We start from the raw sequence: 56097 nt of genomic DNA, 5'->3' as shown, positions 1-56097 counted from the left end.
AGGACGACATGGCCCGGCTCGCGGTGTCGTTCAACGACATGGCCGAGAGCCTGTCCCGCCAGATCACCCAGCTCGAAGAGTTCGGCAACCTGCAGCGCCGGTTCACCTCCGACGTCAGCCACGAACTGCGCACCCCGCTGACCACCGTGCGGATGGCCGCCGACCTCATCTATGACCACAGCGCCGACCTCGACCCCACGCTGGCGCGGTCCACCGAGCTGATGGTGAACGAGCTGGACCGGTTCGAGTCGCTGCTCAACGACCTGCTGGAAATCTCCCGGCACGACGCCGGTGTGGCCGAGTTGTCCGTCGAGGCAGTGGATCTGCGCACCACCGTGCAGAGCGCGCTCAGCAACGTGGGCCACCTGGCCGAAGAGGCCGGCATCGAGCTGCTCGTCGACCTGCCCGACGAGGAAGTGATCGCCGAGGTCGACACCCGGCGGGTGGAGCGGATCCTGCGCAACCTGATCGCCAACGCCATCGACCACGCCGAACACAAGCCCGTGCAGATCAGGATGGGCGCCGACGAGGACACCGTCGCCGTCACCGTCCGCGACTACGGGGTTGGGCTGCGGCCCGGCGAGGAGAAGCTGGTGTTCAGCCGGTTCTGGCGGGCCGACCCGTCGCGGGTGCGCCGGTCCGGCGGCACCGGGCTCGGCCTGGCGATCAGCGTGGAGGACGCGCGCCTGCACCAGGGCCGGCTCGAGGCGTGGGGCGAGCCGGGCGAGGGCTCGTGCTTCCGGTTGACACTTCCGCTGGTTCGCGGCCACAAGGTCACCACCAGCCCGCTGCCCATGAAGCCGATTCCGCCGACCGCCAACACCGGCCCGCAGCCGAAAGACCGTTCGCACCAACGTGAACACGCCGAGAGGAGCGGGTGATGCGGCGCCTGCTCGGGTTGTTGCTGCTGGCGGTGCTGCTGGGCGGCTGCGCGGGGGTACCCAGCTCGTCGGCGCCCCAAGCCATCGGCACCGTCGAGCGGCCGGCACCGTCGAATCTGCCCAAGCCCACGCCGGGCATGGACCCCGACGTGTTGCTGCGCGAATTCCTCAAGGCGACAGCCGATCCCGCGAACCGGCATCTGGCGGCCCGGCAGTTCCTCACCCAGTCGGCATCCAACGCGTGGGACGACGCCGGTAGCGCGCTGCTGATCGACCATGTCGTGTTCGTGGAAACCCGTGCCGCCGAACGGGTTTCGGCGACCATGCGGGCGGATATCCTCGGCTCACTGTCGGACATGGGGGTGTTCGAAACCGCCGAGGGGGTGTTGCCCGACCCGGGCCCGATCGAGTTGGTGAAGACGTCGGGCGGGTGGCGGATCGACCGCCTGCCCAACGGAGTCTTCCTGGACTGGCAGCAGTTTCAGTCCACCTACAAGCGCAACACCCTGTACTTCGCCGATCCGACCGGCAAGACCGTGGTCCCCGACCCGCGCTACGTCGCGGTCGCCGACCATGATCAGTTGGCCACCGAGTTGGTCTCCAAGATGATCGCCGGGCCGCGGCCGGAGATGGCCCACACGGTGCGCAACCTGCTCGCCCCGCCGCTGCGGCTGCGTGGACCGGTGACGCGGGCCGACGGCGGCAAGAACGGGATCGGGCGCGGCTACGGCGGCGCGCGCATCGATCTGGAGAAGCTGTCCACCACCGATCCGCACAGCCGGCAATTGCTTGCCGCGCAGATCATTTGGACCCTGGCCAGGGCCGATATCCGCGGGCCGTACGTCATCAACGCCGACGGCGCACCGCTGGACGACCGGTTCGCCGAGGGGTGGACGACCTCCGACGTCGCCGCCACCGACCCGGGCGTGGCGGACGGGGCGGGCGCCGGGCTGCATGCCCTGGTGAACGGCTCCCTGGTCGGCCTGGACGGACAGCGCATCAGCAACGTGCCGGGGGCCTTCGGGCGGATGGGGGATCAGACCGGGGCCGCGCTGTCCCGCAGCGGGCGGCAGGTGGCGTCCGTCGTCACGCTGCACCGCGGCGCGCCGGACGAGGCGGCGTCGCTGTGGATCGGTGACCTCGGTGGCGAAGCGGTCCAATCCGCCGACGGGCACAGCCTGTCGCGGCCGAGTTGGTCGTTGGACGACGCGGTCTGGGTAGTGGTGGACGGCAACAACGTGCTGCGCGCGATCCAGGAGCCGGCGTCGGGCCAACCCGCCCGCATCCCGGTCGATTCCGTCGCTGTGGCCACCCGTTTCCCGGGGCCGATCACCGACCTGCAGCTGTCCCGCGACAGCACGCGCGCCGCGATGGTGATCGGCGGCCAGGTGATCCTGGCCAGTGTCGAGCAGACCCAGGCCGGCCAGTACGCGCTGACCTACCCGCGGCGGCTCGGCTTCGGGCTGGGCAACTCGGTGGTGTCGCTATCCTGGCGAACCGGCGACGACATCGTGGTGACCCGCACGGACGCCAGCCATCCGGTGTCGTACGTCAACCTCGACGGGGTGAACTCCGACGCGCCCGCCCGGGGCCTGCAGATGCCGGTGATCACGGTCGCGGCCAACCCGTCCACGGTTTACGTCGGCGCTCCCCAAGGGGTGCTGCAGTATTCGGCGGCGGCCGCCGAAAGCCAACAGGGCTGGTCGGAGGTGCCGGGGTTGACGGTGTTCGGCGCGGCGCCGGTGCTGCCGGGCTAGTGGCGATCGCAAGCGCGGCGTAGCCGGGCGAAGCGGGTCGCCACCATAGGCTGAGACAGCCAAGGCCATGTCGGTCCCGGCCGCGACACTGGCTCCATGCTCGACCTCATCCTGCCGCTGCAGTGCGGCGGCTGCGGGGCGCCGTCGACCCGCTGGTGTGACGCGTGCGCGCGGGAGCTGTCGGTGGCCGCCGACCAACCGCACGTGGTGAACCCCCGGATCGACCCGCAGGTGCCGGTGTTCGCCCTCGGCCGCTACGCCGGCGCGCGCCGGCAAGCCATCCTGGCGCTCAAGGAGCAGGGCCGCGGCGACCTCGTCGGGCCGTTGGCGGTTGCGCTGGCCACCGGCGTGCACCGGTTGCTGACGTGGGGGATCGTCGAGACGCCGCTGACCGTCGTGCCGGCGCCCACGCGTCGTTCGGCGGCGCGCCGGCGCGGCGGCGACCCGGTCACCCGGCTGGCGCGCACCGCGCTCGCCGGCCACCCGGCCATCGCGGTCGCCCCGGCGCTGCGGATGCGGGCGCTGGTTCGCGACTCGGTGGGCCTCGACGTGGCGGCCCGTGAGCGCAACGTCGCGGGCCGGGTGGTGCTGCGCGGAACACGGCGCCCCCCATCGGACGCCGAGGTCTTGATTGTCGATGACATCGTCACCACCGGGGCGACGGCCCGCGAGTCGGTGCGGGTGCTGGACGCCGCGGGCGTCCGGGTGACCGCCGTGCTGGCGGTCGCTGTCGCGTAAGGCTGTGTGGTCGCCAAGCGGATGTGAAGAACTCGCAACAGCTCAGCGAAATTACTGGCATGGCGAGGCGAACACGAGCTAACGTCGAGAACAACGTTAACCAACTCACTGGTCTGCCTCACTGGTCGCGACATTCCCAAAGTTGAGACCCCACTCGCGGGAAGGGGTGAGTATTCGACACCTTGCATCGGCGAGCACTCTGCGGCGGTGACTTCTTCTGAGGACCGCTCTCCCACCTCGTCGGCGCGTCGTTAGCAAGCCGGGCACGCAGGGCGCGTGCGACGTGAAAGAGAAACGAGTTGTCACGTATGTCAAGGCTATCCGTGGATTCCGGTCAGATTCTCGACCAACCGCCGACGCAAACCGACGGCCAACCTCAACCGACGACCACTGCCGAAGTCGTTTTCAAGGGCCGCAATGTAGAAATTCCCGACCACTACCGTCTGTACGTCTCCCAGAAACTTGCCCGCCTCGAGCGGTTCGATCGCTCCATCTATCTCTTCGATGTCGAGCTCAAACACGCGCCCAATCGGCGCCAGCGCAAATCCTGTCAACGCGTGGAGATCACCGCCCGCGGCCGCGGTCCGGTCAGCCGGGCGGAGGCCTGCGCCGACAGCTTCTATGCGGCGTTCGAGTCCGCGGTGGACAAACTCGAGAACCGGCTGCGCCGGGTCAAGGACCGGCGCAAGGTCCACTACGGCGACAAGACGCCGGTGTCGCTGGCCGCCGCCACCGCGGTCGTGCCGCCGCCGCGGCAGGAACGCATGGCGGAGCCGCCCGCCGACCATGACGGCGCCGACGCCGGCCACGAGCCCGGGCGGATCGTGCGAACCAAGGAGCACCCGGCCACGCCGATGACGGTCGACGACGCGCTCTACGAGATGGAGCTCGTCGGGCACGACTTCTTCTTGTTCCACGACAAGCAGACCGAACGGCCGTGCGTGGTCTACCGCAGGCACGCCTACGACTACGGGCTGATCAGGCTGTCGTAAGGTTCGGCGGCCTCTGCGGGGTTGTCACCTACCATGGGAGTCGCTCAAGAGAAGAGACTCCTACCAACAGGGGACCATCCCAAAAGGGGACAACACCGTGCTGTCGAAGTTGCTGCGCCTTGGCGAAGGTCGCATGCTCAAGCGTCTCAAGCGGGTGTCTGACTACGTCAACACCCTGTCCGACGAGGTCGAAAAGCTGACCGACGCGGAGCTGCGGGCCAAGACCGACGAGTTCAAGAAGCGGCACGCCGACGGTGAAAGCCTCGACGACCTCCTGCCCGAGGCGTTTGCGGTGGCGCGGGAGGCGGCCTGGCGGGTGCTCGACCAGCGCCCGTTCGACGTGCAGGTGATGGGCGCCGCGGCGCTGCACTTCGGCAACGTCGCCGAGATGAAGACCGGTGAGGGCAAGACCCTGACCTCGGTGTTGCCGGCCTACCTCAACGGCATCGGCGGCAAGGGTGTGCACGTCGTCACGGTGAACGACTACCTGGCCAAACGCGACAGCGAGTGGATGGGCCGCGTGCACCGCTTCCTCGGCCTGGACGTCGGCGTGATCCTCGCCCAGATGACGCCGGACGAGCGCCGCGTGGCCTACAACGCCGACATCACCTACGGCACCAACAACGAGTTCGGCTTCGACTACCTGCGCGACAACATGGCGCACTCGCTCGACGACCTGGTGCAGCGCGGGCACAACTTCGCGATCGTCGACGAGGTCGACTCCATCCTCATCGACGAGGCCCGCACCCCGCTGATCATCTCCGGGCCTGCCGACGGCGCCTCCAACTGGTACCTCGAGTTCGCCCGACTGGCGCCGCTGATGGAAAAGGACGTCCACTACGAGGTGGACCTGCGCAAACGCACCGTCGGCGTGCACGAGCTGGGCGTCGAGTTCGTCGAGGACCAGCTCGGCATCGACAACCTCTACGAGGCCGCCAACTCGCCGCTGGTCAGTTACCTCAACAACGCGCTGAAGGCCAAGGAGCTGTTCAACCGCGACAAGGACTACATCGTCCGCGATGGCGAGGTCCTCATCGTCGACGAGTTCACCGGCCGCGTGCTCTACGGCCGCCGCTACAACGAGGGCATGCACCAGGCCATCGAGGCCAAGGAGCACGTCGAGATCAAGGCCGAGAACCAGACGCTGGCCACCATCACGCTGCAGAACTACTTCCGGCTCTACGACAAGCTCGCCGGCATGACCGGTACCGCCCAGACCGAGGCGGCCGAGCTGCACGAGATCTACAAGCTGGGCGTGGTGCCCATCCCGACCAACAAGCCGATGATCCGCACCGACTGCTCCGACCTCATCTACAAGACCGAGGAAGCCAAGTACATCGCGGTGGTCGACGACGTCGTCGAACGTTACGAGAAGGGCCAGCCCGTCCTGATCGGTACCACCAGCGTCGAGCGCTCGGAGTACCTGTCGCGGCAGTTCCAGAAGCGGCGCGTCCCGCACAACGTACTCAACGCCAAGTACCACGAGCAGGAGGCGCAGATCGTCGCCGTGGCCGGCCGCCGCGGCGGGGTCACGGTAGCCACCAACATGGCCGGCCGCGGCACCGACATCGTGCTGGGCGGCAACGTCGACTTCCTCACCGACCAGCGGCTGCGCGAGCGTGGCCTCGATCCGGTCGAGACCCCCGAGGAGTACGAGGCGGCCTGGCACGAGGAGCTGCCGCTGGTCAAGGAGGAGGCCGGCAAGGAGGCCGCCGAGGTGGTCGAGGCCGGCGGCCTGTACGTGCTGGGCACCGAGCGTCACGAGTCGCGACGCATCGACAACCAGCTGCGCGGCCGCTCCGGCCGGCAGGGGGACCCGGGCGAATCGCGCTTCTACCTGTCGCTGGGCGACGAGCTCATGCGCCGGTTCAACGGAGCCGCGCTGGAGGCGATGCTGAACCGGCTGAACCTGCCCGACGACGTGCCGATCGAAGCCAAGATGGTCACGCGGGCGATCAAGAGCGCGCAGACCCAGGTCGAGCAGCAGAACTTCGAGGTCAGAAAGAACGTCCTCAAGTACGACGAGGTGATGAACCAGCAGCGCAAGGTGATCTATGCCGAGCGTCGCCGCATCCTGGAAGGCGAGAACGTCAAGGACCAGGCGCTGGGCATGGTCCGCGACGTGGTCACCGCGTACGTCAACGGCGCGACCGCCGACGGCTACGCCGAGGATTGGGACCTGGAGGCGCTGTGGACGGCGCTGAAGACGCTGTACCCGGTCGGCATCGAGCACGAGAAACTGATGCGCCTGGACGGTGACTCCGACCGCGACGACCTCACCCGCGAGGAGTTGCTCGACGAGCTGCTCAAGGACGCCGAACGTGCTTATGCCGCAAGGGAAGCCGAGCTCGAGGAGCTCGCGGGCGAGGGCGCGATGCGGCAGCTGGAACGCAACGTGCTGCTCAACGTCATCGACCGCAAATGGCGCGAACACCTCTACGAGATGGACTACCTCAAGGAGGGCATCGGGCTGCGCGCGATGGCGCAGCGCGATCCGCTGGTGGAGTACCAGCGCGAGGGCTACGACATGTTCATGGCCATGCTCGACGGCATGAAAGAGGAGTCGGTCGGCTTCCTGTTCAACGTCACCGTCGAGGCGGTGCCGTCCCCGCAGGTCGCACCGGTGGAAACGCCGGAGGGGCTCAAGGACCTCGGAACCGCCGCCGACCAGGGCGACACCGCCCCGGCCCCGCGGGAAGAGCTGCCAACCCAGTTGCGAGCCAAGGGCATTGACAACGAGGCCCCGGCCATGACCTACTCCGGCCCGTCGGAGGACGGCTCGGCGCAGGTGCAGCGCAACGGCGGCGACGGGAAGGCCCCGGCCGGGGTTCCTGGCGGGGCGAGCCGGCGCGAGCGGCGGGAAGCCGCCCGCCGGCAGGGCCGCGGCGCCAAGCCGCCCAAATCGGTGAAACGGCGCTAACCCCTCCCCTTTTCGCGAATGTGCGGCTAGCTGCACACTCGGCGCCGAGCGTGCGGCTGGCTTCACACCCGGCGGGTGCCGGAAGATTTGAGGCAGCCGCCCCATGCGGTGTGGCCGTGCGGGCGCGCACCATTCACGCATGACCAAAGCACGCACCCCACTGGACGCCGCCACGGCCGTCCTGCAAAAGCCCGACCTGCCCGCCGGAGACGACGAACGATTCGTCGGCTTCGGTGTCATGGGCCTTCCGTTCGCCAGCGGCCACTATCTGGCGCTGCGGCATTTTCCGGCCACGTCGTTTTCGCCCGGCTACCGGTCGGTGTGGCATCGCGACCCCGACGGGGCGTGGACCTTCTACGCGACGACGCCGGGTCCGCAGAGCTGCGCTCGCTTCTTCAGCGCGGCGACCCCCAACGACGCGGTGCAGTGCGACATCGACGTCGCCTGGGTCACCCCGTGGTCGCTGTTCGTGGAGATCCCGGGATTGCTTGCTTGGCAGATCGATATCGGTTCCACTCCGTCGACGCGACTGATGAGCGTGGTCGGCGGGCGGTTGCCGGCGCGCGCGTGGACGAACCGGGCGGTGCTGGCCGCGATCGGCCGAGCCGCGGGCCCGACCCTGCGCGCCGGCCGGGTCCGGCTCTCGGGAACAGCGCCCAACGGGCAACGATTCATGATCGCCCCCGCGCGGGTATGGGCCGTGATGCAGTCGCGCGCCATATGGCGCGACGTGGACCTCGGGCCTGTCGGTCCGCTGCCGCGTCAACCGCGGCTGGCCGGTTTCCGGCCGCCGCAACGGGGCCTGTTCGTGGTGGGCTCGGGACATTTCGAAACGTTCGACGCCGACCGACATCATGCCGTCGGGCGCACTGTGCCAATCGGCTGACCGCGGGCCGATGAGCTGGGCACAATGAGGCCCATGTCGGAGCCCGAATTGCCGACCCGTGCGGAGCTGCTGGCGGCCCTGTCGGTGGCGATCGACCTCGGTCTGGGCCAGCCCGCCGAGCACATGCTGCGGGCGGCGCTGATCGCGACCAGACTTGCCGACCGGCTCGGGCTCGACGCGGAACAGCGGGACTGCACCTACTACACGACCTTGGTCATGTGGATCGGCTGTCACGCCGACTCGCATGAGTACGCGCGGTGGTTCGGCGACGACATCGCCGTGCGCCACGACTCGTATCTTGTTGATTGGTCGGGCTTACCGTACTTGCGGTTCCTGGCCGGGAACGTGGGGCGCGGCCACCCGCTGGCGCACCGGTTGAGCGTGATGGCAACGCTGTTCGCCAACGCGCGCGGCCACATCTCCCGGTTGATCCACTCGCATTGCACCTCGGCGGCCGTGCTGGCCGACCGGATCGGCCTGGGCCCCAACGTGCAGGCGGCGGTCGCGTTTGCGTTCGAGCGCTACGACGGCGGTGGGCTGCCCGCCGGAGCCCGGGGCGACGAGATCCCGATTCAGATGCGGATCGCCCAGCTGGCCGACATGGTCGAGGTGCACCACCGGACCTATGGCGTTGCGGGGGCCGTGGCCATGGTGGGCGACCGGCGCGGCGGACAATTCGATCCCCAGGTGGCCGACGCCTTCCTTCGCCACACCGAGGAGGTTCTGGCCGGCCCGCCGGCCGGCGACGCGTGGGCGGCGGCTCTGGCCGCGGCGCCCGATCGGCATCGACGGCTTGACGACCGATCGCTGGACGCGCTACTCGTCGCCCTCGGCGACTTCGTCGATCTGAAATGCCCGTTCACCCTTGGACATTCGCGTGCGGTGGCCCGGCTCGCCGGGGACGCCGCGCGAGCCGCGGGTGTCGACGCCCACGCGGTGGCCCTGACGCGGCGAGCGGGGCATGTCCACGACCTGGGCCGCATCGGGGTGTCGAATCAGATCTGGTCCAGGCAAGGATCGTTGACGGCCTCGGAGTTCGAACGCGTTCGGCTGCACCCGTATTTGACCGTGCGCATCCTCAACCAGGTATCCGGCCTGCGGCAGCTTGCCGAAGTCGCGGGCAATCACCATGAATGCCTTGACGGGTCGGGATATCCCCGCGGGCTCGCCGGGCCGGCGCTCGGCCCGCCGGACCGCATTCTGGCTGCGGCGGTCTGCTACCAGTCCGCTTGCGAGCCGAGGCCGTATCGCGAACAGATGTCGCCGGACGCGGCGGCCCGGCGGCTGCGCGGGCGGGTGCAAGCCGGTGAACTCGAATCGGTCGCCGTCGAAGCAGTGCTGCACGCGGCGGGTCAGCCGGCGCAACGGCCCCACATGCGGCCGGACGGGTTGACCCCCAGGGAGATCGAGGTGCTGTGCCTGGTCGCGCGCGGCGCCTCGAACAAGGAGATCGCCGCGTCGTTGGTGATCAGCGAGAAAACAGCCCGCAACCATGTCGAACGGACCTACGCCAAGATCGGCGTATCGAACCGCATCGGCGCCAGCATGTACGCGCTGCACAACGGACTAGTCAAAAATGCCTAGGGCCCCGCTCGCCGAAGATGAGGCAAACGACCTATATCCGAACGTGTGTGGCCGGCGGACACTTAGCCCATGAAGCGATACTTGACGCTTGGTTACGGCGCCGCGGCATACCTGCTCTTCCTCGCGGCCTTTCTGTATCTCATTGGTTTCGTGGGCAACCTCGCGGTGCCGCGAAGCGTCGATCACGCGCTCACCGCGCCAGTCACCGCGGCGATACCCATCAACGCGGCGTTGGTGGCCTTGTTCGGCCTGCAGCACAGCGTGATGGCCCGGCCCGCGTTCAAGCGATGGTGGGTGCGGTTGGTGCCGACGTCGATCGAGCGCAGCACCTATGTGCTGCTGTCGAGCGTGGTGCTGGCCCTGCTGTACTGGCAGTGGCGGACGATGCCGACGGTCCTTTGGGATGTGCGGATGCCGGCGGCCCGCGCGGCGTTGTGGGCGCTCTTCTGGCTCGGCTGGGCGATCGCGCTGCTGGCGACGTTCCTGATCAACCATTTCGATTTGTTCGGGCTCCGGCAGGTGTATCTGGCATCGCGCCAAAAGCCTTACACCAGTGTCGAATTCCGCGTACGTCTGCTCTACCGCGTGGTGCGTCACCCGCTGATGCTCGGGATGCTCATCGCGTTCTGGGCGGCGCCGACCATGACGGCGGGACACCTGCTGTTCTCGATCGGCATGACGACCTACGTCCTGATCGCCACGCAGCTCGAAGAGCGTGACCTGGTCGCGTCTATCGGCCACCCCTACCGCGAGTACCGCCGCGAGGTGTCGATGCTGCTGCCGATTCCGCGCCGCCAGGCCACGGGCGTTGCCCGGCAGGGCTGAATCTTTGTAATTCGTTTGCGGCTCGGCGATCGGATGACGGCGCCTGCAGTCGACCTGTCAGGATTGACGGTATGGATGTCAAGGAGGTGCTGCTGCCGGGCGTCGGCCTTCGCTACGAATTCACCGATCACAAGGGCGACCGCATCGGCATCATCGCGCGGCGCAGCGGCGATTTCGAGGTCGTCGTCTACGCCCGGGAGGACCCCGACGAGGCCCGGCCGCTCCTGCACCTCAGTGACGAAGAGGCCGAGGCGGTGGCCCAGATCCTGGGGGCACCGCGCATCGCGGAGCGGTTCACCGAGTTGGCCCGCGAAATACCCGGACTCGAGACGGGGCAGGTCCACATCCTCGCCGATAGCCCCTTCGTGGGCCATCCCCTGGGCGACACCCGCGCCCGCACCCGCACCGGCGCCTCCATCGTCGCGATCGTGCGAAACGAGGAAGTGCTCGCCTCGCCGGGTCCGGCCGAAATGCTCTATGCAAGAGACGTTTTGATTGTCATCGGCACCCAGGAGGGCATCGCCGGCGTCGAACAGATCATCGACAAGGGCTGAGCCGGTGCAAGTTTCGTGGGCGCTGCTGTTACAACTCGGCGCCCTCCTGGCCACGCTGGCCGTAGTGGGCGCCATCGCACGCCGATTCGCCCTGTCTCCGATCCCGGTGTACCTGCTGGCGGGTTTGTCCCTGGGTAAGGGCGGGATCCTGCCGCTGGACGCCGGCGGCCAGTTCATCACCACGAGCGCGCCCATCGGCGTCGTGCTGCTGCTGCTCACCCTGGGCCTGGAGTTCTCCGCGGCCGAGTTCGCCGCCAGCCTCCGCCACCACCTGCCGTCGGCGGGTGTCGACGTCGTCCTCAACGCGGCGCCCGGTGCGATCGCCGGCTGGCTGCTGGGATTGGACGGCGTGGCGATCCTGTGCCTGGCCGGCGTCACCTACATCTCCTCCTCGGGTGTGATCGCGCGGCTGCTGGAGGACTTGCACCGGCTCGGTAACCGGGAGACGCCGGCGGTGCTCTCCGTGCTGGTCCTCGAGGACTTCGCGATGGCGGCCTACCTGCCCCTGTTCGCCGTCCTGGCATCCGGCGGCGGCTGGCTGCACGCCGTCGTCGGCATGGTGGTGGCGGTGGCCGCGCTGTTGGCGGCGTTCGCCGCGTCCTACCGCTGGGGCCACCACGTCGGCCGGCTGGTTGAGCACCCGGACTCCGAACAGCTGCTGCTGCGGGTGCTGGGCATCACCTTGATCGTGGCGGCGCTGGCCGAATCCCTGCACGCGTCGGCCGCGGTCGGCGCGTTTCTGGTGGGGCTGACGCTGACCGGGGAAACGGCGGACCGGGCCCGCCGGGTGCTGGGCCCGCTGCGGGATCTGTTCGCCGCCATCTTCTTTCTGGCGATCGGCTTTTCGGTCGATCCGCACGCGCTGGTCCCGATGCTTCCCGCGGCGCTGATCCTGGCCGCGGTCACCGCGTCGACCAAGGTGGCCACCGGGATCTTCGCCGCCCGGCGCGACGGCGTGGCGCGGCGCGGGCAACTGCGCGCGGGTACCGCGCTGGTCGCCAGGGGCGAATTCTCGCTGATCATCATCGGATTGGCAGGCACGTCCATTCCCGCGGTCGCCGCGCTGGCGACGGCGTACGTGTTCATCATGGCGATCGTCGGGCCGGTGCTGACCCGCTACACGGGCGGCCCGCTGGCGCCGACCGCCGGGCCCGCGCGCTGACGGGCGGTCAACCGATGTGCAGGGCCACCACAAGCCAGCCGGCGCCGGCGGGCGCCCGCTCGACGCGGCAGGCGATGGCGTGGATCCGGTTGCCGCGGCTGTACGAGCCGGAGACCTCGGCCGCGGCCTCCGGGTCCCGACCGGACGGCTGCAGGCGCAGCCGCCGAAGCACCGCCGCGCCCTGCCGACCGGCGGCCGCATGGCCCACCGAAACGACGGAATCCACCAGGCTTGGCGCCAGCAACGGGCGCAGCTGGGCGGCGGGGCGGCGGCGGTCGATGACCTCCAGCACGCGGCGCAGCGCCGCGTCGGCAAACACCGCCGCCTGCCGCATCGGCCCCGACAGCGCGGCCCGCGGCTCCTCGGGCGGCTGATTGCCGGGCGGGCAGGGCCGGTGCGGCGCGTGGGCGCTGCGCCGGCGCAACTGTGCGCGCGACGACGGCAGGCAGGAGGGAACGCTTCGTGGCACGTCTTGTGCCGGCGGCTCGTAGTCGACGACGGGCAGGACGGCGAACGCGCCGGGCGGACCCGCGACAGGACTGATGTTCAACGCGCACTCTCCAACTCTTCGGACAAACCGGGAGCCCGCTGGAGAGTGGCAGGCAGTGGTCATCATGGCACAACTCGGGCTCGCGCGTACCCGCGCTCGGACGCCGCCGGGCCGGACGATTACCGTGGGCGACAAATCTCCTTCAGCAACAGGGCGATCATTCGGTGAGGAGGACTGCGCCCTATGGTGACCCGGCTGTCCCCATCGGACGCGGCGTTTTTTCGCCTGGAAAACACCGCCACCCCGATGTACGTCGGATCACTGTCGATCCTGCGCCGGCCGCGCGCCGGACTGAGCTACGAGACGCTGCTGGCCACCGTCGAGCAGCGGCTGCCCCAAATTCCGCGCTATCGGCAAAAGGTCCGGGAGGTGCGGGTCGGGTCGGCCCGGCCGGTCTGGGTCGACGACGGCGACTTCGACATCACCTATCACGTCCGGCGCTCCGCCCTGCCCTCCCCGGGCAGCGACGAACAACTGCACGAGCTGATCGCGCGGCTGGCCGCCCGGCCGCTGGACAAGTCGCGGCCGCTGTGGGAGATGTATCTGGTCGAGGGCCTGTCCAAGAACCGGGTGGCCCTGTACACCAAGTCGCATCAAGCCGTCATCAACGGCATGACGGCGCTGGAAATCAATCACGTCATCGCCGATCGCACCAAGCGACCGCCGCCCTTTCCCGAAGACATCTGGGTGCCGGAACGCGACCCGGGTGACGCGCGGCTGATCTTCGGAGCCATCGGCGATTGGTTCGTGGGGCCGGGCACTCAGCTGCAGGCCGTCGGCTCGGCCATCGGCGGGCTGGTGACCAACAACGGCGAACTCGTCGCCGCCGGCCGGCGGATCCTCGATTTCGCGCGCACCGTGGCGCGCGGCACGGCCCCCAGCAGTCCGCTCAATGCGACCGTTTCGCGCCACCGGCGGTTCACGGTCGCGTGCGGCAACCTCGACGACTACCGCACCGTGCGCGCCCGGTACGACTGCGACGTCAACGACGTGGTGCTCGCGGTGATCGCCGGCGCCCTGGGCAGCTGGCTGATGTCACGCGGGGTGGCGGTGTCGCCGACCGCGACGGTGCGGGCCATGGCGCCGCTGTCCATCTACGCCGACGGTCAGCTCGATGCGACCGGGCCCGGTCAGGCCATCAGCCAGGTGATGCCGTTTCTGGTCGACCTGCCGGTGGGGGAGCCGAACGCGGTGGTGCGCCTCTCGCAGATCGCGCACGCCACCGAGTCGAACCCGACGGCCGCCCGCCTGGTGGACGCCAGGACCATCGTCACGCTGTCGGGTTTTGCGCCACCCACGTTGCACGCCATGGGCATCCGGGTCGCCACCAGCTTCCCCACCTTTTCCAGGCGGACGTTCAACCTGCTGATCACCAACGCGCCGGGGGCCCAGTCGCAGATGTACATCGCCGGCACCAAATTGCTCGAGACCTATGCCGTCCCGCCGCTGTTGCACAACCAGGCGCTGGCCATCAGCGTGACGTCGTACAACGGCATGCTGTATTTCGGCATCAATGCCGACCGCGAAGCGATGAGCGACGTCGAGCTGCTGCCGGGCCTGTTGAACCAATCGCTCGAGGAATTGCTGGAAGCTTCCCGGTCGTAGTCGGAGGTCAACCTTGCTGCCTGGATCTATCATCCGTTGATATGAGCATCGCGACCAAAGACGGCGAGTCCGCGAAGGCGCACAGCAAGAAGTCGGCTTCGCCGCCCGTGCGCAAGGTGCCCGACGAGATTTATCGAGCCGAATTGTTCCGGCTGCAAACGGAATTCGTCACGCTGCAGGAGTGGGTGCGGCACACCGGCGCCCGCGTCGTGGTCATCTTCGAGGGCCGCGACGGGGCGGGCAAGGGTGGAACCATCAAGCGGATCACCGAATACCTGAACCCGCGGGCCGTCCGCATCGCGGCGCTGCCCGCGCCGACGGAGCGCGAGCGCGGACAGTGGTACTACCAGCGCTATATCGCCCATCTGCCGGCCAAAGGGGAGATCGTGCTGTTCGATCGGTCGTGGTACAACCGCGCCGGTGTCGAGAAGGTGATGGGATTCTGCACGCCGCAGGAGTACGTGCTGTTTTTGCGGCAGACACCGATCTTCGAGCAGTTGCTGATCGACGAGGGGATCCTGCTCCGCAAATATTGGTTCTCGGTTTCCGAGGCCGAACAGCTGCGCCGCTTCAGGGCGCGGCTGAATGATCCTGTGCGGCAATGGAAATTGTCAACGATGGATCTGCAATCGGTTTACCGGTGGGAAGAATATTCGCGGGCCAAGGATGAGATGATGGTGCACACCGATACCTCGTTCAGCCCTTGGTATGTGGTGGAATCGGACATCAAGAAGCACGCGCGGCTGAACATGATGGCCCATTTGCTGTCGACGATCGACTACCACGAGGTGGAACGGCCGAAGATCAAACTTCCGAAACTTCCGCTGCCTGCCGTGAGTTACCAGCGCCCGCCGCGCGACCTGGCGACGTATGTCGACGACTTCGCGGCCACGTTGATCGGGGACTGAGCCATCCAGGTCTACATTCCGGCCACGCTGGCCATGTTGCAGGGCCTGGTGGCCGACGGCTCGTTGCGGCCCGTCAACGGCACCGCGTTCGCCCTGACGCCGACGTTGCGTGAGGCGTACGCCGAGGGCGACGACGACGAGCTCGCCGAGGTCGCGCTGCGCGAGGCGGCGCTGGCGTCGCTGCGCCTGCTGGCCGACACGGAAGCCGAAGGGGCGCCTGGATCCCTGCCGCCGCGGCGCGCGGTGCTGGCCGCCGAGGTGGGCGACGTCACCTTCCGTCCCGACCTCGACGACGCGGTGGTGAGACTCGGCGGGCCCGTCGCGCTGGCGGACGTGATCGCCGCGTACGTCGACAATGCGGATGCCGAGCCGGCCGTGACGAAGGCGATCGAGGCCATCGACGCCGCCGACCTGGGCGATGAGGACGCCGAACTGATTGTTGGCGACGCGCAGGACCATGACTTGGCGTGGTACGCCAACCAGGAGCTGCCGTTCCTGCTCGAGCTGCTGTAGGGGCGAAGGGTGGCGTGTTCTCGGCCACGATGCTAGCTACGCAACCGTAGGTTACGGTACCGTAGGTTTCGTGAGGCCTACCGAATCGACCACAATGGTCAGCGCAAGTAAGACGCCGCGTAGTGAGCAGGAGCCTCCCCTGGGCAGACGTAACCCATCGATCACGGGCAACGTCGTCGAAACCACGCGGCCAGTCGTCGCCGGCGCCGACCGGCACCCCGGTTGGCACGCGCTGCGCAAGCTGGCCGCCCGCATCACGACACCACTGTTGCCAGACGACTACCTGCATCTGGCCAATCCCCTGTGGTCGGCGCGGGAAGTGCGGGGCCGCATCCTCGAGGTGCGCCGCGAGACGGAGGATTCGGCGACCCTGGTGATCAAGCCGGGGTGGGGCTTCAACTTCGACTACCAGCCGGGTCAGTACATCGGGATCGGTCTGCTGATGGACGGACGCTGGCGCTGGCGGTCGTATTCGCTGACGTCCAGCCCCGCCGCGACGTCCGGGTCCGGCTCGGCGCGCACGGTGACCATCACGGTGAAGGCGATGCCCGAAGGGTTTCTGTCGTCGCACCTGGTGGCGGGCGTCGAGCGGGGGACCATCGTCCGGCTGGCCGCCCCGCAGGGCAACTTCGTGTTGCCCGACCCGGCGCCGTCATCGATCTTGTTCCTCACCGCCGGATCCGGGATCACGCCGGTAATGTCCATGCTGCGAACGCTGGTGCGCCGCAACCAGATTGGCGACATCGCGCACGTCCATTCGGCGCCGACGGAATCCGACGTGATGTTCCGGGCCGAGTTGGCCGCGCTGGCGGCCGACCATCCGGGCTATCGCCTACTGCTGCGGGAGACCCGTACCCAGGGCCGTCTCGACCTCGCCCGGCTCGACCACGACGTATCGGACTGGCGCGAACGGCACACCTGGGCCTGCGGGCCGGAGGGCATGCTGACCCAGGCCGAGAAGATCTGGTCGGCGGCGGGCATCGGTGACCGGCTGCACCTGGAACGGTTCGCCGTGTCCAAGGCCGCGCCGGCCGGCTCCGGCGGAACGGTCACCTTCGCCCGGAGCGATCGCGCCGTCGTCGCCGACGCGGCGACGTCGTTGATGGACGCGGGGGAGGGTGCAGGCGTGCAGATGCCCTTCGGCTGCCGAATGGGTATATGCCAGTCGTGCGTCGTCGGCCTGGTGGAGGGGCACGTCCGTGACCTGCGCACCGGCGCGGAACACGATCCGGGCACCCGGATTCAGACCTGCGTGTCCGCCGCTTCCGGCGATTGTGTGCTCGACATCTGAAGGCTACTCACAGGTAACCTACGGAATCGTAGGTTACGATAACGTAGGTCTGGACCTGGTTTAGGACGGACAAATCGACCGCAGGGAGAAAAAGACGATGGCGATCACCGACGTCGACGTATTCGCCCATTTGACGGACGCCGACATTGAAAACCTGGCCGTTGAGCTGGACGCCATCCGCCAGGACATTGAAGACTCTCGCGGCGCGCGCGACGCCCGCTACATCCGCCGCACGATCGCGGCCCAGCGCGCGCTGGAGGTGGCGGCCCGGCTGACGCTGGCCGCCAGCTCGAAGCGCTCGGCCTGGTGGGCCGGGACCGTCACGCTGGGCGTGGCCAAGATCATCGAAAACATGGAGATCGGCCACAACGTCATGCACGGCCAGTGGGACTGGATGAACGACCCGGAGATCCACTCCTCGACGTGGGAGTGGGACATGAGCGGGTCGTCGAAGCACTGGCGCTACACCCACAACTTCGTGCATCACAAGTACACGAACATCCTCGGGATGGACGACGACGTCGGCTACGGCTTGCTGCGCGTCACCCGGGACCAGCGCTGGAAGCGCTTCAACCTGTTCAACCTGGTCTACAACACCCTGCTTGCGCTGCTCTTCGAGTGGGGCGTCGGCCTGCAGCACGTGGAGCTCGGCAAGATCGTCAAGAAGCGGATGGAGCAGGACGACGCCCGCCAGCGGGTGGACGAGTTCCTGGCCAAGGCCGGCCGGCAGGTGGTCAAGGATTACGTCGCGTTCCCGGCGCTGACCGCGCTGTCACCCGGCGCCACCTACCGATCCACGCTGAAGGCCAACGCGGTCGCGAACATAATCCGCAACGTGTGGGCCAACGCCGTCATCTTCTGCGGCCATTTCCCCGATGGCGCAGAGAAATTCACCAAGACCGACATGATCGGCGAGACCAAGGGGCAGTGGTACCTGCGCCAGATGCTGGGCAGCGCCAACTTCGAGGCCGGGCCGGCGCTGCGGTTCATGAGCGGCAACCTGTCCCACCAGATCGAGCACCACCTGTTCCCGGACCTGCCGAGTAACCGGTATGCGGAGATCGCGGTGCGGGTGCGCGAGATCTGCGACAAGTACGACCTGCCCTACACCACCGGGTCGTTCCTGGTTCAGTACGGCAAGACGTGGCGCACGCTGGCCAAGCTGTCGCTGCCGAACAAGTACCTGCGCGCCGACGCCGACGACGCTCCGGAAACCCGCAGCGAGCGCATGTTCGCCGACCTGGAGCCCGGTTTCGCGGGCACCGACCCGGAGACCGGCCGGCGGCGCGGGCTGAAGACCGCCATCGCGACCGTGCGTGGCTGGCGGCGCGCCAAGCGTGCGCAGCGTGACGCGCAGCGCGCGGTCGGCGGCGCGGACGACCTGGCCGCCTAGCCTTTCCGCCGAGCGTGCACTGACGGCGAGATTTCGGGCTGATTCTCGCCGTCTGTGCACGTTCGGCGCTTCGGCCGTTCGCCATACTGGGACACGTGCAGGTGTTCGTCGGATCGCAGGTGTCGCACTGGGATTTTCCGCGTAGCACCGCCAGTGTCGCGTTGATGACCGAGTTCGGTTGCGAGAACGGCCTTGCCGTGACGGACCTGCTCGAGGGAACCGGCCTGACGCAGGCCGACCTGCACGACCACAACCGGATGATCGTCGGACGCCAGGAGCTGGCGGTCGTGACGAACCTGGTGAACCTGCTGGGGAACCCGGCCGACCTCGGGGTGCGGGTGGGCGCCAGCTATCACGTCGGGTCGTTGGGCATCTTCGGTTTCGCCTGCCTGACGAGTTCGACGCTGGGCGACGCCGTCCGGTTCGCCGCCCGGTTCTACGAGCTCAGCTACGGCTTCTGCCTGCCGACCGTCATGGTCGAGGGGGCGGTCGCGGCAATGCGGCTCGACCTGCCCGACTTGACCGGGCCGGTTGCGGAGTTTCTGGTGCGGCGTGACCTGGCGGCCATCGCCCGGGTCATGGCGGAGATGCTGGGCCGCCCGGTGCCGTTCACCTCGATCGAGTTCACGGGCCCGGCGCCCGCATCGGGAGACGCCTTGGCCCGCAAGGCATTCGGCGTGACACCCCGTTACGACTCGCCGGCCAACGTGGCGCGCTGGCCTGCCGCCCTGCTGGACAACCCCCTCCCGCAGGCCAGCGAGATGACCGTGGCCATGTGCGAGCAGCAGTGCCTGGCGCTGTTGGAACGCCGCCGGGAGCGGTCCGGTGTCGCCCGGCGGGTCCGCGACCGGCTGGCGTCGGTTGATGGCGAACCCCACACGATCGCGGCCGTCGCCCGGCAGCTGGCGATGAGCGAGCGGACGCTGCGGCGGCGGCTCGCCGAGGAAAACACGAGCTTTCGCGACCTGGTCGAAGAGGTGCACCGGGTGCTCGCCGAGGAGCTGTTGGCGACGGGCGCGCTGTCGGTCGACGACGTCGCGCTGCGGCTCGGTTACGCCGAGGCGACGAGCTTCATCGCCGCGTTCAAGCGGTGGACCGGCACCACACCCGCGCGCTATCAGCGTTCGGTCGCGCCGCGGGCCCGGCTGCAGACCGTCTGATCGTGGCCGGAATCATGGATTTGCCGACCGCAATCGGCTGTCGGCAAGGCGCAACGCGCCCCTAACTTTGGAGTCATGACTTCGACTCGTCCTCGCGTGCTGGTGATCGGGGCCGGCTTCGGCGGCCTGGCCGCCGCCTATGAGCTGTCCAGGGATGGTCTCGCCGACGTGACGGTGCTGGAGAAGGCCGACGACATCGGCGGCGTCTGGCGGGAGAACACCTACCCGGGCGCCGCCTGCGACGTCCCGTCGAACCTGTACTCCTACTCCTTCGCCCGGAAGTCCGACTGGGGCCGGCGATACGCGGAGCAGCCCGACATTCTCGGCTACATCCACGACACCGCCGACCGGTTCGGCCTTCGCGCCCTGGTGCGGACCGGGGTGGAGGTCACCTCGGCCCGCTACGACGACGGAACCGCCACGTGGCGGGTGGAGACCTCGACCGGCGACGTGTTCGAGGCCGACGTGCTGGTGCCCGCGGTCGGGCAGTTGTCGCGTCCGGCGCTGCCGAACATCCCGGGACTCGACACCTTCGCGGGCCCCTCGTTCCATTCCGCGCAGTGGCGCCATGACGTCGAATTGGCCGGCAAGCGCGTCGCCGTCCTGGGCACCGGCGCGTCGGCGATCCAATTCGTGCCGCGCATTCGCGAGACCGCCAAGCACGTGACCGTCTTTCAGCGGTCCGCCCCGTACATCATCCCCAAGCCGGATCGCGCCTACACCGACGCGCACCACGCCGCCTTCCGCACGGTGCCCGGCTTCGCCGCCGCCATGCGCGGGCTGATCTGGGAGATCTCGGAGTCCTTCGGCCTCGCGCTGACCAAAGCCGCCCCGCTCGCCCGGCTGGTGGGTGTCGCCGCGTCAGCAAACCTCAAGCGCCACATCAAAGATCCGGTGCTGCGAGCCAAGCTCACGCCCGACTACCCGATCGGCTGCAAGCGCGTGCTGTTCAGCAGCGACTGGTACCCGGCGCTGGCCTGCGACAACGTCGACGTCGAGACCGACACGATCACCGAGGTGACGCCCGCGGGTGTGCGCACCGCCGACGGCCAGGGTCACGAGGTCTTGCATGAGGTGGACGTCATCATCTATGGCACCGGATTCAAGGCCACCGAATTCCTCGCGCCGATGACGATCACCGGCCGCGACGGCCGGGACCTGCAGTCCGAGTGGGCCGCCGGGGCACGCGCCCATCTCGGTATGGCGGTCCCCGGCTTCCCGAACATGTTTCTGATCTACGGCCCGAACACCAACCTCGGCAGCAGCTCGATCATCCTGATGATGGAGCAGCAGGCCCGCTACATCCGCCAGATCACCGAAGAGCTCGCGCGCGGGGGTGTGGCCCGCGCGTTCGAGGTCCGGCGCGACGTGGAGCAGGCGTACGACGCGGAGATCCAGGCCCGCCTGGACGCCGGCGTCTGGACCAGCTGCGACTCCTGGTATCGCACCGCCTCCGGCCGGGTCACCACCAACTGGCCGGGGCTGGTGCACGAATACCAGCGCCGCACAAGGGCAGTGGCTTTCGCGGACTACGAAGTGGTGTTACCCGACCGCGCGGGCACGAAGGTCGGTGCGTGACCCGATTCGACGGCCGGGACTACGCTGGCAGACATGCTCGCAGCGTTTGGATTCGAAACCCTGGGCGTGGTTGTCGGGGACATGTTCTTTGTCGACCCGAACCCCAACGAGGGTCAGGAAACCCCGGAACGGGGAGTCAGGCTGGAACTGCGCCTCGTCGACCGGGATGAGCCGCACGGGTCGATTTACGCCGGCATTCCGATCGGTTTCAACCGGCCAGTGTGGCGGGTGGACCTGTTCGGCTCCACCGAGAGCCCGCCCGGGACGTTGGACCGCGCGCATCACCATCCCCGCTTCGACGGGTGGGAACCCGGCCGCCGGCATTTCGTTCCCGAGCTGTCCGCCGACCCGGTCGCCTGGCTGGCCGGTCAGCTGGCCGACCCGGCCGCCGTGCTGGCCCGGGCGGGCGTCGACCCGGACGAGGTTCCCGAGGCCGACAAGGCCGGGCTCGCCGCGGCGGCACCGGAGATCGTCGCCGCGGTCAAACGGATGCTCGACGGCGTGCGCGACGGGGCATTGGCGCCTGCGCCGCCCGAGCCAGTGGCGGCCGCCCGCACCGGCTGGCTCTGAGCTCTCGAGTTCGGTTGCCTAGCAACGGCTACCGGGAGTCTTCCGCGGAAAAGACGTCGATTGCCCGCACGGGCGTCAACATCACCAACGGGATCTGACGACTGGTTGACTTCTGATAGGTGAGGTACGGCGGATACAGGTGAGACATGTACGCCCACACCTGATGGCGTTCCTCGGCTTCGGGCTCGCGCCAGGTTGCCTCGAATGCTTGGGTCGCGATCTGGACGCCGATCGTGTTGCTCTGCACAACATTCAGGTACCACTCCGGATGCGTGTCGGCGCCTCCCTTGGATGCGACGACCACGATCTCGCCACCGACGTTGCCGTAGATCAACGGCCTGATATAGCTCTTGCCCGATTTGCGGCCCACACACCTGATCAGGCAGTGGGTGGTCAGTACCCGGCCCCCGACTGCGCTGACGTCCATGATGTGGCCCCGCGCGCCGCCGGAGGTCAGATACGTGTCGAGGTGCTCGCTGATCCAGTCACTGCGCGCCGCTCGGATCGATGCGGCGTCGGCGTCGCTCATGGATGACTCCTAGCGTTAACGAGGCGAAGGCCCTTGGATTGCGGTTCCGCCGCCGACTATGCCAGGCCGACCCGCCGACCATGCGCCGACCCGAACACCCTTTCCGGTCCTTACCCGTCCCAGCCTGACTGGACCGGCCACAGCGACAACGAGCATCGGAGCCCTGCGCCGATTGCGTCTCCGCCCCAGGTCTTCTCATGAAGATGTGACCGCCTCATCGGTAGACAGTGGTGGAGCGCGCTGCCAGTGTGGTGTTGGCGGGCAGTCGTGGGGGAGGGGCCAGCGACATGGGCAGTGAGCATGCATTGGTCTGCGGCGCGAGCATCGCTGGCCTGTTCGCTGCCAGGGTGTTGTCGGATTTCTATGGCACAGTCACCGTGGTCGAGCGTGACAAGTTGCCCGATGGCACATTTCAGCGGCGAGGGGTTTCACAAGGCCGCCATCTGCATCAGATGCTCAGCCGGGGTGTGCCGTACCTCGTTGACTTGTTTCCAGGCCTGGTAGAGGAACTCGAAGCGGCGGGTGCCATAGTCCTTGACAGTCCCGATGACCCTGGCCTGTTCCATCTGGGCGTCGGTGACATCGTGTTTTGCCGGTCGGGGAGGTTCACACGGTCCGAGGGCATGGTCGTGTTCTTGGCCAGCCGGCCGCTGCTGGAAGGACTTATTCGACGGCGGGTGCGCTCGATCGCAAATGTCACATTGATGGACGGGCATGAAGTGGCGGAGACGATGATCGACCCTACTGGCCAGGTCACGGGTGCAAGGGTGGTCGAACGTGAAACCGGCCAGGAACGTGTGCTGACGACCGACCTCGTCATCGACGCGACTGGTCGCTCCGCCCGCACCCCGGCGTTCTTGGAGGCCAATGGTTATCGAAGGCCCCCTGAACGCCGCTACACGATTGACCTGAGCTACTCAAGCCAATTCTTCCGCTTGGCACCTGGGGCGCTTGCCGAGCGAGCCGTGTTGGGAATTCCCACACTCGACAGTCCGGAGGGTTTCGGGTTGTTGCCTTACGAAGACGGAACCGCCATCGCCACGGTGATCGGTTTCGCTGGCAGGAAGACACCAACCGACCTGCCCGGGTTGCTTGATTCAGTTTCCTCCTCCATGCCGAACCATGTCTCTGCGGTCCTGCGCGCTGCGGAACCCATTGGCGAGGTCTCCACTCAGCGGTATCCCACCAGCGTTTGGCGTTGTTATCACAAGCTCCCCCGGTTTCCAAAGGGCTTGGTGGTCATGGGCGATGCCTTATGCAGCCTCAATCCCGTGTATGGCCAAGGTATGACCTCGTCGGCGTTGCAGGCAGCGGTGCTCCGAACATGCTTGACCGATGGTAATGAGGAGTTAGGCTTCCGCTTCTTTCGCGCCTCCGCCAGGAAGCTGTCACCGATGTGGTGGGCGAATCGGTTCTTCGATTTCGCCATCATCCCGTCAAATGATTGGCAGTCGACGCCAAAGAGATTCATCAGTCTCGGCATGCGCAAGCTTTACCTGGCGGCGGCCACCGACGTAGTAGTCACCGAGACGCTATTCAGACAAATGCAACTCCTCGGGCAGCCCACGGATCTTCTCCGGCCATCCCTGTTGCGCAGGGTGATCGCCGGCAACCGACTCAAGGCAACGCGCGCGTGACCGGGGTAGGGGCGCAATCCTTACTGTTATTAGACCGCGCTCTTAGGAGCCGCTGGTCACCTTTTCGGCGAGCGCAGCCAGCTTGGCGTCGAGTTGTTCCGCGGCGCTGAGCAATTCGGGATTGGGTTCGACGACCATCAGCGATGACGGTTTGACGTAGGTCAGGCTGCTTCCGGCCGGCTCGTCGGTGATCAGCACCTCGACGGGGGCGAATAGGCCCGCCGTCACGTCGTGGCGCAGCATCGTGATCGCGATCAGCGGGTTGCCGAGGATGACGCGGATCGCCTTGCGGTCGATGCCGGCCTTCGGGATCCACGCGCCGTGGTCGACGACACCGAACAGCATGAATCCGCTTGGCCCGACCTGGGGTTCGACGCGCTCCCGGTAGGACTCCCAGCTCTCGCTGGTCGTCGCGATGTCGTTGATCGGGACGGGGCGCTCGCCGATATCGTCGAGCAACGCGGCTAGCAGCTCGTCGAAGCTCTTGGCGCTCTCGTAGCGCACCCGCACGCCGTCGAATCGAATCTCGGTCATCGCACTCACAGCTTCCCTGTTCTTTGATCCTCGCCGATCTTGAGGATTGGAGTCCGGTTCTCCGGTTGAACCCGCTCCCACAGGCCGCCCTTGCCCAACGCCCGTCCCAACTGGTCTTCTCTGCGCAACCACTCCTCGGCGCTCCTGATCCGATTCGGGTGAATCTCGTCGAGCAGATCGTAATCGCGGTCGATGACCCCGTATTTCCACAGGTTCCAGAATCCCGTGAAGTTGTCGCGGATGTTCATGGTGCTCTTGTCATTTGGGTCGGCGTTGTACCCGGCTGGCGCATCCGCGGCCCTACTGAGAGGGCCTTTGCTCCAGTATGCGTCTAAATCGGTATCGATGTACCGCGCCGGATGCCCGGTGACCTTCTCGAACGCCGCGGCGAGATCCGCATAGGCGATGTGGTCGATCGCGGCTTCGAGATCCATGCCGTTCGCGCGCTCGGGATGGTCGAAGAGCCAGCGGACGAAATATCCGCAATCGTCAAGAGCTACATGGGGAACGGCACCCGCGCCGAGCGGAACCCGCCACGTCACGACACCGTCCTCGACGGCAGGCGTCATGGGTGTCCCGGGTGATATCACCATCTCGATGTACGGACCCGACGTGAAGACCGCCGCGCCCATCCGATCACCGTTCACCCGATTCTGGAACAGGATCCACTCACCCACCCGGCCCTTGCCGTCGTAGTGGCCGGTGCGGAAGCGGGAGTCGAATCCCGACTTCTTGAGCCCATAGTCGAGGTTCCCGTAGACGAAGAATTTGACTCCTTCTTCGATGGCTATCTCGTAACTGCGGATAGCCCAATACATCTCGGTTTTCTCGCCCGTGTTGAACCCGTCGATGTTGACGAATGCTCCGTCGCAACCGCGAAATCCCACCCGCAGGACCGCCTCGTCGGCGAACGAGCCTTCCAGGACGGACACGTTGTCGAGGGCGAGGAGGTCCTCCGCTCTTCGCGAGGCGGGGTCGCGGCTTAGGAATCGCACCGAGTACTTCTGGTCGGAGACCAGGGCACGAATGACAGGAATGCCCTGGGCTCCGGTGCCGCCGATGACGAAGATTCCCGAGACGGGGGACATCACAACCGCTCGATGATGGTCGCGTTTGCCATGCCGCCGCCCTCGCACATCGTCTGCAGCCCATACCGCCCGCCGCGCTGTTCCAAAGCGTTGACCAGGGTCGTCATGATGCGGGCGCCGCTGGCGCCCAGCGGATGACCGATCGCGATGGCGCCGCCGTTGACGTTGGTCTTCGCCAGGTCGGCGCCGGTGTCCTGCGCCCAGGCCAGCACCACGGGTGCGAACGCCTCGTTGACCTCGAACAGGTCGATGTCGGCCAGCGTCAGCCCGGCGCGGTGCAGCACCTTCTCGGTGGCGGGGATGACCCCGGTCAGCATGTAGAGCGGGTCGGAGCCCACCACGGTGGTGGTGTGGATGCGGGCCAGCGGACGCAGGCCGAGTTTCTTGGCGGTTTCGCTGGTGGTGATCATGACCGCGGCGCTGCCGTCGGAGAGCGGCGAGGAGTTGCCCGCCGTGATCGACCAATTGATCTGCGGGAAGCGGTCTTTCATCGCTTCGCTGTAGAACGCCGGCGGCAAGCCGGCCAGCGTCTCGACCGTCGTGCCCGGCCGGATGAATTCGTCGGTGGACAGGCCGGCGATCGGGATCAGCTCATTGTCGAACAGCCCGTCCTTGGTGGCGCGGGCGGCCTTGTCGTGGCTGCCGGCGGAGAACTCGTCGAGCTGGGTGCGCGAGAAGTCCCACCGCGCGGCGATCAGTTCGGCGCTGATGCCCTGCGGCACCAGGCCATCGGGATAGCGCCGGGTCATGTCGTTGCCGAAGGGATTGCTGCCCGGCAGCACCGAGGTGCCCATTGGGACGCGGCCCATGGATTCCACGCCGGCGGCGACGACGACGTCGTAGGCGCCGGAAAGCACGCCCTGGGCGGCGAAGCTGATGGCCTGCTGGCTGCTGCCGCACTGCCGGTCGATCGTGACGCCGGGAACCGACTCGGGGAAGCCGGCGCCCAGCAACGCGTTGCGGGCGATGTTGACCGCCTGGTCGCCGACCTGGGCGACGGCACCGGCGATGACGTCGTCGATCTGCGCGGGGTCCACCCCGGTGCGTGCCACTACTTCGCGCAGGCTGTGCGCGAGCAGGTCGGCGGGCAGCACATCGTGCAGCGCGCCGGTGGGCTTGCCCTTGCCGATCGGGGTGCGGACGGCTCCGACGATGACGGCGTCGCGGTTCATGGCTCCTCCGTGAGTCCCACCATCTAGGTATAGATCGCTGTACTCAGATAAACATCTAGGTACACTAAAAGCAACCCAGCCCGGGAGGTGATCTATGACACTGCTGCAAGGACCGCTGGCCGACCGCGACGCCTGGTCGGCCGTGGGCCAGTGCGCGATCGAGAAGACGATGGGGGTGGTGGGCACGAAGTCCGCGATGCTCATCATGCGCGAGGCGTACTACGGCACAACGCGCTTCGATGACTTCGCCCGCCGGGTGGGCATCACCAAGGCCGCCACCTCGGCGCGGCTGTCCGAACTGGTCGAGCTCGGGCTGCTGAAGCGGCAGCCGTACCACGAGCCCGGGCAGCGGCGTCGGGAAGAGTATGTGCTCACCGAGGCCGGCATCGACTTCATGCCGGTGGTGTGGTCGATGTTCGAGTGGGGCCGGCGCCATTTGCCGGGGCACAATCGCCTCCGGCTCACCCATCTCGGCTGTGGCGCCGAGGCGAGCGTCGAAATCCGTTGCGCCCAAGGCCATAAGGTGCCGCCCGACGAACTCGGCATGCGGCTGGCTAAGTCTGGTTGAGCGCCTTCAGCAGCCGCCGGGCCGCGGCCACGCGGCGGGCGGCGGGGCCGGACAGGGTGTCGAGCGCGCATTCGGGGTCGGCCGGCGGCCCCATGTGTCCGCAGCCGCGGGGGCAGTCCTCGATCGCACCGGCCAGATCCGAGAAGGCCATCAGCACGTCGTCGGGCTCGATGTGCGCCAGCCCGAAAGAGCGGATGCCCGGGGTGTCGATCACCCAGCCGGAGGTCGCCAGGGGCAGCGCGACCGATTGTGTGGAGGTGTGCCGTCCGCGGCCGATGTCGGTGACCTCGCCGACGGCCCGTTCCGCCTCGGGGACAAGGCGATTCACCAACGTGGATTTGCCGACCCCGGAATGCCCCAGCAGCACGGTGATCTTGCCGGCCAGCAGGTCGGCGACCGCGAGCAGCGGATCGTCGCGGCCCGCGACCACCACCGTCAAGTCCAGGTCCACGAAATGCGACGCGAACGGCTCCGGCGGGGCGAGGTCGGTCTTGGTCAGGCACAGAATCGGCTTCAACCCGCCGGCGAAGGCCGCGATGAGCGCCCGGTCGACCAGGCCGGTGCGCGGCGGCGGGTCGGCCAGCGCCACCACGATCAACAGCTGGTTGGCGTTGGCGACCACCACGCGTTCGGTCGGATCGGTGTCATCGGCCGTGCGCCGCAACACCGTTCGCCGTTCCCCGCGCCGCACGATGCGCGCCAGGGTGTCCAGCCGCCCGGACAGATCGCCGACCACATCGACGTCGTCACCGACCACGATCGGGGTGCGGCCCAGTTCCCGGGCCCGCATCGCCGTGACCCGGCGATCGGGGTCCCCGCCCAGCACGCATCCCCAACGGCCGCGATCGACGCTGACCACCATCGCGGCCTCGGCGTCGGCGTGCTCGGGACGAGTCTTGGTGCGCGGTCGCGAGCCCCTTCCGGAGCGGACCTTGACGTCGGACTCGTCGTAATCGCCGGGCCTCAAATATCGGACCCCAGCATCTGCGCCCACAGCCGCGGAAACTCCGGCAGCGTCTTGGAAGTGGACCCGATGTCGTCCACCTGAACGCCGGGCACCCGCAGCCCGACGATCGCGCCCGCCATCGCCATCCGGTGGTCGGCGTAGGCGCGCCAGACGCCGGCGCGCAGCGGTGTCGCGGTGATCACCAGGCCGTCGGCGGTTTCGGTGCAGTCGCCGCCCAGGCGATTGATCTCGGCGCTCAGCGCGGCGAGCCGGTCGGTCTCGTGGCCGCGCAGGTGGCCGATGCCGGAGAGGCGGGACACGGACCCCGGCTTGGCCAGCGCGGCCAGCGCCGCCACCGCCGGGGTCAGCTCGCCGACGGCGCGCAGGTCGACGTCAAAGCCGTCGTAGTCGGCGGACCCCTGCACTTCGAGGAACGAATCGCCTTGGGTGACAACGGCGTTCAGCTTGCCCAACACGGTCAGGATGTTGTCGGCGGGTTGCACGCTGGCCGCCGGCCAGCCGGTGATGCGCACCGTTCCGCCGCTGACCACGGCCGCCGCCAGGAACGGAACGGCGTTCGTCAGATCGGGTTCCACCTCCCAGTGCCGCGCCGCGACCGGGCCGGGGCGCACCCGCCAGCGGTTGGGCTCCGAGTCGTCGACGTCGACCCCGGCCTGCCGCAGCATCACCACGGTCATCGCGATGTGCGGCGCCGACGGCAGCGTCGCGCCGGTGTGCTGCACGGTCAGGCCGTCGGTGAACGACGCCGCGCACAGCAGCAGCCCCGACACGAACTGCGACGACGCCGAGGCGTCGATGGCCACGGTGCCCCCGGCGACCGAGCCGCCGCCGTGCACCCGGAAGGGCAGACCCGCGCCCTCGATCGGCACGCCCAGGCCGCGCAGCGCGTCGAGCAGCGGCGCGATCGGCCGCACCCGGGCCTGCTCGTCCCCGTCGAACTCGACCACCGCTTCGGCCAGCGCCGCCAGCGGCGGGACGAACCGCAGGACCGTGCCGGCCAGCCCGCAATCCACGCGCGCGTCGGGCCCGGGAGCGATCCGTCCGCTCACCGTCAGCTCGGAGCCGGTGCCCTCGACGCGCAGGCCCAGGGTGCGCAGCGCGCCGATCATCAGGTCGGTGTCCCGGCTGCGCAGCGCCCCGCTGATTGTCGGGGTGCCATTACCCTGCGCGGCCGCCAGCGCCGCCAGCACCAGCGCCCGATTGGTCTGCGACTTCGAGCCCGGAACGGTCACGGTCGCGTGCACCGGATTCGGCGCGCTGGGGGCCGTCCACATACTCACCGGTCCATCATTGCGTGTCACCGCGTTCTGCCACCATGGGAGTTATGTGTGGACGGTTCGCGGTCACCACCGATCCGGCGCTGCTGGCCCAGAAGATCAAGGCGATCGACGAGGCCACCGGCGCGTCCGAGAGTGCCGGGGCGCCCAACTACAACGTGGCCCCCACCTCGACCATCGCGACCGTCGTGAGCCGGCACACCGACCCCGACGACCAGCCCACCCGTCGGGTGCGGCTCATGCGCTGGGGCCTGGTGCCCCCCTGGGCCAAGGCCGGTTCCGACGGGGCGCCGGAAACCAAGGGCCCGATGCTGATCAACGCCCGCGCGGACAAGGTCACCACCTCGCCCGCCTTCCGGTCGAGCGCCAAGTCGAAGCGGTGCCTGATCCCGATGGACGGCTACTACGAATGGCGGGTCAACGACGCCGTCGCGGGCAAGAAGTCCCGCAAGACGCCGTTCTTCATGTACCGCGAGGATGGCGAACCGCTGTTCATGGCCGGGCTGTGGTCGGTCTGGAAACCGGCCAAAGACGCTCAGCCACTGCTGAGTTGCACGATCATCACCACCGACGCGCCCGGCGAGCTGGCGGAGATCCACGACCGGATGCCGTTGGTGGTCCCGGAGCGGGAGTGGGACCGCTGGCTGGACCCGGACGCCCCGGTCGACGAGAAGCTGCTGGCTCACGCGCCCGACGTGCGCGGCATCCGGATGCGCGAGGTGTCGACGCTGGTCAACAACGTCCGCAACAACGGGCCCCAGCTACTAGAGCCGGCCGGACCGGAGCCCGAGCAGGCGACCTTGCTTTAGTTGCTGAGAACCAGCTTCCAGTTGCCGTTGACGTTGCGATCCGGCACGCACCAGAAGTTGTTCCAGTTTCCCGGGGTTGACGCCTTCACGCCCGGCCCCGCGTCCTGGCAAGCGGCCCGGGTCGGGTAGTTGCCCTCGGTTTGGATCGTGTCGGCGTTGCCGGTGCCCACGCCGATCGTCATCAGTCCGGAGAAAGCCAGCACACCGGCGGCGACCATCGTCGCGCCGCGGGATCGCTTCGTCGTCATGGCGCGAGCGTAATGCCACGACCAGGAATCGGTCCCGGTTTTCGCCATGCCGCTACGCCCGGATGTGGGCGGTGATCGCGCCGGTCAACCGGATCAGGTCCCGCGGTGAAACCCCGACGTCCCAGCCGCGCCGGCCGGCGCTGCAGTACACCCGATCCCAGGCCAGGGCGCCCGCATCCACGACGGTCGGCAGGGACCTGCGCTGCCCGAACGGCGACACGGCGCCGACGACGTAACCGGTGGCGCGCTCGGCGGCGGCGGCCTCGGCCATGCCGGCCTTGACCACCCCCAGCGCCGCGGCGGACGCTTTGAGCGAGAGCCGGTCCGGCACCGGCAGTATCGCGACCGCGAGCCCGCCCGGCACCGCGACGACAAGGGTCTTGTAGATCTGCCCGGGCGCGATGCCGCGCTCGGTCAGCGCGTGCACCGCTTCGTCACCGAACGAACGTTCCCGCCGATCGTGGTCGAAGGTGACAACCTCATGCGGCACACCGGCTTTCGTCAACGCGGTCAGCGCGGGCGTGGCGGCGCGAGCCACGACAAGGGCCCGACTAGGGCCCGGAGTATCCCGGCGGGTTGACGCCGTCCACCCAGAAGTCGACGCCGAGCTGCCCGCCCGGCACGCAGTTGTAGACCGACAGGTCGGTGACGCCGGACTCCACCAGCACGTCCTCGCACAGCAGGGTGTTCCCGGTGTATTCGCGGGCGGGCTTGTTGAGGATGACGTACGCCGCGTCGGAGTACACCTCGGGCTTGCGGGCGCGTCCCATCGCCTCGTCGCCGCCGAGCAGGTTCTGCACCGCGGCGGTGGCCACCAGCGTGCGCGGCCACAACGTGTTGGACGCGATGCCCGCCTCGCGCATCTCCTCGGCGATTCCCAGCGCGCACAGCGTCATGCCGAACTTGGCCATCATGTACGCGGTCGGCTTCAGCCACTCCTTGCCGAGCAGCACGGGCGGCGACAGCGTCAAGATGTGCGGGTTCTGGGCGGCCTTCAGGTGCGGGATGCAGGCCTGCGAGACGGCATAGGTGCCCCGCACCTGGATGCCGTTCATCAGGTCGAACCGCTTCATCGGCACCTCGGTGATGGACCCCAAATTGATGGCGGACGCGTTGTTGACGCAGATGTCGATGCCGCCGAACTGCTCGACGGTCTTGGCCACCGCCGACTCGACCGACTCCGGGTCGCGGACGTCCCCGACGATCGGCAGGGCCGCACCGCCGGCCTCCTCGAGCTCTTTGGCGGCGGTGTACACCGTGCCCGGCAGCTTCGGGTGCGGCTCGGCGGTCTTGGCGATCAGGGCGATGTTGGCGCCGTCTTGTGCGGCGCGTTTGGCGATCGCCAGGCCGATTCCGCGGCTGGCGCCGGAGATGAACATGGTCTTGCCGTTGAGGGACATGGCGTCACATTAACGTCCTGCCGGCACGGGCCGGCTGGGGCCCGGAAATAGCGCGTCGGTTAACGCTGTTAAACGAGGCGGTCTCTGATGTTATGTGGGCGCACCCGGGCAGACACTGTCGGTGGCAGCCTCTAGATTGGGAGGAGCGGTTTGGTGTCAGCGGCGACGAGCCTGTTGGACAGTCCAACGGGTGCCGAGCAGTTGGCTTGCTTTCTGGCAAGCTCGGCGGCGCTTTCAGTGCTGCCCGGCGACACCGCAGCAGAAGGGACCGGGGTACTCGACATGGCCGACACGGACGGCGCAACAGCACAGGAGATTCCCGATCCTGCCCCGCCGGAGACGGACGCCGAACTGATGGCGCGCTTCGAGCGCGACGCGATTCCGCTGCTCGACCAGCTCTACGGCGGTGCGCTGCGCATGACGCGCAATCCCGCCGACGCCGAGGACCTGCTGCAAGAGACGGTGGTGAAGGCCTACGCGGGGTTTCGCTCGTTTCGGGCCGGCACCAACCTCAAGGCCTGGCTGTACCGCATTCTGACCAACACCTACATCAACAGCTACCGCAAGAGGCAGCGCCAACCGGCCGAATACCCGACCGAAGAGATCACCGATTGGCAGCTGGCTTCCAACGCCGAGCACTCGTCCACCGGGCTGCGCTCGGCCGAGGTCGAGGCGCTCGAGGCGCTGCCCGACAACGAGATCAAGGAAGCGCTGCAGGCGTTGCCGGAAGAGTTCCGGATGGCCGTCTACTACGCCGACGTCGAGGGATTTCCGTACAAGGAAATCGCAGAGATCATGGACACGCCCATCGGGACGGTAATGTCACGGCTGCACCGCGGCCGGCGTCAACTGCGTGGGCTGCTGGCTGACGTGGCCAAGGAGCGGGGCTTCAACCGCGGCCACCAGGCGCACGAGGAGGTGTCGTCATGAGCGAGCTTTCCGGCCCCAGCGACACCTGCCCGAACGACGACGACCACGGCGCGGTCGGCTGTGCCGAGGTCATCCGCCAGGTTTGGCTCCTGCTCGACGGCGAATGCACCCCGGAGTCCCGGGACCAGCTGCGCCGCCACCTCGAGGCGTGCCCCGGTTGCTTCAAGCACTACGGCCTCGAGGAGCGGATCAAGGCGCTGATCGCCACCAAGTGCAAAGGCGAGAAGGCCCCCGAGGGCCTGCGCGAGCGGCTACGGCTGGAGATCCGCCGGACCACCATCATCCGCGAGACGCAGTAGCGGTCCTCAGGCGTTGGGCCGCTTGCCGTGGTTGGCTTTGCTGTGCTTGCGGTCGCGCTTCTTACGGCCACGCTTGGCCATGGGTCGAACCTCCATTGATGTGGTCATTGATCCGGGCGCCCGGCGCCCGTCAGCCCACAGTCTCTCATGAAAGACCCGCGCGGCCACAACGCCCCGTGCGCCGCGGTCCCGACCCCTCCTATGGTTCGATGTACGTGAGCCTGACGGATGGACCAGCAGCCAGCCTGCGCAATGGCCGAAACGAGTGGGGTGAAGATGGCCGAGGATGTGCGCGCCGAGATCGTGGCCAGCGTGCTCGAAGTCGTAGTGAACGAGGGTGACCAGATCGGCAAAGGCGACATCGTGGTGCTGCTGGAGTCGATGAAGATGGAGATTCCCGTCTTGGCTGAGGTCGACGGCACCATCAGCAAGGTGAGCGTCGCGGTGGGCGATGTCATCCAGGCGGGCGACCTCATTGCTGTGATCAGCTAGCCCGGGAAAAGTTGGACCGTTCTGTCTGCTGCCGGGGAATGGCCCGGGGAGTGAGTGATGTCGACTCTCGGTGATCTGCTTGCCGAACACACCGTGCTGCCGGGCAATGCGGTGGACCACCTGCACGCGGTCGTGGGGGAGTGGCAGCTGCTGGCGGACCTGTCGTTCGCCGACTACCTGATGTGGGTTCGTCGCGACGACGGCATGTTGGTGTGTGTGGCGCAGTGCCGGCCGAACACCGCCCCCACGGTGCTCGTCACCGACTCGGTGGGCAGTGTCGTCGCCGCCGACCAGCTGGCGCTCGTCGCCGAGACCTTCGACTCCGGCACCGCGCAGCGGGATGGCGATGCGGGCCAACAGGATTCGTGGCTGCCCGGCCCGCACGTCGAGGCGTCACCGGTGCGGTACGGCGGCCAGGTGGTGGCCGTTCTCACCCGGCATCAGACGGCCGTCGCGGCCGACCGCACGTCCGGCCAGCTGGAGACGGCATACCGGGAATGCGCCGGCGATCTGGTTCACATGCTCGCCGACGGCACCTTCCCCGATGTGGGCGACGTGGTCATGTCCCGCTCCACCCCGCGGGCGGGCGATGGCTTCATCCGATTGGACGTCAACGGCGTCGTGGCCTACGCCAGCCCCAACGCGGTGTCGGCCTACCACCGGATGGGTCTGACCTCCGAGCTGGAGGGCCGCAACCTGGTCAAGGTGACCCGGCCGCTGGTCTCGGACCCCTTCGAGGCGCAGGAGCTGGCCGAGCACGTGCTCGACCTGCTGGCCGGCGGCAAGAGCATGCGCATGGAGGTCGACGCGGGCGGTGCCACGGTGCTGCTGCGGACGCTCCCGTTGGTGGTCGACGGTGCTAGCGCCGGTGCCGCCGTGCTGATCCGCGACGTCACCGAGGTGAAGCGGCGCGACCGGGCCCTGATCTCCAAGGACGCCACGATCCGGGAGATCCACCACCGGGTGAAGAACAACCTGCAGACCGTGGCGGCGCTGCTGCGCCTGCAGGCCCGCCGGACGGTCAACGCCGAAGGGCGCGAAGCCCTGATCGAGTCGGTGCGCCGGGTCTCGTCCATCGCGCTGGTGCACGACGCGCTGTCGATGTCCGTCGACGAACAGGTCAACCTCGACGAGGTCATCGACCGGATCCTGCCGATCATGAACGACGTGGCGTCGGTCGACCGGCCCATCCGGATCAACCGGGTCGGCGACCTCGGCGTGCTGGACTCCGACCGGGCGACAGCCCTGATCATGGTGATCACCGAACTGGTTCAGAACGCGATCGAGCACGCATTCGACCCGGCGGTCGAAGAGGGATCGGTGACCATCCGCGCCGAGCGTTCGGCGCGCTGGCTTGACGTCGTTGTCCACGACGACGGGCGCGGGCTGCCGGAAGGCTTCAGCCTGGAGACGTCCGACAGCCTGGGTCTGCAGATCGTGCGGACGCTGGTGTCGGCGGAGCTCGACGGCACGTTGGGCATGCGCCAGGCCCCGGCCCGCGGCACCGACGTGGTGTTGCGGGTGCCGATCGGCCGGCGGGCCCGACTGGTCATCTAGGCACACAACAGTGCGGCCCCGACTTTCGTCGAGGCCGCACTGTTTGCTCTAACTGAGTCAGACTCCGCTACGGGCCTTCGTCCGGGCATTGCGACGCTTGAGTGCGCGCCGCTCGTCTTCGCTCATGCCGCCCCAGACGCCCGAGTCCTGGCCGGTGTTCAGGGCCCAGGACAGGCAATCCGTGGTCACCGGGCACCGATTGCAGACCAGTTTCGCGTCAGCGATCTGCGCGAGCGCCGGGCCGCTGTTCCCTACCGGGAAGAACAGCTCCGGGTCTTCGTCGCGACAGACCGCCTTGTGGCGCCAATCCATACGTTGTTACTCCTCACTGAGTGCGCAGCAAGGCGCACGGCCAATTTTCTTCGGCTGTTAACGCGTGCACAAGAAAAGGGTCCGTACCCCTATCTAAATTTCTGCATGCAACCTTTTGATCGTTTCACAGGCCCAACAGATGTCAATAGCCCCGAGTTCGCTCGTGGGCTATCTCACTTTGATCGTTCCGTAGTCGGGCCATTACTCCGTTGTACTACACTGACTGGCCACTCTCCGGGAAAATCTTCCCCGTCTGACCCGCGGCCGCTTCGTATGCGCAGCTCAGAGGGTGTTTTTCTGGGGAGGCGCTACGACCGCCAGCGCGTCGGGCACCGCTTTGAACGTCATACTTTCGCGCACGCCGAGGTAATCCCCGTCGAACTGGCAGGCGACCGGGCCGCCGGTCGAGGTGACCCGCAAGCAGGGCACGTCGTCCTCGGTGATGAGGTGGTCGAAGTCGAACTTGGGCCGCTTGGCGAACATCTGCCGCACGATGCGAAGGGTGGGGATTGTCTTCATGCTCTTGGGCGCGAACACGCCCAGGCCCGACTCGAAGGTGCAGCCGGGATTGGTCCACACCGGCCGCTCGTTGGCGAACGTCCAAGGGCTGGAGTTGGACACGAACGCGAAACTCACCCCGGCGATAGGTTCGCGGCCGGGCAGTTCGAGCGTGAGCATCGGTTCGCGGCGCGTGTAGCCCCACACGGCGGGCACCGCCGCGCGAATGTAGCGCCACGCCGTGACCTTGCCGCCCTTGTCGCGTTCGGCCTCGACCGCGGCCACCACCTCGGCGTCGACCCCCATGCCGGTGTTGAACACCGCCCAGCGCTCGCCGCAGTCGATCAGGCCGATGCGGCGCCAGGTGTGGTGGTGGCGATAGTCGTCGAGGAGCTGGATGAGCTGGTTGGTGGCGGCCACCGGGTCCCGCGAGATGCCCAGCGACCGTGCCAGCACATTCGCCGAACCGCCCGGGACGACCGCGACCGCGGGCACCGGGCCGGTGTGCCCGGAAACCGCACCGGGACGGCCGAGCAGGCCGTTGACCACCCCGCTCACCGTGCCGTCGCCGCCGTGCACCACCACCAGGTCGACGCCGTCCGCGACCGCCTTCTCCGCGAGTTCGGCGCCGTGTCCGCGGTGGCTGGTGTGTTCGACGGTGAGCTGCAGCCGGCTCTTGAGCGCGTTCGCCAGCAGGTCGCGACCGGCCGGGGTGGTAGTGGTGGCGGTGGGGTTCACGATCAGCACGGCGCGCATGGAGCACGAGCTTATGCGGGCCGGTTAAGGCCACGCTGTGGGGAACTCCCCGGCAGCCGGGTGACTACGCTGACGCGGGTGACAGCTTTCCGCCGCGACCCGGGGGCCGCGCCGGCCGCCGTGCGCGGCGCTGGCCTCCTCGTGGTGGTGCAGGGGCTGGCCGCGCTGGTGGTGGCGGCTGTGCTGGTGGTGCGGGGCGTCGCGGGCGCGGACCAGCGCGTGGTCAACGGGTTGGGCACGGCGGCGTTCTTCGTGCTGGTCGGCGCGGTGGTGCTGGCCGCCGGACGGGCGCTGACGGCCGGCAAGCGCTGGGGCCGCGGGCTGGCCGTGATCACCCAGCTGCTGCTGCTGCCGGTGGCCTGGTACCTAACGGTGGACTCGCACCGGCCCGGCTTCGGGATTCCCGCGGGCATCGCGGCGCTGACCGTGTTGGGCCTGCTCTTCAGCCCCCCAGGAGTCCGGTGGGCCGCCGGCGATCAGCGCGATTCCGCCAGCTCGGCCAACCGGGAGCCGGACAGCCGATAGGTGGTCCACTCGCGCTGGGGCTCGCCCCCGACACCGTCGTACAGCGTGAGGGCGTCGGCGTTCCAGTTCAGCACGGCCCAGGACAACCGCGTGTAGCCGTTGTCGACGCATTCGGCCGCCAGCGTCGCCAGCAGCGCGCGGGCCAGGCCGCGGCGGCGAAATCCCGGCCGCACGAACAGGTCTTCGAGGTAGATGCCCGCAACGCCGTCCCAGGTGGAGAAGTTGAGGAACCACAGCGCCATCGCGGCGATCTCGCCCTCGACTTCCGCGACGTGCCCATACACCGTCGGGGCGGCTCCGAAAAGCGCTGCCGCAATTTGCTTTTCGGTGACCGTGCAGTGCTCGGCGGCGTGTTCGAATTCCGCCAATTCGTGGATCATTGCGGTGATTGCGGCGGCGTCTTCCGGCGTGGCGCGGCGAATGGTCATTGCTCGACGTCCAATGCGCGCAGGATCGTCGCGAATTTCGTTGTGGTTTCCGCGACTTCTTCGTCGGGGTCGGATTCGGCGACGATGCCGCCGCCGGAGCGGGCGAGCGCGGTGCGGCGGTCCGCCGACAGCTGCGCGCAGCGGATGGAGACCACCCAGCGGCCATCGCCCCGGGCGTCGCACCAACCGACCGCCCCCGCATAGAACCCGCGGTCGCCTTCCAACTCGGCGATGAGCTCCACCGCGGCCTTGGTCGGCACCCCGCCGACCGCCGGGGTGGGATGCAGCGCCAGGGCCAAATCGATTGCCGTGGTGGACGTATCGCGAAGCCGAGCGCTGATCGGGGTGCACAGGTGCCACACCGCCGCGGTGCGGCTCAACTCGGGCTTGGCGGCGATCGTCAATTCGTCGCACAGCGGCTCGAGGGCGGCGCGAATGGCTTCGATGACCAGCTGGTGCTCGTGCCGGTCCTTGGCCGAACCCGCCAGCGCGGCGCCGTTGGCGGCGTCGACGTCCGGGTCGGCGGCGCGGGGCGCCGAACCAGCGAACGGCCGGCACGTGACTCGATCTCCGTTGCGCGCCACCAGAAGCTCCGGGCTGGCGCCCACCAGCGCCACACCGGAGTACTCCTCGCCGGCAGCGGTCAGGTCGACCAGATATCCGTAGGCGGCCGGGTCCGCGGCGATGAGCCGGCGCAGGATGACGCGGGCGTCCAGTGGGGCGTCGGCGACCAGCCGCAGCGCGCGGGACAGCACCACCTTGCTCAGCAGGCTGTCGGGGGCGGTGAGTTGGTCGCGGGCCCGGCAGATGCGGCCGCGGTAGTCGGCCGGCGACGGATCGGCGGCGGCGACACGCACGGGCGGCAGGGGGCCGGTCGGCCAGTCGGGCGGCGCGGCGGTGCGCCGCACCGCGTCGGGCGTCAGCAGCGCTGCGGGTCGGTTCACGTCAAAAGGCAACGCGCCCAACACGATTGCTGATGAGCCCGAACGCAGCGCGTCCTGCGCCGCCGCCACGTCGCGGTAGCGCTCCCGCACGCCCTCGGCCACCAGGGTCTGCTTCGGTCCGCACAGCGCGAACGGCGGTTGCGTGCTCACCCGGGTTTGATCGCCTGCGGCTGGGCGGTCAATCCCAGGGCGGCGAGCTGTCGCACGCCATGCTCGAAACCGCACACCGCGATGGAGCCGGCCAGCATCCAGAAACGGCTGCCCTCGACGAGCGGCAGCTCCACCCAGCGGGTGATGACCGAGCGGGAGAAGTGGCTGTGCCCGACGAACACCACGTCGCGGTCGCTCATGTGCTCCAGCGCGAACGCGACGGCACGGTCGGCGCGGTCGCTGACCTGCTGCACGCTCTCGCCACCGGGACAGCCGTGCGTCCAGACCAGCCAATCGGGCACCTTTTCGTGGATCTGCGGGGTCGTCAGCCCCTCGTAGGAGCCGTAATCCCATTCGGCGAGCAGGGGAGAGACCTCGTCGACGGCGAGGCCGGCCAGCTTCGCTGTGGTCAGGGCACGGATGCGCGGGCTGCTGATCACCAACGGGTCGGTGAGGTTCAGTTCTCTGAGGACGCGGCCCGCGAGCTCGGCCTGGACGCGGCCGGTGTCGGTCAGCTCGAGGTCGGTCCGGCCCGTGTGTTGGCCCGACTTCGACCACTCGGTCTCGCCGTGGCGGAGGAGGACCAGTCGATGATTGTGCAAGCCCATATCGACCGATTCTGCCGGACGACATGCCGGGCACGTCGGCCGCAGCGCGCGGCGGGCGAACGTGCCAGGATGGGCACTGTTGACCGCATGGCGACAATGCAGAGGGGAGAGCCGCGCCTATGGCCGCTAAGACCCGGGTACTGGCAGTGGCCAACCAGAAGGGCGGCGTAGCCAAGACGACGACGGTCGCCTCGCTGGGCGCCGCGATGGCCGACGAGGGACAACGCGTGCTCCTGGTCGACCTGGATCCGCAGGGCTGCCTGACCTTCTCGCTCGGCCAGGATCCTGACAAGCTCCCGGTGTCGGTGCACGAGGTGCTGCTCGGTGAGGTCGAGCCCAGCGCCGCGCTGGTCACGACCATCGAAGGGATGACGCTGCTGCCGGCCAACATCGACCTGGCGGGAGCCGAGGCGATGCTGCTGATGCGCGCGGGTCGCGAGTACGCGCTCAAACGCGCGCTGGCCAAGCTCTCCGACGACTTCGACGTGGTCATCATCGACTGCCCACCGTCGCTCGGTGTGCTCACCCTCAACGGACTGACCGCCGCCGACGAGGTGATTGTGCCGCTGCAGTGCGAGACGCTCGCGCATCGCGGCGTCGGCCAGTTCCTGCGCACGGTCGCCGACGTCCAGCAGATCACCAACCCGGATCTGCGGCTCCTCGGCGCGCTGCCGACGCTGTACGACTCCCGCACCACCCACACCCGCGACGTGTTGCTCGACGTCGCCGACCGTTACGAAATGCCGGTGCTCGCCCCGCCGATACCCCGCACCGTGCGCTTCGCCGAGGCCAGCGCGTCGGGATCGTCCGTGATGGCGGGGCGCAAGAACAAGGGCGCGTCGGCCTATGCCGACCTGGCGAAGGCGTTGCTCAAGCACTGGAAGACCGGCAAGCCGCTGCCGACGTTCGCCGTCGAGGTGTAGTTCGGCGTCAGCCCAGGGCCGCCACGGTGTCGCCCCGCTGCTCGAACACCTGGGACCCCGCGACGGTCGGGACCACCGCCCGTCCGGGCGTACTCTGCGCCCGGTTGACCGGGATGTAGCGCTCGTTGGCGCCGCTGACCGGGTCGTAGACTCCGATCGCGCCGGTGACCGGCACCAGCAGGCGGCCCGCCATCATCGCGCCCGGTCCCAGCGGCGCCGTCGTGGAGCCGGCGGCGATCGTGTAGCGCAGCGACAGGTTGTTCGTCTGGAAGACCATGACGGAATCGCCGGTCCACCAAGTGATCAGGCTGCCCGCGTGCGTTACGGCCCCGGGGCTCGTCGGCGGCTTTGGCAGCAGTGCACTCGACACGGTGGTGCCGGTCTCGTCGATCACGTCCACCCGCGGCTGCGGGGACGGCAGGTACACCGCGGTGTTGCTTTCCCAGACGGCCAGCACCCGAGCGCCCGAATCCGCCGTGATCCCGGGTTCGGCCACGATGTGCTGCTGGGGTTCGTCGTCGTCCTTGCCCGGCCGCAGCAGCACTAGCCGCAGGTCGGCCTGGTTGACGCAGCTCTCCAGTACCGACACGGCCGAGGAGCTGGCCGCCGCCGAGACCAGCTTGCAGCCGGAGTGCAACCCGCGTGCCGAGGGCTTGACCCGGGCGTCCGTCTCGCCGTACGCCACCATCCGGACCATGTCGGAGCGCCACAGCTCCAGCCGGGTGTCGCCGGCCGCCAACACCGTCGTGCCGTCGGAGGACAGCTGCACATGAGGGTCGGCATAGCCGCTGCGGGCGGGCCCGCGGCGACCGGTGGACCCGTCAAGCGTGCTCGCCTGCCCGCACCCGCGATCGTCCCGGTAGACGGCGACGGCGTAGTGATACACCCAGGAGACCCCGCACAGGGCGGAGTCGCGCTCATAGCTCCATCGGGACTGGCCCGAGGCGGGGTCGCGCCCGTCGACCCGGCGGCCGTCGCCGGTGACGACTGTGCCGCCGACCGCCACGGGTGCAGTGGTGGCCGGACTGGACGCGGTCCACAGCTCCTTGAGCGTGGCCGGGACCTGCCGGGCCGGGCTCGGGTTGGGCGCCGGGACGGCGGCCGGCCGGCTGATGGTGGCCCGGGCGTCGCTGGTCCACCAGATCAGCGAGGCGACGGCGGCAACCGCGACCGCTATTGCCGCGGCGGCCAAGACGTCGCCCTTGGTCCGGCGTTCGGGTCTGACCATCCGCGGGCGGGCGACTCAGCTGGCGTTGGCGCCGGCTTCGGCGGGCTTGCGGCGCCGACGGCGGCGGCGGCTGGTCCCGCCGTTACCGGAAGCTTCCGCGGCGGCTTCGCCGCTGGGGACGCCGGCCGCGGCATTCCCGCCCGGGTGTGCGGTGGTGGGCTGGCCGCCGCGGGTGCGCCGCCGCGGCGCGCCGGAGCGGGCACGCCCGGACCGGTCGGCCTTCTGGCCGTCGCGCTCGCTGGTGCGGCGCTGGCCCTGCGGCTTCTTCGGCGAGCCGATGGCGCCGCCCGCGCCGGCCGGGATGCCCATCTCTTCGTAGAGGTGCGGCGAGTTCGAGTAGGTCTCGGCGGGCTCGGGGGTCTCCAGGCCCAGCGCCTTGTCGATCATCGACCAGCGGGGCAGCTCGTCCCAGTCCACCAGGGTGACGGCGATACCCGTCTTGCCGGCGCGGCCGGTGCGGCCGATGCGGTGCACGTAGGCCTGTTCGTCCTCGGGGATCTGGTAGTTGATGACGTGGGTGATGTCGTCGATGTCGATGCCGCGGGCGGCCACGTCCGTGGCGACCAGGACGTCGATGTCGCCGCTGCGGAAGGCTTTGAGCGCCTTCTCGCGGGCGATCTGCCCGAGGTCGCCGTGCACGGCGCCGACCTTGAAGCCGCGCTCGGCCAGCTCGTCGGCGACCTTCTGGGCGGTGCGCTTGGTGCGGGTGAAGATCATCGTCGCGCCGCGGCCCTCGGCCTGCAGAATTCGGCTGACCATTTCGACCTTGTCCAGCGCGTGGGCCCGGTAGACGAACTGCTCGGTGGTGTCGTGCGTGGCGGCCGAGTGCGGCGCCTCCGCCCGGATGTGGGTGGGCTGGTTCATGAAGGTGCGGGCCAGCGTGATGATCGGGCCCGGCATGGTCGCCGAGAACAGCATGGATTGCCGGTCCTCGGGGATCTGGCGCAGGATGCGCTCGATGTCGGGCAGAAAGCCCAGGTCGAGCATCTCGTCGGCCTCGTCGAGAACCAGCATGGACAGCCCGCCCAGCTGCAGGTGGCCCTGCTGGGCCAGGTCGAGCAGCCGGCCGGGGGTGCCGACCACGACGTCGGCGCCGGCCTGCAGCGCCTCGAGCTGCGGCTCGTAGGCCCGCCCGCCGTAGATCGAGACGACGGACAGCCGGCGACCCTCGTCGGCGGTGAGGTACTTGGCCGCGGCGGCCAGGTCCTCGGTGACCTGCAGGCACAGTTCACGGGTCGGCACCACGACCAGGGCCCGTGGTGTGCCGTTGAGCTCCCGCACGCCGACTCCGGACGTGATGCGGTTCAGCAGCGGGACGCCAAAGGCGAGGGTCTTACCCATGCCGGTGCGGGCCTGGCCGATCACGTCGTCGCCGGCGAGCGCCAGCGGCATGGTCAATTCTTGGATGGCGAAGGGGCGTTCGATGCCCTTTTCGGCGAGGGCGCGGACGATTTCGTCGCGGACGCCGAGGTTGGCAAAGGTCATTTCAGTTGTGCTGGTGAGTTCGCTCATGCGTGGTTAGTAAGCCTTTCGGTGACGTATCGGGTTGTGTCGGTGTTTCTCTGTCGCGGTCACGCGCGCACGAGTTCCGACTCCGAATACGTCGCCGAGTCGCGGGCCCCTGCTCAATCTGGGCGGGCCAGCTGTGCACGCACATTTCGCCGATAGCGGCTTGGCAAAGAAATACAGCCGCTATCTACGTACATGATAGCTGGTCGACAACTGGCTCCCATTTAGCGCCAGGTCCGCCGACTACAGTGTTGCCATGACCCGGCCCTCTTCCCAGCCCGCAGCAGCCGAAGTGGAAGCCGACCAGGTGGACGATTCGCCCGCCCCGCGTCTGTCGGCCGACCACCCGGGCGTCAACGAGTTGTTCGCGGTCTTGGCGTACGGCGAGATCGCCGCGTTCTATCGGCTCACCGACGAGGCGCGGATGGCCCCCGACCTGCGCGGACGGATTTCCATGGCCAGCATGGCCGCCGCCGAGATGCAGCACTATGAGCTCCTGCGCGACGCCCTGGAGAGCCGGGGCGTCGACGTCGTGAAGGCCATGTCGAAGTACGTCTCGGCGCTGGAGAACTACCACCGGCTGACGATGCCCAGCACGTGGCTGGAGGCCCTGGTGAAGACCTATGTCGGCGACGCGCTGGCCGCCGACCTGTACCTGGAGATCGCCGACGGGTTACCCGACGAGATCGCCGACGTGGTGCGGGCGGCGCTGTCCGAGACGGGGCATTCGCAGTTCGTCGTCGCAGAGGTGCGCGCCGCCGTCACCTCCAGCGGCAAGCAGCGCAGCCGGCTGGCGCTGTGGTCGCGCCGCCTGTTCGGCGAGGCGATCACGCAGGCTCAGTACCTGCTGGCCGACCACGACGAGCTGGTCGACCTGGTGATGTCGGGAACCGGGGGCCTCGGCCAGCTCAACGCGTTCTTCGACCGGTTGCAGCACACCCACGACCGGCGGATGCACGAACTGGGTCTGAGCTGACTCAGCCGTGATCGCAAGCGCGGCGCAGCCGGGCGCTGCGGGTCACGGCCATCGGACTCAGCCGTGATCGCAAGCGCGGCGCAGCCGGGCGCTGCGGGTCACGGCCACCGGAATCAGCGGGTGCAGGTCGCCAGGCTCGAGTTGGTGGTCGACGCGGCCACCAGTTGACCGGCGGCGTTGACGATCGAGCAGTTGAGCCGGCCGTAGAAGCTGGTCGCGACGACCGATGGGTTCTGGACGCTCGGACTCAAGATCACCGCCTTGGTCCACGGCAGCGACACGTTGAACTCGGTCTGGGAGTAGCCGCTCCCGTCGGTGTAGACGATGTTCACCAGGTCCAGCAGCTGCTTGCTGCCGGTCACGCTGTAGACGACGGTGCGCGGGTTCAGCGCGGCAGGCGGGGGCGTCAGCGTCAGGGGCGGAGCGGCGGTGGGCGTTCCCGTTGGCGCCGGGCTCGGGGCGGCGCTGGGCGTGGTCACGGTGGTGACCGTTTCGGGCGGCAGCGTCGTGCGTGAGGGGCTGGGCTGGGCGCTGGGCGGGGTGGAGCTTCTGGTCGTCGCCGGCGCGGACGTCACCGGTTGGGGGGCGGGTGCCACGGTGGCCTTGGTTGAGGCGCTGTCTCCGCTGTTGATGATGACGGCGGTCGCGATCGCGCCGATGGCGACCACGGCGCCGAGGATCGCCGTGACCGGACGCCAGCGAAGCTCGGCCGGCCAGCCGGTCCAGGTGTAGTCGCCCTCGGGGTAGGCGTCGGCCCCGTAGAGCTCGTCGGTCTGGTCTTCGGGGTAATCCCGGACCTCGTCGAGATCGGCCAGTGTGGTACCCATGGGGCCGAAGGTAGCCATGTGAAAACACGAACCGGGTCGCGGACCCGGGTCTGGGCTCAGTCGCAAGCTAATCGTTATCTGCTCGCGACCGATGTTTCGCTGAGCGCGAACCGCGCTTCGGGGGCTGTCGCCGCAGCGGGCTCGCCGCGTCCACTAGCCTGCAGCTGACAGGTCTGTCGACTTCAATACCTACGGAAGGGGTGACCGTGGAGGTCAAGATCGGTATTACGGACAGTCCGCGCGAGCTGGTCCTCTCCAGTGCGCAGACGCCGGCCGAAGTCGAAGAGCTGGTCAGCGCCGCGCTGAGTGAGGGACCGGGCCTGTTGAGGCTCAACGACGAGCGGGGACGTCGCTTCCTCGTGCACACCAGCAAGATCGCCTACGTCGAGATCGGCCCCGCCGACGCGCGCCGGGTCGGCTTCGGCATCGGCGCCGAGGTCGGAAAGCTCACCGGCAAGGGCGCTAAAGGCGAGTAAGCGGCACGTGTGACAGCCCGCCCCAGGCGAACGCGACGGTGCCCTCGACGGCGTCCGCCTTGGAGATCGGGCGGTCGGAGTCGAGCCAGTAGCGCGCGCAGTCGACGCTGATGCCCACCAGTCCCACCGCGATCATCCGGGCGCGGTGCGGGTCGAGCCCCGAGTCCTCGCTGATCAAGGCGAACACCGCGTCGATGCACGATTCGGTGGCGACGCGCACCTGCGCGGCCACCTCGGGTTCCGTGACGTAGTCGTTCTCGAAGATCAGCCGGTAACCCTGGCTGTCGTGCTCGATGAAGTCGAAGAACGCCTGCACCGCCGCATGCAGCCGCCGGCGGTTGTCGGTGGTGGTGTTCAGCGCCTGCTGCACCCCCGAGACGAGGTTTTCGACGTGCCGGGCGAGCACGGCCAGGTAGAGCTCGAGTTTGCTCGAAAAGTGTTGATACAGAACCGGTTTGCTGACGCCGGCCCGGTCGGCGATCTCGTCCATGCCGGCCGCGTGGTAGCCGCGATCGACGAAGACGTCGCTGGCGACGATGAGCAGCTGACCGCGACGCTCATCCCGGGGCAACCGGTTGCCGCGCCGGCTCGAAGCCGCGATACCGTCCCCGGGCCGACTGCGGTCGGTCGATTTGACGGCACGCCGCGCCCCGGCCTTGGCGAGTTCGCTCATCGAGTCCTCATCTGATGTGTCGGCAACCGGCCGCCGGCACCACTGGCCGGCCGCGCTCGGCTCGTTGCGACAGACATTACTACCCACCTTGTCCCGGTGACCGTCGTCGCCGCCGTCGTGGCTGGCAGAAAGTGGTGTCGGGCGCAGCATTCGGGCGCGCCAAGGACGGCCCCGCTGCCGACTGTGTAATCCTGGGGCAATGACGTCCCAGCGGCCTACGCGCGGCACCGGTCGCGTCCCGGTGCTGCGGGACGAGTGGCGGGAACCGCTACGGGCGCTGCGTGACCCGATCGCACGCGACGGCGGACGGACCCGGGCCGACCGGGAGCGACCGCGCCAGTGGCGCAAACAGACGTGGCTGGGACGGTTCGTATCCACCTACGGCTGGCGCGCTTACGCGCTGCCCGTTCTGGTCGTGCTCACCGCGGTGGTCGTCTACCAGACGGTGACCGGCACCAGCGCGATGAAGCCGACGGCGAATCAGCCCATCCAGAGTCCGCAGGCGATGGAGGCCGTGGGCACCTCGATCATCGACGCGCCACCCCGCGGGCTCGCCGCGTTCGACGCCAACCTGCCGGCCGGGACGCTGCCGGACGGCGGCCCGTTCACCGAGGCGGGCGACAAGACCTGGCACGTGGTGCCCGGCACGACGACGCAGATCGGTCAGGGCACCGTGCGGGTGTTTCGCTACTCGGTCGAGGTGGAGGACGGCATCGACCCCACGATGATCGGTGGCGACGAGGCGTTCGCGCAGATGGTCGACCAGACGCTGGCCAATCCCAAAGGCTGGACGCACAATCCGCAGTTCGCTTTCGTCAGGGTGGACGGCGCGACTAAACCCGACTTCCGGATCTCCCTGGTGTCGCCGGTGACGGTCCGCGAGGGCTGTGGCTACGAATTCCGGCTCGAGACCTCCTGCTACAACCCCTCATTCGGCAAGGACCGGCAGTCGCGGGTCTTCATCAACGAGGCGCGCTGGGTGCGTGGGGCGGTCCCGTTCGAGGGGGACATCGGCTCCTATCGCCAATACGTGATCAACCACGAGGTCGGCCACGCCATCGGCTACGTCCGCCACGAGCCGTGTGAGCAACAGGGCGCTCTGGCGCCGGTGATGATGCAGCAGACGTTCTCCACGTCGAACAACGACGCCGCCCAGTTCGACCCGGACTTCGTCAAGGCCGACGGGAAGACCTGCCGCTTCAACCCCTGGCCGTTCCCGATCGCCTAGCCGCTCGGCACGTTGAATTCATTGCCGTCCACTTCGGCGGCTGCTGGGATGATGGTGGTGGACAACCGCGACGCGAGACCGAGGAGGAGCGGGTGCCGACACCGCAGACAGCACTGCCGCCTCTCGTCGAGCCGGCAGACCAGCTGACCCGCGATGAGGTGGCCCGTTACAGCCGGCACCTGATCATCCCCGACCTGGGAGTGGACGGGCAGAAGCGGCTCAAGAACGCGAAGGTGCTGGTGATCGGCGCGGGCGGGCTCGGCGCGCCGGCGCTGCTGTACCTGGCCGCTGCCGGCGTCGGCACGATCGGCATCGTCGACTTCGACGTCGTCGACGACTCCAACCTGCAGCGCCAGATCATCCACGGCGTGGCCGACGTCGGGCGCTCCAAGGCGCAGTCGGCGAGCGAGTCGATCGCCGCGATCAACCCGTTGGTCCGGGTGCGCCTGCACGAGTTCCGGCTGGACTCGAGCAACGCCGTCGACCTGTTCTCGCAGTACGACCTGATCCTGGACGGCACCGACAACTTCGCCACCCGGTATCTGGTCAACGACGCCGCCGTGCTGGCCGGCAAGCCGTACGTGTGGGGATCGATCTACCGATTCGAGGGCCAGGTCTCGGTCTTCTGGGAGGACGCGCCGGGCGGGCGGGGCCTCAACTACCGCGACCTCTACCCGGAGCCGCCGCCACCCGGCACGGTGCCGTCGTGCGCCGAAGGCGGCGTGCTGGGCATCGTCTGCGCCTCCATCGCGTCGGTGATGGGCACCGAGGCGATCAAACTCATCACCGGGATCGGCGAATCGCTGCTGGGCCGGTTGATGATCTACGACGCCCTGGAGATGTCCTACCGCACCATCACGATCCGCCGGGACCCCGACGACGCCTTCCGCCCGAAGATCACCGAGCTGATCGACTACGAGCAGTATTGCGGTGCGGCCCCCGACGACGCCGGTGCAGTTGTCACCGGCTCCGCGATCACCCCGCGGGAATTGCGCGAATTACTGGATTCGGGAAAGAAACTGGCGTTGATCGACGTTCGTGAGCCCGTCGAGTGGGAGATAAACCACATCGATGGGGCCCAGCTGATCCCGCAGTCGTCGATCAACTCTGGTGAGGGTCTGGCAAAGCTGCCGCAGGACCGCATGCCGGTGCTGTACTGCAAGACGGGGGTGCGCTCGGCCGAGGCGCTGGTGGCGGTGCAAAAGGCCGGATTCCCCGACGCGGTGCACCTGCAGGGCGGCATCGTGGCGTGGGCGCAGCAGATGCAACCCGACATGGTGATGTACTGACCCGATAGGGCACGTGACCTCGTCTAGGCTACCCGTGTGACTGTCGAACCACCGCCGGAGCATGTGCTGGCGGCGTTTGGTTTGACCGGCGTCAAGCCCGTCTATCTGGGCGCTAGCTGGGAAGGCGGCTGGCGCTGCGGTGAGGTCGTCCTGTCGCTGGTGGCCGATCACGCCCGGGCGGCCTGGTCGGCCCGCGTGCGGGAGACCCTGTTCGTCGACGGTGTTCGGCTGGCCCGCCCGGTCCGCTCGACGGACGGGCGTTACGTGGTTTCCGGATGGCGGGCGGATACCTTCGTCGCCGGCACACCCGAACCGCGGCACGACGAAGTCGTCTCGGCGGCGGTGCGCCTGCACGAGGCGACCGGCAAACTGGAACGCCCCCGATTTCTCACCCAGGGCCCCACCGCGCCGTGGGGCGACGTGGACATCTTCATCGCCGCCGACCGTGCCGCCTGGGAGGAGCGGCCGTTGGCCTCCGTGCCCCCGGGCGCCCGCACCGCGCCGCCTACGGCCGACGCGGAGCGGTCGGTGGAGCTGATCAACCAGCTGGCCACCTTGCGCCGTCCGACCAAGAGCCCGAACCAGCTGGTGCACGGAGACCTTTACGGGACAGTGCTTTTCATCGGCACCGCCGCCCCGGGAATCACCGACATCACCCCGTACTGGCGGCCCGCGTCGTGGGCGGCGGGCGTCGTCGTCGTCGACGCCCTGTCCTGGGGCGAGGCCGACGACGGACTCATCGAACGTTGGAACGCGCTGCCGGAGTGGCCGCAGATGTTGTTGCGCGCCTTGATGTTTCGCCTGGCGGTCCATGCGTTGCATCCGCGATCCACCGCCGAGGCATTCCCCGGGCTGGCCCGCACCGCGGCGCTGGTGCGGCTGGTGCTCTAGCGCCCGAAGTCGTAACGCACCTCGCGCAACGCGATCCGGCCATCGGTGGCCAGGACCCCTTCGGCCCGCAGCAGCTCGAGCTGCCGGGTGCTCAGATGAGGCGCCGGGCGACCCGATGCGGTGATCACCCGGTGCCACGGCAGGTCCGAGGAGTCGGTCCGCATGATCCAGCCGACGATGCGCGGGCTGGAAAGCCCTGCGACGCTGGCGATGTCGCCGTAGGTGGCGACCCTGCCCGGTGGAATCGCCGCGACCAGCGCGCGCACCCGCTCGACCTGCTCATCGGTGACCGCCGCCACGATCAGCGGGCTTCCAGCAGCTCGCGCGTCAGCGCCGCCACCTCCGCGGGCGCGGCGTAGGGCACCATGTGGTTGCAATCGAAATCCAGCAGCCGGAAATCCGATCCCAACCGGTCCTGCAGCCCGGCGATGAGGTGGTCGCCGACGTACGGCGGCGAGGTGCGCTTGGCCCGCACCAGGACCGTCGGCGTCCCGGCCGGCGGGAACACGACTTCGCGGGCCAACTCGCTCCAGTACGACATCATCGCCGGCAGGCTCACCCGCCAGCCGTACCGGCCGCCCGGCAGCTCGATCAGATGCTCGTCGATCTCGGCGTCGAGCAGCGCGGGGTCGACGTCCGACCAGGAGCCGTGCAGCTTTTCCAGGCGCGCTTCCTCGGCGTCGGGGTAGTCGGGCGAGGCCAGCATCGCGTCGGCGATCTGCCGCATCCACGCGCCGTCCAATCCGACCGCCGGGTCCAGCAGCAGCAGCGCCGCCACCCGGTCCGGCCGCATCGCGGCCAGCTGCATGGCGAGTGCGCCGCCGAAGGAGTGCCCCACCACCAGCACCGGCGCCTCGGCGTCGTCGTCGAGCAGCGCGGCCATCGCCGCAACGTTAGCGTCGATGGTCCACGGCGCCGCCCATGACGACCGGCCGTGACCGATCAGATCCGGTGCGGCGAAGGTGATTTCGGGTAGGAGGCCGGCCAGCTGCTGCCACCGCTGCCCGTGGCCGGTCAAGCCGTGCAGCGCCAGCACTCGCACCGGCCCCGGCGGGCCGTAGCGGTGCACATGGAGATCCGCGGTCACCCGTCGATCGTGCCAGTCACCGCCACGTCCACCCGCGCGCGGGCGCGTCAGCGTTCGTCCCACTCGTCCTCGGTGGGGACGACGTAGGCCTGCTCGATCACGTCGGCCTCGTTGGCCTCGCGGTCGGCAGCGGTCAGATACTCGGTGTCCAAGCCGACTTCGTCGTCGAAGTCGACGGGCTGCAATTGTTCCGCGGCGTCACCTTCGGGCGCTTCGTCGCTGGGAAAACCGGGTTCGACGTTCGTCACGATCACCTACCTCCTCACCGTTCGTCGGGCTGCGTGCGGTCTCCAGCCTAGGGGTCGGCGGCGACGCGGGCCGGGCGGCTTGTCAGACCCTGGTGATTGCATGCAGCCATGTCGTACACCTGGGACACCGAGGCGCGGGCTCTGCTGGCGCCCGGCGTGCGCGGGCCGGTCCGAGTGTTGGGCGGGCCGGGCACCGGTAAGAGCAGCCTGCTGGTCGACGCCGCGGTCGCCCAGATCGACGCGGGTCTCAACCCGGAATCGGTTCTGCTGCTTACCGGTTCCGGCCGGCTGGGCATGAAGGCGCGCAGCACCTTGACGACGGCGTTGTTGCGGGCGCGCTCGACCGGGCCCTGCCGGGCCGCAGTCCGCGAACCGTTGGTGCGCACCGTGCACGGTTACGCCTACGCGGTGCTGCGGCGGGCCGCCGAGCGCGCCGGTGACGCGCCCCCGCGGCTGGTCACCAGCGCCGAACAGGACGCGATCATCCGGGAGCTGCTGGCCGGTGACCTCGAGGACGGGCCGCGCGCGGCGACGGCGTGGCCCACCCACCTGAAACCCGCGCTGGCCACCGCGGGCTTCGCCACCGAGCTGCGAAACATGCTGGCGCGCTGCGCAGAACGCGGTGTTGATCCGCAGGAACTCGAGCGCCTGGGCCGCCGGTGCCGGCGCCCGGAATGGACGGCCGCCGGCCAGTTCGCCCGGCAGTACGAGCAGGTGATGCTGCTGCGGGCGGCGGTCGGGACGGCTGCGCCACAGGCGACGACGCCCGCGCTGGGCGCCGCGGAACTGGTGGGGGCCGCCCTGGAGGCCTTCGCGGTCGATCCCGAGCTGCTGGCCGCCGAGCGGGGCCGGGTGCGGCTCTTGTTGGTCGATGACGCTCAGCAGCTCGACCCGCAGGCGGCCCACCTGGTCCGGGTGCTCGCGGCGGGCGCCGAGCTGGCCGTGATCGCCGGCGATCCCAATCAGGCGGTGTTCGGCTTCCGGGGCGGCGAATCCGCCGGCCTGCTCCACGGGGATTCGCCTGCGGTGACGTTGACGGTCTCGCATCGCTGCGCCCCGGCGGTGGCGCGCGCCGTCAGCGGCATCGCGCAGCGACTGCCCGGCGGCAGCGACGGCAAGCGGATCGAGGGTAGCGGGCCCGACGAGGGCTCGGTCACGGTGCGCCTGGCGGCGTCGGCGCACGCGGAGGCGGCGATGATCGCCGACGCGCTCCGGCGTGCGCACCTGGTCGACGGGGTGCCGTGGTCGCAGATGGCGGTCGTCGTCCGATCGGTGCCACGGGCCGGCGCGTTGTTGCCCCGCGCGCTGGCCGCCGCCGGGGTGCCGGTGGCCGCGCCCGCGACCAGCGGACCGCTGTCCGGCGAGCCCGCGGCCCGGGCGCTGCTCACCGTCCTGGCCGCCACCGCCGACGGGCTCGACGGCGAACGGGCCCTGGCGTTGCTGACCGGTCCCATCGGTCGGGTCGACCCGGTTTCGCTGCGCCAGCTGCGCCGAACGCTGCAGCGCGCCAACCCCGGTCGCGCGCCGGGCGATGTCGCGGACCTGCTGGCCGAGGCGCTGTTCGCTGACCCGCCGCCATCGGGCCCGCAGTTCCGCCCGGTGCAGCGGGTGCGTGCGGTGCTGGACGCGGCGGCGCGCTGCCATCGTGCGGGACAAGACCCGCGCTACACGCTGTGGGCCGCCTGGAACCGGTCCGGCCTGCAGCGTCGCTGGCTGTCGGCCGCCGAGCGCGGCGGCACCGCCGGCGCCCAGGCCACCCGGGACCTGGAGGCGGTGACCGCGCTGTTCGACATCACCGATCAGTACGTGTCCCGCACGTCGGGTGCGTCGCTGCGCGGCCTTGTCGAGCACATCGCCGCGCTGCACCTGCCGAGCGTGAACCGGGAGCCGGTGTCACCCGTGGAGCGGGTGCGGGTGCTCAGCGCGCACGCCGCGCTGGGACACGAATGGGACCTGGTGGTCATCGCCGGGCTGCAAGAGGGATTGTGGCCCAACACGGTTCCGCGCGGCGGTGTGCTGGGCACCCAGCGGTTGCTGGACGTGCTCGACGGCGTCACCGAGGACGCGTCGGTGCGGGCGCCGCTGCTGGCCGAGGAACGCCGGCTGCTGGTGGCGGCGATGGGCCGGGCCCGCCGCCGGTTGCTGGTCACCGCCGTAGACGGCGACTCGGACCGCGGGGACAACGAGGCCGCGCTGCCGTCGTCGTTCTGCTACGAGCTCGCACCGTGGACCGATGGCGACTGCGATCCCGCTGCCGCGCAACCCATCTCAGCGCCCCGGGTGCTGTCCGCTGCCGCGCTGGTCGGCCGGCTGCGCGGCGTCGCGTGCGCGCCCGACGGCACGATCGACGACGCCGCCCGCGCTTGTGCCGCAACGCAATTGGCGCGCCTCGCCCGCGCCGGCGTCCCGGGCGCCGACCCGGCCGGCTGGCACGGCCTGATCCCCGTCAGCACCAGCGAACCCCTGCATGGCGACGACGATGCCGTCACCTTGACCCCGTCGACCCTGCAGATGCTCAACGACTGCCCGCTGCGCTGGCTGGCCGAACGGCACGGCGGCACCAACCCGCGCGATCTGCGTTCCACCATCGGCTCGGTGCTGCACGCCCTGGTCGCCGAACCGCAGCGGAGCGAATCGGAATTGCTGGCCGAGCTGGACCGGGCCTGGCGCCATCTGCCCTTCGAGGCCGAGTGGCATTCGGCCAACGAACTGGCCCGCCACCGCGCGATGATCGAGGCCTTCGTCGAGTGGCGGGCGCAGACCCGGGGCGTGCTGACCGAGGTGGGCGTCGAGGTCGAGATCGACGGCACCCTGGCAACATCCGACGACGGCGATGGCGGCGACGTCCGGCTGTGCGGCCGGGTCGACCGGCTGGAGCGCGATGCAGCCGGCCGGCTGGTGATCGTGGACATCAAGACCGGCAAAACGCCGGTCAGCAAGGACGACGCCCAACAGCACGCCCAGCTGGCGATGTATCAGCTGGCCGTGGCCGAGGGCATGGTGGCCGCGGGTTCGGAGCCCGGTGGGGCGCGGCTGGTCTACCTGGGCAAGCCCGGGGCGTCGGGCGCCACCGAGCGCGAGCAGGATCCGCTGACACCGGCCGCCCGCGACGAGTGGCGCCGGCTGGTTCGGCGCGCCGCCGGGGTGACCGCCGGGCCGCGGTTCATCGCCCGGCGCAACGACGGCTGCTCGCACTGTCCGCTGCGGCCTTCATGTCCGGCCCACGCCGACGGGGCGGCGCAGTGAACCCGCGCTACAGTCCGGCCGAATTGGCCGGTGCGCTCGGGCTTTTCCCGCCCACCGAGGAGCAGTCCGCCGTGATCGCGGCACCGCCCGGGCCGCTGGTCGTCATCGCCGGTGCCGGTGCGGGCAAAACCGAGACCATGGCCGCGCGGGTGGTGTGGCTCGTCGCCAACGGCTACGCCGAACCCGGCCAGGTGCTCGGATTGACGTTCACCCGCAAGGCCGCCGGCCAGCTGTTGCGCCGGGTCCGGTCCCGGCTGGCCCGGCTGGCCGGCGTCGGCTTGGGTCCCGACGGCGCGGCCCCCGCGGAGCCGGCGGGCGCGCCGACGGTCAGCACCTACCACGCGTTCGCCGGTTCGTTGATCCGCGACTACGGTCTGCTGCTGCCCATCGAGCCCGACACCCGGCTGCTCGGCGAGACCGAGCTGTGGCAGCTGGCGTTCGACGTGGTCAGCGGGTACCGGGGCGAGCTGCGCACCGACAAGACCCCCGCCGCGGTCACGTCAATCGTGCTGCGGTTGTGGGGTCAGCTAGCCGAACACCTGGTGGACACCCGCCAGCTCGGCGATACCCACGTGGAGCTGGAGCGGCTGATCCACGCGCTGCCGCCGGGCCCCTATCAGCGCGACCGCGGCCCCAGCCAGTGGTTGCTGCGGCTGCTGGACACCCAGACCCAGCGGGCCGAGCTGGTGCCGCTGCTCGACGCGCTGAACGAGCGCATGCGTGCCGCGAAGACGATGGACTTCGGCGTGCAGATGGCCTGCGCGGCGCGGCTGGCGGCGAACTTCCCGCAGGTCGGTGCCGACCTGCGCGGCCGCTACCGGGTGGTGCTGCTCGACGAATACCAGGACACCGGCCACGCCCAGCGGGTCGCCCTGTCGGCTCTGTTCGGCGGTGGCGTCGACGACGGGTTGGCCCTGACCGCCGTCGGCGATCCGATCCAGTCGATCTACGGCTGGCGCGGCGCCTCGGCGACCAATCTCCCGCGCTTCACCACCGACTTCCCCCTCTCCGACGGCGCCCCGGCGCCGGTCCTGGAGCTGCGGACCAGCTGGCGCAACCCGCCGCGGACCCTGCAACTGGCCAACGCGATCTCGGCGGAGGCGCGCCGCCGGTCGGTCGCGGTACACGCGCTGCGGCCGCGCCCGGACGCCCCGCCCGGAACCGTCCGCTGCGCGTTGCTTCCCGATGTGCACGCCGAGCGCGAGTGGATCGCCGACGAGCTCGCCGCGCGGTACCGGGGCGCCCGGGCCGACGGAGTGAGCCCGCCGACCGCCGCGGTTCTGGTGCGCCGCAACGCCGACGCCGCCCCCATCGCCGACGCCCTGCGCGCCCGCGGAGTCCCGGTCGAGGTCATCGGATTGGCGGGGCTGCTGTCCATCCCCGAGGTCGCCGACGTTGTGGCCATGCTGCGGCTCGTCGCCGACCCGACGGCCGGCGCGGCGGCGATGCGGGTACTCACGGGTCCGCGCTGGCGCCTCGGTGGTCGGGACATCGCCGCGCTCTGGCGGCGCGCCCGAAAGCTCGGCGAAGGGCTGGGCGCGGGCGGTTCATCCGCGCCGGAGGCGATCGCGATGTCCGCCGGCCCGGACGCCGACACGGCGTGCCTGGCCGACGCCATCGCCGATCCCGGCCCGCCCGAAGGGTATTCGGCCGCGGGGTATCAGCGTCTCACGGCGCTGGCCGGCGAACTGCGCGCCCTGCGCGGCCATCTGGACCATTCGCTGCCGGACCTGGTCGCCGAGGCGCCGCGCCAGCCGTAGATCGACTGGATCGGATCGCCGACGGCGGTCAGGGCCAACCCGTCGTCGACGCCACCGCCGAACAGAGCCGACAGGGCGACCCGCTGGGCGTGGCCGGTGTCCTGGTATTCGTCGAGCAGCACCACCCGGTAGCGGCCGCGC

The 56097-nt window shown here is 69.1% G+C and carries 57 protein-coding genes and 1 pseudogene (1 of these 58 only partly in view); 34 read left to right on the top strand and 24 right to left on the bottom strand.

Annotated elements, in window-relative coordinates; all coding sequences use genetic code 11:
- The 10 genes from mtrB to A5697_RS25880 form a co-directional block, all read left to right on the top strand.
- Positions 1-881: the 3' portion of an MtrAB system histidine kinase MtrB gene (gene mtrB, locus A5697_RS25925; RefSeq protein WP_082953600.1), read on the top strand. It extends 793 nt beyond the left edge of the window; only the last 881 of its 1674 coding nucleotides appear in the window; its start codon lies off the left edge, out of view; its stop codon occupies positions 879-881.
- The gene (lpqB, locus tag A5697_RS25920) at positions 881-2638 is read left to right on the top strand and encodes an MtrAB system accessory lipoprotein LpqB (protein ID WP_197501119.1); all 1758 of its coding nucleotides are present in this window, start codon (positions 881-883) and stop codon (positions 2636-2638) included. Before mtrB ends, lpqB begins: the two co-directional genes overlap by 1 nt.
- A 96-nt stretch (positions 2639-2734) precedes the next feature.
- On the top strand, positions 2735-3376 hold the full coding sequence (locus A5697_RS25915) for a ComF family protein (protein WP_067947647.1): 642 nt from the start codon (positions 2735-2737) through the stop codon (positions 3374-3376).
- Between the two features lie 323 nt (positions 3377-3699).
- Positions 3700-4368, top strand: a complete 669-nt coding sequence (gene hpf, locus A5697_RS25910) for a ribosome hibernation-promoting factor, HPF/YfiA family (protein WP_067947648.1) — start codon at positions 3700-3702, stop codon at positions 4366-4368.
- Positions 4369-4465: 97 nt separating this feature from the next.
- On the top strand, positions 4466-7288 hold the full coding sequence (gene secA, locus A5697_RS25905; RefSeq protein ID WP_068012604.1) for a preprotein translocase subunit SecA: 2823 nt from the start codon (positions 4466-4468) through the stop codon (positions 7286-7288).
- A gap of 139 nt (positions 7289-7427) precedes the next feature.
- Positions 7428-8174, top strand: a complete 747-nt coding sequence (locus A5697_RS25900) for a hypothetical protein (RefSeq protein ID WP_068012602.1) — start codon at positions 7428-7430, stop codon at positions 8172-8174.
- A 33-nt stretch (positions 8175-8207) separates the two neighbouring features.
- Positions 8208-9758: an HD domain-containing phosphohydrolase gene (locus A5697_RS25895; protein WP_082953599.1), complete on the top strand. Its 1551-nt coding sequence runs from the start codon at positions 8208-8210 to the stop codon at positions 9756-9758.
- A 69-nt stretch (positions 9759-9827) separates the two neighbouring features.
- Positions 9828-10583: a methanethiol S-methyltransferase gene (gene mddA, locus A5697_RS25890; RefSeq protein ID WP_067947655.1), complete on the top strand. Its 756-nt coding sequence runs from the start codon at positions 9828-9830 to the stop codon at positions 10581-10583.
- Positions 10584-10654: 71 nt separating this feature from the next.
- Positions 10655-11137, top strand: coding sequence for a cation:proton antiporter regulatory subunit (locus A5697_RS25885; RefSeq protein ID WP_068012599.1), 483 nt, complete (start codon positions 10655-10657; stop codon positions 11135-11137).
- Positions 11138-11141: 4 nt separating this feature from the next.
- Positions 11142-12299, top strand: a complete 1158-nt coding sequence (locus A5697_RS25880; protein WP_068012597.1) for a cation:proton antiporter — start codon at positions 11142-11144, stop codon at positions 12297-12299.
- A gap of 7 nt (positions 12300-12306) precedes the next feature.
- On the opposite strand, the gene A5697_RS25875 is transcribed toward A5697_RS25880, so the two are convergent.
- A complete protein-coding gene (locus A5697_RS25875; RefSeq protein WP_197501118.1) occupies positions 12307-12849 on the bottom strand; it encodes an Rv3235 family protein in 543 nt (180 codons plus the stop codon).
- Between the two features lie 183 nt (positions 12850-13032).
- Between A5697_RS25875 and A5697_RS25870 the strand changes: the two genes are divergently transcribed.
- The 8 genes from A5697_RS25870 (at position 13033) to A5697_RS25835 (ending at position 21867) form a co-directional block, all read left to right on the top strand.
- On the top strand, positions 13033-14454 hold the full coding sequence (locus A5697_RS25870; RefSeq protein ID WP_068012595.1) for a wax ester/triacylglycerol synthase family O-acyltransferase: 1422 nt from the start codon (positions 13033-13035) through the stop codon (positions 14452-14454).
- Positions 14455-14495: 41 nt separating this feature from the next.
- Complete coding sequence (ppk2, locus tag A5697_RS25865) at positions 14496-15362, top strand: polyphosphate kinase 2 (protein WP_067947666.1); 867 nt, start codon at positions 14496-14498, stop codon at positions 15360-15362.
- A 33-nt stretch (positions 15363-15395) separates the two neighbouring features.
- On the top strand, positions 15396-15875 hold the full coding sequence (locus tag A5697_RS25860) for a hypothetical protein (RefSeq protein ID WP_067947667.1): 480 nt from the start codon (positions 15396-15398) through the stop codon (positions 15873-15875).
- 94 nt (positions 15876-15969) lie between these two features.
- Positions 15970-17166 (top strand): ferredoxin reductase, encoded by a 1197-nt coding sequence (locus tag A5697_RS25855; protein WP_369806153.1) that lies wholly within the window; start codon positions 15970-15972, stop codon positions 17164-17166.
- 97 nt (positions 17167-17263) lie between these two features.
- Positions 17264-18559: a fatty acid desaturase gene (locus A5697_RS25850; RefSeq protein WP_067947669.1), complete on the top strand. Its 1296-nt coding sequence runs from the start codon at positions 17264-17266 to the stop codon at positions 18557-18559.
- Between the two features lie 95 nt (positions 18560-18654).
- Positions 18655-19719 (top strand): AraC family transcriptional regulator, encoded by a 1065-nt coding sequence (locus tag A5697_RS25845; protein ID WP_082953598.1) that lies wholly within the window; start codon positions 18655-18657, stop codon positions 19717-19719.
- 75 nt (positions 19720-19794) lie between these two features.
- Positions 19795-21297, top strand: coding sequence for an NAD(P)/FAD-dependent oxidoreductase (locus tag A5697_RS25840; protein WP_068012594.1), 1503 nt, complete (start codon positions 19795-19797; stop codon positions 21295-21297).
- 33 nt (positions 21298-21330) lie between these two features.
- Positions 21331-21867, top strand: coding sequence for a hypothetical protein (locus A5697_RS25835; RefSeq protein WP_067947673.1), 537 nt, complete (start codon positions 21331-21333; stop codon positions 21865-21867).
- A gap of 28 nt (positions 21868-21895) precedes the next feature.
- On the opposite strand, the gene A5697_RS25830 is transcribed toward A5697_RS25835, so the two are convergent.
- A complete protein-coding gene (locus A5697_RS25830) occupies positions 21896-22396 on the bottom strand; it encodes a nitroreductase/quinone reductase family protein (protein ID WP_067947680.1) in 501 nt (166 codons plus the stop codon).
- 287 nt (positions 22397-22683) lie between these two features.
- On the opposite strand from A5697_RS25830, the gene A5697_RS25825 reads away from it, so the two are divergent.
- On the top strand, positions 22684-24033 hold the full coding sequence (locus A5697_RS25825; RefSeq protein ID WP_068012613.1) for an NAD(P)/FAD-dependent oxidoreductase: 1350 nt from the start codon (positions 22684-22686) through the stop codon (positions 24031-24033).
- A gap of 42 nt (positions 24034-24075) precedes the next feature.
- Here the strand turns inward: A5697_RS25825 and A5697_RS25820 are convergent, their stop codons facing one another.
- From A5697_RS25820 to A5697_RS25810, 3 genes are read right to left on the bottom strand one after another with little or no spacing between them, the layout of a single operon-like run.
- Positions 24076-24567 carry a DUF302 domain-containing protein gene (locus A5697_RS25820; RefSeq protein ID WP_068012592.1) on the bottom strand — a complete coding sequence of 164 codons (492 nt, stop codon included), beginning with the start codon at positions 24565-24567 and terminating at the stop codon, positions 24076-24078.
- A gap of 5 nt (positions 24568-24572) precedes the next feature.
- Positions 24573-25655 (bottom strand): NmrA family NAD(P)-binding protein, encoded by a 1083-nt coding sequence (locus tag A5697_RS25815; protein ID WP_068012590.1) that lies wholly within the window; start codon positions 25653-25655, stop codon positions 24573-24575.
- Positions 25655-26827 carry a thiolase family protein gene (locus A5697_RS25810; RefSeq protein WP_068012588.1) on the bottom strand — a complete coding sequence of 391 codons (1173 nt, stop codon included), beginning with the start codon at positions 26825-26827 and terminating at the stop codon, positions 25655-25657. Before A5697_RS25810 ends, A5697_RS25815 begins: the two co-directional genes overlap by 1 nt.
- Before the next feature lie 94 nt (positions 26828-26921).
- Between A5697_RS25810 and A5697_RS25805 the strand changes: the two genes are divergently transcribed.
- Positions 26922-27395, top strand: coding sequence for a helix-turn-helix domain-containing protein (locus tag A5697_RS25805; RefSeq protein WP_067947685.1), 474 nt, complete (start codon positions 26922-26924; stop codon positions 27393-27395).
- On the opposite strand, the gene rsgA is transcribed toward A5697_RS25805, so the two are convergent.
- Together rsgA and aroA are read right to left on the bottom strand one after the other, a co-directional pair.
- Positions 27382-28362, bottom strand: coding sequence for a ribosome small subunit-dependent GTPase A (gene rsgA, locus A5697_RS25800; RefSeq protein ID WP_068012586.1), 981 nt, complete (start codon positions 28360-28362; stop codon positions 27382-27384). The two genes, A5697_RS25805 and rsgA, sit on opposite strands and share 14 nt — an antisense overlap.
- Positions 28359-29642, bottom strand: a complete 1284-nt coding sequence (gene aroA, locus A5697_RS25795) for a 3-phosphoshikimate 1-carboxyvinyltransferase (RefSeq protein ID WP_156673453.1) — start codon at positions 29640-29642, stop codon at positions 28359-28361. The genes rsgA and aroA overlap by 4 nt, the downstream gene beginning before the upstream one ends.
- 44 nt (positions 29643-29686) lie before the next feature.
- On the opposite strand from aroA, the gene A5697_RS25790 reads away from it, so the two are divergent.
- Positions 29687-30448 carry an SOS response-associated peptidase gene (locus A5697_RS25790; protein ID WP_068012584.1) on the top strand — a complete coding sequence of 254 codons (762 nt, stop codon included), beginning with the start codon at positions 29687-29689 and terminating at the stop codon, positions 30446-30448.
- On the opposite strand, the gene A5697_RS25785 is transcribed toward A5697_RS25790, so the two are convergent.
- Genes A5697_RS25785 through A5697_RS25775 form a run of 3 tightly spaced genes read right to left on the bottom strand, consistent with a single transcriptional unit; the run spans position 30445 to position 32096 of the window.
- Entirely contained in the window at positions 30445-30696 is a 252-nt protein-coding gene (locus tag A5697_RS25785) for a hypothetical protein (protein ID WP_067947732.1), read from the bottom strand. The two genes, A5697_RS25790 and A5697_RS25785, sit on opposite strands and share 4 nt — an antisense overlap.
- A 52-nt stretch (positions 30697-30748) precedes the next feature.
- The gene (locus A5697_RS25780; RefSeq protein WP_068012582.1) at positions 30749-31234 is read right to left on the bottom strand and encodes an aminoacyl-tRNA deacylase; all 486 of its coding nucleotides are present in this window, start codon (positions 31232-31234) and stop codon (positions 30749-30751) included.
- Between the two features lie 13 nt (positions 31235-31247).
- A complete protein-coding gene (locus tag A5697_RS25775; RefSeq protein WP_067205464.1) occupies positions 31248-32096 on the bottom strand; it encodes an NAD(P)-dependent oxidoreductase in 849 nt (282 codons plus the stop codon).
- Positions 32097-32378: 282 nt separating this feature from the next.
- On the opposite strand from A5697_RS25775, the gene A5697_RS25770 reads away from it, so the two are divergent.
- Both A5697_RS25770 and rsrA read left to right on the top strand, forming a co-directional pair.
- Positions 32379-33026: a sigma-70 family RNA polymerase sigma factor gene (locus A5697_RS25770; RefSeq protein ID WP_197501120.1), complete on the top strand. Its 648-nt coding sequence runs from the start codon at positions 32379-32381 to the stop codon at positions 33024-33026.
- Complete coding sequence (gene rsrA / locus A5697_RS25765) at positions 33023-33325, top strand: mycothiol system anti-sigma-R factor (protein WP_067947692.1); 303 nt, start codon at positions 33023-33025, stop codon at positions 33323-33325. Before A5697_RS25770 ends, rsrA begins: the two co-directional genes overlap by 4 nt.
- A gap of 6 nt (positions 33326-33331) precedes the next feature.
- Here the strand turns inward: rsrA and A5697_RS28835 are convergent, their stop codons facing one another.
- Positions 33332-33406 carry a 50S ribosomal protein bL37 gene (locus A5697_RS28835; RefSeq protein ID WP_011728008.1) on the bottom strand — a complete coding sequence of 25 codons (75 nt, stop codon included), beginning with the start codon at positions 33404-33406 and terminating at the stop codon, positions 33332-33334.
- A 195-nt stretch (positions 33407-33601) separates the two neighbouring features.
- On the opposite strand from A5697_RS28835, the gene A5697_RS25760 reads away from it, so the two are divergent.
- Positions 33602-33817 (top strand): biotin/lipoyl-binding carrier protein, encoded by a 216-nt coding sequence (locus A5697_RS25760; RefSeq protein WP_066956294.1) that lies wholly within the window; start codon positions 33602-33604, stop codon positions 33815-33817.
- 57 nt (positions 33818-33874) lie between these two features.
- Complete coding sequence (locus A5697_RS25755; protein ID WP_068012612.1) at positions 33875-35374, top strand: sensor histidine kinase; 1500 nt, start codon at positions 33875-33877, stop codon at positions 35372-35374.
- 57 nt (positions 35375-35431) lie between these two features.
- Here A5697_RS25755 and whiB1 read toward each other — a convergent pair whose 3' ends face one another.
- Entirely contained in the window at positions 35432-35686 is a 255-nt protein-coding gene (gene whiB1 / locus A5697_RS25750) for a transcriptional regulator WhiB1 (protein ID WP_007168139.1), read from the bottom strand.
- 282 nt (positions 35687-35968) lie between these two features.
- Entirely contained in the window at positions 35969-36940 is a 972-nt protein-coding gene (locus A5697_RS25745; protein WP_068012577.1) for a diacylglycerol kinase family protein, read from the bottom strand.
- Positions 36941-37018: 78 nt separating this feature from the next.
- On the opposite strand from A5697_RS25745, the gene A5697_RS25740 reads away from it, so the two are divergent.
- The gene (locus A5697_RS25740) at positions 37019-37465 is read left to right on the top strand and encodes a hypothetical protein (RefSeq protein WP_156673452.1); all 447 of its coding nucleotides are present in this window, start codon (positions 37019-37021) and stop codon (positions 37463-37465) included.
- Here A5697_RS25740 and A5697_RS25735 read toward each other — a convergent pair.
- From A5697_RS25735 to A5697_RS25725, 3 genes are read right to left on the bottom strand one after another with little or no spacing between them, the layout of a single operon-like run.
- On the bottom strand, positions 37417-37893 hold the full coding sequence (locus tag A5697_RS25735; protein WP_068012575.1) for a GNAT family N-acetyltransferase: 477 nt from the start codon (positions 37891-37893) through the stop codon (positions 37417-37419). The genes A5697_RS25740 and A5697_RS25735 overlap by 49 nt on opposite strands.
- The gene (locus tag A5697_RS25730) at positions 37890-38987 is read right to left on the bottom strand and encodes an isochorismate synthase MenF (RefSeq protein WP_068012574.1); all 1098 of its coding nucleotides are present in this window, start codon (positions 38985-38987) and stop codon (positions 37890-37892) included. The genes A5697_RS25735 and A5697_RS25730 overlap by 4 nt, the downstream gene beginning before the upstream one ends.
- Positions 38984-39595 (bottom strand): acid phosphatase, encoded by a 612-nt coding sequence (locus A5697_RS25725; protein WP_067947702.1) that lies wholly within the window; start codon positions 39593-39595, stop codon positions 38984-38986. The genes A5697_RS25730 and A5697_RS25725 overlap by 4 nt, the downstream gene beginning before the upstream one ends.
- Before the next feature lie 119 nt (positions 39596-39714).
- Here A5697_RS25725 and A5697_RS25720 point away from each other — a divergent pair, with 119 nt between their 5' ends.
- Positions 39715-40518 carry a ParA family protein gene (locus A5697_RS25720; protein WP_067947703.1) on the top strand — a complete coding sequence of 268 codons (804 nt, stop codon included), beginning with the start codon at positions 39715-39717 and terminating at the stop codon, positions 40516-40518.
- Positions 40519-40525: 7 nt separating this feature from the next.
- Here the strand turns inward: A5697_RS25720 and A5697_RS25715 are convergent, their stop codons facing one another.
- Both A5697_RS25715 and A5697_RS25710 read right to left on the bottom strand, forming a co-directional pair.
- A complete protein-coding gene (locus tag A5697_RS25715) occupies positions 40526-41746 on the bottom strand; it encodes a hypothetical protein (RefSeq protein ID WP_068012573.1) in 1221 nt (406 codons plus the stop codon).
- 15 nt (positions 41747-41761) lie between these two features.
- Entirely contained in the window at positions 41762-43258 is a 1497-nt protein-coding gene (locus A5697_RS25710; RefSeq protein ID WP_067947708.1) for a DEAD/DEAH box helicase, read from the bottom strand.
- A 253-nt stretch (positions 43259-43511) separates the two neighbouring features.
- On the opposite strand from A5697_RS25710, the gene A5697_RS25705 reads away from it, so the two are divergent.
- Positions 43512-44231 (top strand): ferritin-like fold-containing protein, encoded by a 720-nt coding sequence (locus A5697_RS25705; protein WP_067947711.1) that lies wholly within the window; start codon positions 43512-43514, stop codon positions 44229-44231.
- Between the two features lie 113 nt (positions 44232-44344).
- Here A5697_RS25705 and A5697_RS25700 read toward each other — a convergent pair whose 3' ends face one another.
- Positions 44345-45058: an MmpS family transport accessory protein gene (locus A5697_RS25700; RefSeq protein WP_068012572.1), complete on the bottom strand. Its 714-nt coding sequence runs from the start codon at positions 45056-45058 to the stop codon at positions 44345-44347.
- 206 nt (positions 45059-45264) lie between these two features.
- On the opposite strand from A5697_RS25700, the gene A5697_RS25695 reads away from it, so the two are divergent.
- Positions 45265-45534 carry a DUF3107 domain-containing protein gene (locus A5697_RS25695; RefSeq protein WP_067205619.1) on the top strand — a complete coding sequence of 90 codons (270 nt, stop codon included), beginning with the start codon at positions 45265-45267 and terminating at the stop codon, positions 45532-45534.
- On the opposite strand, the gene A5697_RS25690 is transcribed toward A5697_RS25695, so the two are convergent.
- A complete protein-coding gene (locus A5697_RS25690; protein ID WP_066956131.1) occupies positions 45521-46207 on the bottom strand; it encodes a TetR/AcrR family transcriptional regulator in 687 nt (228 codons plus the stop codon). The two genes, A5697_RS25695 and A5697_RS25690, sit on opposite strands and share 14 nt — an antisense overlap.
- Positions 46208-46406: 199 nt before the next feature.
- Here A5697_RS25690 and A5697_RS25685 point away from each other — a divergent pair, with 199 nt between their 5' ends.
- The 3 genes from A5697_RS25685 to A5697_RS25675 all read left to right on the top strand — a co-directional run bounded on the left by A5697_RS25685 (position 46407) and on the right by A5697_RS25675 (position 49615).
- On the top strand, positions 46407-47435 hold the full coding sequence (locus tag A5697_RS25685) for a DUF3152 domain-containing protein (RefSeq protein WP_197501117.1): 1029 nt from the start codon (positions 46407-46409) through the stop codon (positions 47433-47435).
- A gap of 92 nt (positions 47436-47527) precedes the next feature.
- Positions 47528-48724, top strand: coding sequence for an adenylyltransferase/sulfurtransferase MoeZ (moeZ, locus tag A5697_RS25680; RefSeq protein WP_068012571.1), 1197 nt, complete (start codon positions 47528-47530; stop codon positions 48722-48724).
- A gap of 36 nt (positions 48725-48760) precedes the next feature.
- Positions 48761-49615 (top strand): TIGR02569 family protein, encoded by an 855-nt coding sequence (locus A5697_RS25675; protein ID WP_067947718.1) that lies wholly within the window; start codon positions 48761-48763, stop codon positions 49613-49615.
- On the opposite strand, the gene A5697_RS25670 is transcribed toward A5697_RS25675, so the two are convergent.
- Genes A5697_RS25670 through A5697_RS25660 form a run of 3 tightly spaced genes read right to left on the bottom strand, consistent with a single transcriptional unit; the run spans position 49612 to position 50950 of the window.
- Positions 49612-49914 (bottom strand): MGMT family protein, encoded by a 303-nt coding sequence (locus tag A5697_RS25670; protein ID WP_068012570.1) that lies wholly within the window; start codon positions 49912-49914, stop codon positions 49612-49614. The genes A5697_RS25675 and A5697_RS25670 overlap by 4 nt on opposite strands.
- Positions 49915-49916: 2 nt before the next feature.
- Entirely contained in the window at positions 49917-50702 is a 786-nt protein-coding gene (locus A5697_RS25665) for an alpha/beta fold hydrolase (RefSeq protein ID WP_068012569.1), read from the bottom strand.
- 47 nt (positions 50703-50749) lie between these two features.
- Positions 50750-50950 (bottom strand): hypothetical protein, encoded by a 201-nt coding sequence (locus A5697_RS25660; RefSeq protein ID WP_067947735.1) that lies wholly within the window; start codon positions 50948-50950, stop codon positions 50750-50752.
- Between the two features lie 108 nt (positions 50951-51058).
- On the opposite strand from A5697_RS25660, the gene A5697_RS25655 reads away from it, so the two are divergent.
- Positions 51059-54196 carry an ATP-dependent DNA helicase gene (locus tag A5697_RS25655; RefSeq protein ID WP_068012567.1) on the top strand — a complete coding sequence of 1046 codons (3138 nt, stop codon included), beginning with the start codon at positions 51059-51061 and terminating at the stop codon, positions 54194-54196.
- Positions 54163-55947: pseudogene (locus A5697_RS25650) on the top strand (ATP-dependent helicase); the annotation flags it as partial. The gene A5697_RS25655 and the pseudogene A5697_RS25650, both read left to right, overlap by 34 nt.
- Here A5697_RS25650 and A5697_RS25645 read toward each other — a convergent pair.
- Entirely contained in the window at positions 55857-56078 is a 222-nt protein-coding gene (locus A5697_RS25645) for a UvrD-helicase domain-containing protein (RefSeq protein ID WP_369806152.1), read from the bottom strand. The pseudogene A5697_RS25650 and the gene A5697_RS25645 overlap by 91 nt on opposite strands.
- Positions 56079-56097 lie beyond the last annotated feature (19 nt).

This window comes from Mycobacterium sp. E3251, assembly GCF_001666835.1.
In the GTDB taxonomy this organism is placed as follows: Bacteria; Actinomycetota; Actinomycetes; order Mycobacteriales; family Mycobacteriaceae; genus Mycobacterium.
Note: the sequence above shows the minus strand (reverse complement) of the source record. Positions and strands in the feature narration are given on the sequence as shown.

Bases quoted from the DNA above. Each gene is read 5' to 3' on its own strand.
- A5697_RS25720 (WP_067947703.1), top strand. From the start codon at position 39,715: ATGGCCGCTAAGACCCGGGTACTGGCAGTGGCCAACCAGAAGGGCGGC.
- A5697_RS25700 (WP_068012572.1), bottom strand. From the start codon at position 45,058: ATGGGTACCACACTGGCCGATCTCGACGAGGTCCGGGATTACCCCGAA.
- A5697_RS25860 (WP_067947667.1), top strand. From the start codon at position 15,396: ATGTTGCAGGGCCTGGTGGCCGACGGCTCGTTGCGGCCCGTCAACGGC.
- A5697_RS25755 (WP_068012612.1), top strand. From the start codon at position 33,875: ATGTCGACTCTCGGTGATCTGCTTGCCGAACACACCGTGCTGCCGGGC.
- A5697_RS25815 (WP_068012590.1), bottom strand. From the start codon at position 25,655: ATGTCCCCCGTCTCGGGAATCTTCGTCATCGGCGGCACCGGAGCCCAG.
- A5697_RS25825 (WP_068012613.1), top strand. From the start codon at position 22,684: ATGGGCAGTGAGCATGCATTGGTCTGCGGCGCGAGCATCGCTGGCCTG.
- A5697_RS25715 (WP_068012573.1), bottom strand. From the start codon at position 41,746: ATGGTCAGACCCGAACGCCGGACCAAGGGCGACGTCTTGGCCGCCGCG.
- A5697_RS25790 (WP_068012584.1), top strand. From the start codon at position 29,687: ATGTGTGGACGGTTCGCGGTCACCACCGATCCGGCGCTGCTGGCCCAG.
- A5697_RS25705 (WP_067947711.1), top strand. From the start codon at position 43,512: ATGACCCGGCCCTCTTCCCAGCCCGCAGCAGCCGAAGTGGAAGCCGAC.
- rsrA (WP_067947692.1), top strand. From the start codon at position 33,023: ATGAGCGAGCTTTCCGGCCCCAGCGACACCTGCCCGAACGACGACGAC.
- A5697_RS25830 (WP_067947680.1), bottom strand. From the start codon at position 22,396: ATGAGCGACGCCGACGCCGCATCGATCCGAGCGGCGCGCAGTGACTGG.
- A5697_RS25895 (WP_082953599.1), top strand. From the start codon at position 8,208: ATGTCGGAGCCCGAATTGCCGACCCGTGCGGAGCTGCTGGCGGCCCTG.
- A5697_RS25820 (WP_068012592.1), bottom strand. From the start codon at position 24,567: ATGACCGAGATTCGATTCGACGGCGTGCGGGTGCGCTACGAGAGCGCC.
- A5697_RS25710 (WP_067947708.1), bottom strand. From the start codon at position 43,258: ATGAGCGAACTCACCAGCACAACTGAAATGACCTTTGCCAACCTCGGC.
- A5697_RS25685 (WP_197501117.1), top strand. From the start codon at position 46,407: ATGACGTCCCAGCGGCCTACGCGCGGCACCGGTCGCGTCCCGGTGCTG.
- A5697_RS25835 (WP_067947673.1), top strand. From the start codon at position 21,331: ATGCTCGCAGCGTTTGGATTCGAAACCCTGGGCGTGGTTGTCGGGGAC.
- A5697_RS25810 (WP_068012588.1), bottom strand. From the start codon at position 26,827: ATGAACCGCGACGCCGTCATCGTCGGAGCCGTCCGCACCCCGATCGGC.
- ppk2 (WP_067947666.1), top strand. From the start codon at position 14,496: ATGAGCATCGCGACCAAAGACGGCGAGTCCGCGAAGGCGCACAGCAAG.
- A5697_RS25735 (WP_068012575.1), bottom strand. From the start codon at position 37,893: ATGACCATTCGCCGCGCCACGCCGGAAGACGCCGCCGCAATCACCGCA.
- A5697_RS25760 (WP_066956294.1), top strand. From the start codon at position 33,602: ATGGCCGAGGATGTGCGCGCCGAGATCGTGGCCAGCGTGCTCGAAGTC.
- A5697_RS25770 (WP_197501120.1), top strand. From the start codon at position 32,379: ATGGCCGACACGGACGGCGCAACAGCACAGGAGATTCCCGATCCTGCC.
- A5697_RS25915 (WP_067947647.1), top strand. From the start codon at position 2,735: ATGCTCGACCTCATCCTGCCGCTGCAGTGCGGCGGCTGCGGGGCGCCG.
- A5697_RS25725 (WP_067947702.1), bottom strand. From the start codon at position 39,595: ATGGGCTTGCACAATCATCGACTGGTCCTCCTCCGCCACGGCGAGACC.
- A5697_RS25690 (WP_066956131.1), bottom strand. From the start codon at position 46,207: ATGAGCGAACTCGCCAAGGCCGGGGCGCGGCGTGCCGTCAAATCGACC.
- A5697_RS25855 (WP_369806153.1), top strand. From the start codon at position 15,970: ATGGTCAGCGCAAGTAAGACGCCGCGTAGTGAGCAGGAGCCTCCCCTG.
- mddA (WP_067947655.1), top strand. From the start codon at position 9,828: ATGAAGCGATACTTGACGCTTGGTTACGGCGCCGCGGCATACCTGCTC.
- A5697_RS25850 (WP_067947669.1), top strand. From the start codon at position 17,264: ATGGCGATCACCGACGTCGACGTATTCGCCCATTTGACGGACGCCGAC.
- A5697_RS25885 (WP_068012599.1), top strand. From the start codon at position 10,655: ATGGATGTCAAGGAGGTGCTGCTGCCGGGCGTCGGCCTTCGCTACGAA.
- A5697_RS25805 (WP_067947685.1), top strand. From the start codon at position 26,922: ATGACACTGCTGCAAGGACCGCTGGCCGACCGCGACGCCTGGTCGGCC.
- A5697_RS25775 (WP_067205464.1), bottom strand. From the start codon at position 32,096: ATGTCCCTCAACGGCAAGACCATGTTCATCTCCGGCGCCAGCCGCGGA.
- A5697_RS25900 (WP_068012602.1), top strand. From the start codon at position 7,428: ATGACCAAAGCACGCACCCCACTGGACGCCGCCACGGCCGTCCTGCAA.
- A5697_RS25870 (WP_068012595.1), top strand. From the start codon at position 13,033: ATGGTGACCCGGCTGTCCCCATCGGACGCGGCGTTTTTTCGCCTGGAA.
- A5697_RS25655 (WP_068012567.1), top strand. From the start codon at position 51,059: ATGTCGTACACCTGGGACACCGAGGCGCGGGCTCTGCTGGCGCCCGGC.
- lpqB (WP_197501119.1), top strand. From the start codon at position 881: ATGCGGCGCCTGCTCGGGTTGTTGCTGCTGGCGGTGCTGCTGGGCGGC.
- A5697_RS25785 (WP_067947732.1), bottom strand. From the start codon at position 30,696: ATGACGACGAAGCGATCCCGCGGCGCGACGATGGTCGCCGCCGGTGTG.
- A5697_RS25840 (WP_068012594.1), top strand. From the start codon at position 19,795: ATGACTTCGACTCGTCCTCGCGTGCTGGTGATCGGGGCCGGCTTCGGC.
- whiB1 (WP_007168139.1), bottom strand. From the start codon at position 35,686: ATGGATTGGCGCCACAAGGCGGTCTGTCGCGACGAAGACCCGGAGCTG.
- A5697_RS25745 (WP_068012577.1), bottom strand. From the start codon at position 36,940: ATGCGCGCCGTGCTGATCGTGAACCCCACCGCCACCACTACCACCCCG.